At 40.2% G+C, this 43,250-nt stretch carries 35 protein-coding genes; 33 read left to right on the plus strand and 2 right to left on the minus strand.

Translation table 11 applies throughout. The features are described 5' to 3' along the window. From ADH81_RS07005 to ADH81_RS07050, 10 genes are all read left to right on the plus strand, one after another. Positions 1-1,108 (plus strand): LCP family protein (locus ADH81_RS07005; protein ID WP_049527616.1); only part of this gene is annotated, 1,108 nt, incomplete at its 5' end. 140 nt (positions 1,109-1,248) lie between these two features. Next, the gene (locus tag ADH81_RS07010; protein ID WP_049527618.1) at positions 1,249-2,085 is read left to right on the plus strand and encodes a LicD family protein; all 837 of its coding nucleotides are present in this window, start codon (positions 1,249-1,251) and stop codon (positions 2,083-2,085) included. Beyond that, positions 2,082-3,050 carry a glycosyltransferase family 2 protein gene (locus ADH81_RS07015; protein ID WP_049527621.1) on the plus strand — a complete coding sequence of 323 codons (969 nt, stop codon included), beginning with the start codon at positions 2,082-2,084 and terminating at the stop codon, positions 3,048-3,050. The genes ADH81_RS07010 and ADH81_RS07015 overlap by 4 nt, the downstream gene beginning before the upstream one ends. A 24-nt stretch (positions 3,051-3,074) precedes the next feature. Next, the gene (locus tag ADH81_RS07020) at positions 3,075-5,231 is read left to right on the plus strand and encodes a LicD family protein (protein ID WP_049527623.1); all 2,157 of its coding nucleotides are present in this window, start codon (positions 3,075-3,077) and stop codon (positions 5,229-5,231) included. Positions 5,232-5,275: 44 nt separating this feature from the next. Further along, positions 5,276-6,088, plus strand: a complete 813-nt coding sequence (locus ADH81_RS07025; RefSeq protein WP_049527626.1) for a LicD family protein — start codon at positions 5,276-5,278, stop codon at positions 6,086-6,088. A gap of 37 nt (positions 6,089-6,125) precedes the next feature. Beyond that, positions 6,126-8,660: an MBL fold metallo-hydrolase gene (locus ADH81_RS07030; protein ID WP_049527629.1), complete on the plus strand. Its 2,535-nt coding sequence runs from the start codon at positions 6,126-6,128 to the stop codon at positions 8,658-8,660. A gap of 282 nt (positions 8,661-8,942) precedes the next feature. After that, positions 8,943-10,038 (plus strand): peptide chain release factor 2 gene (prfB, locus tag ADH81_RS07035; protein WP_152904395.1). Its coding sequence is split into 2 segments (ribosomal slippage): positions 8,943-9,014 and positions 9,016-10,038, totalling 1,095 coding nucleotides; the frame shifts between segments, so codons are not numbered across the junction. A 15-nt stretch (positions 10,039-10,053) separates the two neighbouring features. After that, a complete protein-coding gene (gene ftsE, locus ADH81_RS07040) occupies positions 10,054-10,746 on the plus strand; it encodes a cell division ATP-binding protein FtsE (RefSeq protein WP_000022259.1) in 693 nt (230 codons plus the stop codon). After that, positions 10,739-11,665, plus strand: coding sequence for a permease-like cell division protein FtsX (gene ftsX / locus ADH81_RS07045; RefSeq protein ID WP_049504537.1), 927 nt, complete (start codon positions 10,739-10,741; stop codon positions 11,663-11,665). Before ftsE ends, ftsX begins: the two co-directional genes overlap by 8 nt. Positions 11,666-11,904: 239 nt before the next feature. After that, on the plus strand, positions 11,905-13,059 hold the full coding sequence (locus ADH81_RS07050) for an MFS transporter (protein WP_049527633.1): 1,155 nt from the start codon (positions 11,905-11,907) through the stop codon (positions 13,057-13,059). A gap of 288 nt (positions 13,060-13,347) precedes the next feature. Here ADH81_RS07050 and ADH81_RS07055 read toward each other — a convergent pair whose 3' ends face one another. Next, complete coding sequence (locus ADH81_RS07055) at positions 13,348-13,968, minus strand: TVP38/TMEM64 family protein (protein WP_049527636.1); 621 nt, start codon at positions 13,966-13,968, stop codon at positions 13,348-13,350. A 136-nt stretch (positions 13,969-14,104) separates the two neighbouring features. Between ADH81_RS07055 and ADH81_RS07060 the strand changes: the two genes are divergently transcribed. From ADH81_RS07060 to dtd, 23 genes are all read left to right on the plus strand, one after another. Beyond that, positions 14,105-16,750: a DEAD/DEAH box helicase family protein gene (locus ADH81_RS07060; protein ID WP_049527638.1), complete on the plus strand. Its 2,646-nt coding sequence runs from the start codon at positions 14,105-14,107 to the stop codon at positions 16,748-16,750. Between the two features lie 77 nt (positions 16,751-16,827). Continuing rightward, positions 16,828-19,818: a type I restriction endonuclease subunit R gene (locus tag ADH81_RS07065; protein WP_049527640.1), complete on the plus strand. Its 2,991-nt coding sequence runs from the start codon at positions 16,828-16,830 to the stop codon at positions 19,816-19,818. 6 nt (positions 19,819-19,824) lie between these two features. Next, positions 19,825-21,186 (plus strand): HEPN domain-containing protein, encoded by a 1,362-nt coding sequence (locus ADH81_RS07070; protein ID WP_049527643.1) that lies wholly within the window; start codon positions 19,825-19,827, stop codon positions 21,184-21,186. 38 nt (positions 21,187-21,224) lie between these two features. Next, the gene (locus ADH81_RS07075; protein WP_053092341.1) at positions 21,225-22,439 is read left to right on the plus strand and encodes a restriction endonuclease subunit S; all 1,215 of its coding nucleotides are present in this window, start codon (positions 21,225-21,227) and stop codon (positions 22,437-22,439) included. A 9-nt stretch (positions 22,440-22,448) separates the two neighbouring features. Then, positions 22,449-23,021, plus strand: a complete 573-nt coding sequence (locus ADH81_RS07080) for a hypothetical protein (RefSeq protein WP_049527647.1) — start codon at positions 22,449-22,451, stop codon at positions 23,019-23,021. Continuing rightward, positions 22,990-23,826 (plus strand): hypothetical protein, encoded by an 837-nt coding sequence (locus ADH81_RS07085; protein ID WP_049527650.1) that lies wholly within the window; start codon positions 22,990-22,992, stop codon positions 23,824-23,826. Before ADH81_RS07080 ends, ADH81_RS07085 begins: the two co-directional genes overlap by 32 nt. Before the next feature lie 41 nt (positions 23,827-23,867). Further along, entirely contained in the window at positions 23,868-24,623 is a 756-nt protein-coding gene (locus ADH81_RS07090; RefSeq protein ID WP_049527651.1) for a hypothetical protein, read from the plus strand. A 46-nt stretch (positions 24,624-24,669) separates the two neighbouring features. Next, positions 24,670-26,271: a type I restriction-modification system subunit M gene (locus ADH81_RS07095; protein WP_049527654.1), complete on the plus strand. Its 1,602-nt coding sequence runs from the start codon at positions 24,670-24,672 to the stop codon at positions 26,269-26,271. An 81-nt stretch (positions 26,272-26,352) separates the two neighbouring features. After that, positions 26,353-26,757 (plus strand): YbgA family protein, encoded by a 405-nt coding sequence (locus ADH81_RS07100; RefSeq protein ID WP_049527657.1) that lies wholly within the window; start codon positions 26,353-26,355, stop codon positions 26,755-26,757. Continuing rightward, positions 26,741-27,106 (plus strand): TIGR02328 family protein, encoded by a 366-nt coding sequence (locus ADH81_RS07105; RefSeq protein WP_049527659.1) that lies wholly within the window; start codon positions 26,741-26,743, stop codon positions 27,104-27,106. Before ADH81_RS07100 ends, ADH81_RS07105 begins: the two co-directional genes overlap by 17 nt. A 183-nt stretch (positions 27,107-27,289) precedes the next feature. Then, positions 27,290-27,589: a helix-turn-helix domain-containing protein gene (locus ADH81_RS07110; protein ID WP_049527662.1), complete on the plus strand. Its 300-nt coding sequence runs from the start codon at positions 27,290-27,292 to the stop codon at positions 27,587-27,589. A gap of 260 nt (positions 27,590-27,849) precedes the next feature. Then, positions 27,850-30,099, plus strand: a complete 2,250-nt coding sequence (metE, locus tag ADH81_RS07115) for a 5-methyltetrahydropteroyltriglutamate--homocysteine S-methyltransferase (RefSeq protein ID WP_049527664.1) — start codon at positions 27,850-27,852, stop codon at positions 30,097-30,099. 62 nt (positions 30,100-30,161) lie between these two features. Continuing rightward, the gene (metF, locus tag ADH81_RS07120) at positions 30,162-31,031 is read left to right on the plus strand and encodes a methylenetetrahydrofolate reductase [NAD(P)H] (RefSeq protein ID WP_049527667.1); all 870 of its coding nucleotides are present in this window, start codon (positions 30,162-30,164) and stop codon (positions 31,029-31,031) included. Between the two features lie 353 nt (positions 31,032-31,384). After that, positions 31,385-33,607, plus strand: a complete 2,223-nt coding sequence (gene pnp, locus ADH81_RS07125; RefSeq protein WP_049527670.1) for a polyribonucleotide nucleotidyltransferase — start codon at positions 31,385-31,387, stop codon at positions 33,605-33,607. A 15-nt stretch (positions 33,608-33,622) separates the two neighbouring features. Beyond that, a complete protein-coding gene (cysE, locus tag ADH81_RS07130; RefSeq protein ID WP_049527673.1) occupies positions 33,623-34,240 on the plus strand; it encodes a serine O-acetyltransferase in 618 nt (205 codons plus the stop codon). Between the two features lie 11 nt (positions 34,241-34,251). Next, entirely contained in the window at positions 34,252-35,118 is an 867-nt protein-coding gene (locus tag ADH81_RS07135) for a GNAT family N-acetyltransferase (protein ID WP_049527676.1), read from the plus strand. Positions 35,119-35,121: 3 nt separating this feature from the next. Continuing rightward, the gene (locus ADH81_RS07140) at positions 35,122-35,883 is read left to right on the plus strand and encodes a nucleoside phosphorylase (RefSeq protein WP_049527679.1); all 762 of its coding nucleotides are present in this window, start codon (positions 35,122-35,124) and stop codon (positions 35,881-35,883) included. Between the two features lie 227 nt (positions 35,884-36,110). Continuing rightward, positions 36,111-37,454, plus strand: a complete 1,344-nt coding sequence (gene cysS, locus ADH81_RS07145; protein ID WP_049527680.1) for a cysteine--tRNA ligase — start codon at positions 36,111-36,113, stop codon at positions 37,452-37,454. Further along, entirely contained in the window at positions 37,447-37,833 is a 387-nt protein-coding gene (locus tag ADH81_RS07150) for a Mini-ribonuclease 3 (RefSeq protein ID WP_049527683.1), read from the plus strand. Before cysS ends, ADH81_RS07150 begins: the two co-directional genes overlap by 8 nt. Before the next feature lie 2 nt (positions 37,834-37,835). Further along, complete coding sequence (locus ADH81_RS07155; protein WP_049527685.1) at positions 37,836-38,705, plus strand: helix-turn-helix domain-containing protein; 870 nt, start codon at positions 37,836-37,838, stop codon at positions 38,703-38,705. Between the two features lie 113 nt (positions 38,706-38,818). After that, complete coding sequence (locus tag ADH81_RS07160; RefSeq protein ID WP_049504000.1) at positions 38,819-39,949, plus strand: ABC transporter ATP-binding protein; 1,131 nt, start codon at positions 38,819-38,821, stop codon at positions 39,947-39,949. A gap of 144 nt (positions 39,950-40,093) precedes the next feature. After that, complete coding sequence (locus ADH81_RS07165) at positions 40,094-42,310, plus strand: RelA/SpoT family protein (RefSeq protein ID WP_001123766.1); 2,217 nt, start codon at positions 40,094-40,096, stop codon at positions 42,308-42,310. Positions 42,311-42,340: 30 nt separating this feature from the next. Next, complete coding sequence (gene dtd / locus ADH81_RS07170; protein ID WP_049527688.1) at positions 42,341-42,784, plus strand: D-aminoacyl-tRNA deacylase; 444 nt, start codon at positions 42,341-42,343, stop codon at positions 42,782-42,784. A 36-nt stretch (positions 42,785-42,820) separates the two neighbouring features. Here dtd and ADH81_RS11590 read toward each other — a convergent pair whose 3' ends face one another. Then, positions 42,821-43,150 carry a hypothetical protein gene (locus tag ADH81_RS11590; RefSeq protein WP_342625733.1) on the minus strand — a complete coding sequence of 110 codons (330 nt, stop codon included), beginning with the start codon at positions 43,148-43,150 and terminating at the stop codon, positions 42,821-42,823. Positions 43,151-43,250: the final 100 nt, after the last annotated feature.

Consider the following 43,250-nt stretch of genomic DNA (forward strand, 5'->3'; position numbering starts at 1 on the left):
TCGTAGCCGTTCTAGTCGCCGTAGTGGCGGGGCTCAACTGGAAACGAAGGTTCCAAAAGCTAAGAAGCAAAAGAAAAAAAGAGGTTTTCGTTTTAAACGCTTATTTGCTTGGTTAGGGATGTTATTGCTTTGTGTAGCAGTTGGAATGATCGTCATGTTCTTAAAGGGATTCCAATCGGCGAATCCTAATAGCTCAAATGGGCCCAAAGATGCCAAAGCTGCTCAGGTTGAAGTCTTCAATGGACAAGATACGCGTGATGGAGTTAATATTCTTATTTTAGGGACAGACGGTCGTATCGGACAGAATAGTGCAGAAACACGGACAGATTCCATTATGGTTCTGAATGTAAGTGGCAAAGATAAAAAATTGAAGCTTGTTAGCTTTATGCGTGATAACTTGGTCTATATTGATGGATATAGCCAAATCATCAATGGTCAAAAACAGACCGACCATAAATTAAACTTGGCCTACGAATTAGGGGAACAAGAAGGTAAACAAGGAGCTGAAATGGTCCGCAAGGTCCTCAAGGATAATTTTGATCTAGACATCAAATATTATGCCCTTGTCGATTTCCAAGCCTTTGCGACTGCCATTGATACGCTCTTCCCTGATGGTGTGACCATTGATGCTCAGTTTTCAACTCTAAACGGGGTCCCAGTTACAGAAGCGACTGTAGGAGATGACTTGCACGCAACGGAAACTGAGTCACCGACTCAAACCATTCGAGCTGGAAAACAACAGATGAATGGGTCAACTCTTCTCAACTATGCACGTTTCCGTGATGATGATGAAGGGGACTATGGGCGTACTCGTAGACAGCAACAAGTCATGACTGCTGTTTTACAACAAATTAAAGATCCGACAAAACTTTTCACTGGTTCGGAAGCTCTTGGTAAAGTATTCGCCATGACCTCTACAAACCTTCCATATACTTTCTTATTGACCAATGGCTTATCAGTCCTTGAAGGTGCGCAGAATGGTATTGAAAGATTGACAGTTCCAGAACTTGGAGACTGGGTAGATGACTTTGACGTATACGGCGGTCAATCCCTTCGAGTGGACCAAAAAGCTTATCAAAATAAATTGGCCCAGATGGGGTTTAGATAAAATGTAAAATGAATCAGAGCTTAAGATACCTATGAAAATAGGTATCTTGGGCTTTGATTTTTCACATGGTCAGATGGATTTATAAACTATTTTTATGGTATAATAGAATGATGTATTCTATAGAAGAGGAAGAGAATAAGATGAGTGATTTAAAGGCAATTCAAGCTCGTAGCCTAGAAATGGCTGAATATTTTGTCGCCTTTTGTAAAGAACACGATTTACTCTGTTATTTGTGTGGTGGAGGAGCTATTGGAGCTCTACGAAATAAAGGTTTTATTCCTTGGGATGATGATTTAGACTTCTTTATGCCCCGCAAGGATTATGAAAAATTAGCAGAGCTATGGCCTCGTTATGCGGATGAGCGTTACTTCCTATCAAAAAGTGATAGAGACTTTGTTGATCGCAACCTCTTTATCACTATTCGAGACAAGGAAACAACTTGCATCAAGCCTTACCAACAAGATTTGGACCTCCCACATGGCTTGGCTCTGGATGTTCTTCCCTTGGACTACTACCCTAAAAATCCAGCTGAACGTAAGAAACAGGTACGTTGGGCTTTGATTTATTCTCTCTTTTGTGCCCAAACAATTCCAGAAAATCATGGAGCTATCATGAAATGGGGGAGCACGATTTTATTAGGATTAACTCCTAAAGCCCTTCGTTATCGTATCTGGAAAAAGGCTGAGAAAGAAATGACCAAGTATGGTCCAGCTGAAAGTGATGGCATCACAGAGTTATGTTCAGGTCCGGGCTACATGAAGAAGAAGTATCCAATTCATGCCTTTGAAGACAACATTTTCCTGCCATTCGAAGGAACAGAAATGCCTATTCCAGTTGGTTATGATGCCTATCTCAGTACAGCTTTTGGTGACTATATGACACCACCACCAGCTGACAAGCAAGTGCCTCACCACGATGCCCTTATAGCAGATATGGATAAGAGTTACACTGAATATAAGGGAGAATATGGGGTATGATGAAAGAAAAAATTAGCATTATTGTTCCAGTTTATAATGTAGAAGCTTATTTGGAACGATGTGTTGAGTCGATTTTAAAGCAGACTTATACCAATTTTGAATTGCTTCTTATTAATGATGGTTCGACAGACCAGAGTGGTGACTTGTGTGATCAGTTGGCATCTAAAAATGAAAATATCAAAGTTTTTCATATTAAGAATGCTGGAGTTTCAAATGCTAGAAATGTAGGTATTCAACATTCAAGAGGAGAATGGATTACTTTTATTGATAGTGATGATTTTATTACACCAGATTATTTGGAAACTTTAATAAGTGTAGTTGATAGTGACGATTCTATCGGCTTTAGTATAGCGCGTCTCCACCATATAAAAAATGGTCAAATTACAGAATTACCAGTTTTTTCAGGAAAGAAAGAAAAGTGGTCGACAGAGGAGACAATGAGAGAATTATTGATAACAACCCGGACTTCTTTTTTCCCTGTTGCAAAATTGTTTAAAAGGGAGATTATTTCAGGTTTTATATTCAATACAGACTATCATTTGGCTGAGGATGCATTGTTTTTAACAGAAGTTTTACTAAAAACCAAATGTACAAGCGTATTTATTGATAAACCAATCTACTATTATGATCATCGCCAGGGAAGTGCGACAACTTCTGTCAACAATCATGTATTTGATACCATAGAGGTCTATAAGATTATTATTTCTGAAGTTTTTCAAATATTTCCAAAACTCAGAACTGAATTAGTGAATAGAGAATGTTGGTCCTATATCACAGTGTATGATAAAATAATTTTTACAGATTCAAGCCAATATCGAACAGAAAAAGTTAAGTTGAGAAAGTGGATTATTAATCATTTATCTGAGATATTAAAAGACCCTTATTTTACTCATTTTCGAAAAATAGCCGTTTTGTCGCTCCTTGTTTCTCCATGGATCTATAGACAAATTGTCGGCTTGAATTAATAATGTCATTTAAAGGAGTTGAAGATGAATTTTTCAAAAACGAATGAATGCTTTGAAAAATCAAAATTTTGGATTTCATATCTGTTTGTTTTTATTTCGATTTTAAGCATGAGTTCACTAGTCTATAAAGTAACAAATCCTGTTTACAAGGGATTATCAGCAGTTGTTGTTCTTTGTATTTGTTTAACCTTATTGTTAAATTGGAAACGAATAGAAATCGATAAGAAATTCCTAGGTTTATTTGGGCTTTTGACGGGGAGTCATCTAGTAGCAACACTTGTTAACCGTTCAGGCCACTTACTTGGAAATATGGTTGAAATCTTCTTTATGATAACTTATATTTTACTATTTACCATGGTGAATTTAGAGTATCTTAAGAAGTTGATTCGCTTGATTGCAGGAACGGTTCAAATTGTTTCTTTTTTCTCAGCCATATTTGCTTTTGTTCTTTTAATATTTAGAGTCTTAATATTATTTAAAATTGGAGAACAATCCTATTATTATGGTGTTATGAATGGACGCTTGTGGGGAATTGTTAACCCAAATGCAAGTGCTATTTTTTCTTATATCAGCATTGTTTTTGCTTTGTACCTTATTCATAAAGGAAGTAAATACTCAGTTTATCTAAAGATAAACAATCTGATTCAGTTAATCTATTTTGCAACCATGCAGAGTAGAGGAGCACTCTTATCAGTCATTTTGATGCTTGGAATTTATTGTCTTTTTATTTCTAGAGGAAAATTACTCAAAAAATGGCTTACTTTTCTAGTAGCTAGTATCTTACTCACAGGTAGTAATATTGGTATTAGTTATGTAACTTCTATATACATTTCAGCAGCCAAGGCAACTGTAATTGACTTAAATAAAGGCAAATCATATTCAGAGACAGATTCGGACGTAGCCAAGAAAAACGGGGAACTTCACCTAATCGAGACGACACCAAGTGGACGTACTTATATCTGGAAAAATGCTATTAAAATGGGAAGTGCAAAACCGTTATTTGGCTATGGTGTTCGAAATGTTACCGATTACTATACAGAGTACTTTAGTAAATTTGAAATTCAGAATTCGCTGATTGGTGGGAACTTCCACAATATATTTGTAACAATTTTTGTAAGTTCAGGATTATTAGGTTTACTTTCTTTCATCATTTTAATAAGTTATATCGCTGGAAGATTTGTTACTTATTTAATTGTGTCTAAGAAGAATAGCGAAAAATTTATTATGATTCTATTTTTTGGTATTTTATTTGGACAATTGTTTGAAAGTCAGATCATGTATTCTACAAACTTTATCAATATTATTTTCTGGTTAGTGATTGGTTATGGTTTAACAGTCTGTTCGAAAGAAAAAAATATCCGTTATGAGGAAGTGACAGATATTTCTGAAATCCAACAGATGGAATTAGGAATCATGGAGTATATTCATGAAGTTTGTCAGAAAATTGGTGTTAAGTATTTCTTAGCTTATGGTAGCTTAATTGGCGCAGTTCGTCATCAAGGTTTTATTCCATGGGATGATGATATGGATATTTGTATGCTTCGAGATGATTATGAAAAATTACAAGATTATTTGATTGCCCATCCAGATGAACGATACGAAGTCATGTCTTATAAAAATAATATCAATTATGTTTATCCTTTCATGAAGGTTCAAGATAATCGAACCTACCTACTTGAGGAAGACGTGCGAATTGATTCAAATATGGGTATCTATGTAGATATTTTCCCTGTAGATGGTTATGAAGATGATCAGGCGTTTAAGGATAAAATGACTAAAATCATCAAGAAACGCCAGTTAAGTTGTTATACTTTCAAAGGAATTACGAATACTAAAAGTGTAGTAAATTCAATTATCCGCTATATTTCTGTTATTATCTTTTATTTCACAAACACAAATAAGTACGTTTCTCAAATCGATGAATTGGCAAAATCTAGAAAAGTAGAAGATTATGAACAAGTAGACTACCTTATCTATAAAGATATGAATAAACCTGTTTGGAAACGAGAATGGTTAGAAGATGTTGAAATTGGTAATTTTGAAGGGAAAGAATTTTTGATACCAAAACACTACCATGAAATTCTTACTTCCGATTATGGAAACTATATGCAGTTGCCACCAGTGGAGCAACAGGTTTCCCATCATGACTTCAAACTGTGGAAAATTGTAGAGAATGGATAATATTTTTTCATCTTAGGAAAGAGTAAAAAATAGGAGTGACAAAGATGTCTGAGAGAATTTTAAGTCTAGAAGAGATCAAGCAAGTAGAACTTGATATTCTAGAGTATTTACATAAAATCTGTGAAAAACATGATATTAAATATTTTATCGATTTTGGAACCTTGCTTGGGGCTGTACGTCACAAAGGCTTTATTCCTTGGGATGATGATACAGACATTTCTTTAGCTAGAGATGAATTTGAAAAGTTATACGCAGTTCTAAAAAACGATAACCACCCATACTATAAGCTGATTTCTTTTAGAGAAACGAAGGGTTATCCATATAGTTATATGCGTGTTTACGATATTCGAACACGGAGAGATTCGAATCTTTTAGATCCAAGTGTTGTGCTTGGAACTTGCGTAGATGTCTTCCCGTACGATGGTCTTGTTACAGACGAACAAGATCGTAAGAAAATGAAACTATATAAACAACTAATTCGTCTATCGTCTTTGAACTTTAAAGGAATTAAATACGAAAACGGAGGGATTAAAAACCTTCCTCGTTATATCGCGTCAGCAATATTCAGATTTACATCTCCTCAATTCTGGAATCAAAAGCTAGAACAACTTGCCTTAAAATACAGTGTTGAAAATTCTACAGACTTGGTTTGTTCAACTTATGACTCTTACTATCCAGCTGGTATTAAAACAGAATGGCTGTATGATACAATTGATATGCCTTATGAAAATCTAATCCTAAAAGTACCAAGAAGATATCATGAGATTCTTGTCTATGAATTTGGGGAAGATTATATGACTCCACCTCCTGCTGACAAACAGATACCAGGAAATGAGAAGAATTATTGGATTGATTAGCGAAAGAGTATATAAAAAATAGAAAGTTGAATGCCTTATGAAAACTATTAAAAAATCAATATTACTTAGTGCCTTGATCTTATCGGCATCAATAATTCAAGCACAAACAGTAAATGCAGATACAATCTCAGCAGGTTCAGGGAATCGTATCCACTTTATCAATACAAAAGCTAACTCTGGAAGTGATGCTATTTTACTAGAAAGTAATGGTCACTATGCTTTGATTGATATGGGAGAGGATTATGACTTTCCGGATGGAACGGATACACGTTATCCAAATCGATGGGGAATTTCTATTAACAATTATCAAGTTTTGGAAGATCGGTTGATTCGACATCTTGATCAATTAGGTGTCAAGAAATTAGATTTTATACTAGGGACTCATGTTCATAGTGATCACATAGGTGGAGCAGATGAAATTCTTAATCGCTATCAAGTCGATAAATTCTATTTGAAAAAATATTCGGATCAACGAATTACAAGCACTTGGGGATTGTGGGATAACCTTTTTAATTATGATAATGCTCTTCGTGCTGCACACAATAAGGGAGTTACACTTATTCAAGACATAAAAGATGAAGATAGCAAGTTCAAATTTGGGGATATGGATATTCAACTTTATAATTATAAAAATGAATATGATGCTGATGGAAACCTAAAAAGAGTTCTTGATGATAATTCCAATTCAATTGTTGCAGTAGTGACTGTAGCAGGAAAAAGAATTTATCTTGGTGGCGATTTGGATAATGCTGAGGGAGCTGAAGATAAATTAGGGCCTGTTATTGGAAAAGTGGATATGATGAAATGGAATCACCATTACGATGCCAAGGTTTCTAATACAATTGGTTTCATTGAACACCTTTCTCCTAGTATGATTATCCAAACAACTGGAGGAGATATTAACCTCGCTTCAACGAGAGACTATCTAAAAAATAAAAATATTCAAGTGATTCATGCATCAAGTAAAACTCAGGATGCAACAGTATTTGATATTAGTGATAAAGGCTTTACAAATGTTTCAGGAGATTTTCCGAATATTCCTACTGTTGAAGAGAAATGGTATAAAGAAGATGGTTACTGGAAGTATCGTTTAAAAGATGGTCAGATGGCTATCGGTTGGCATGATATTGCTGGTGCTACATATTTCTTTAACGGAAAAGGTCAAATGCAGAGTGGTCGTTGGCTCCGTATCACTGACGAATGGAATGGAGAACCAAAATTTAATGATTACTACCTAAACAATGATGGTAAAATGCAGACGGGTGGTTGGTTCTATCATGATAATACTTGGTACTATATCCAGTCAAACGGTGCAAGACGTTACAATGAACTAGCTGAAATTGGTGGTCAAAAATACCTCTTTGATAAGGATGGTAAAATGCTAACTGGCTTACAAGTCTTCAATGGTAAGAAGATGCTCTTTGCAAGTAGTGGTGCTCTTCAAACAGAAGGAACTGCATCTAGTTGGCAAAAAATAGATGGAAACTGGTACTACTTTGATGAAGAGGGAACTCGAATCGTTGGAAAAAAAGAAATCAATGGAGCTACCTATTATTTCAATCAAGAAGGGATGATGCAAACCGGTTGGATCTTTACTGAAGGTCATTGGAACTATTTTGCAAGTTCTGGAGCTATGAAAACAGGTTGGGTTAAGGATAAGGGTACATGGTATTATCTGGAGAAAGACGGTGTCATGCTAACGGGTCTTCAAGAGATTGATGGCACTCGTTATTACCTCAATGCAAGTGGAGCTATGCAGACCGGTTGGAAATGGTTAGACAATCATTATTACTACTTCACAACTAGTGGATCTATGAAGACAGGTTGGCTTAAAGATAAAGAACTCTGGTACTATCTAGATAAAGACGGCATCATGTTAACAGGTCTTCAAGAGATTGATGGAACCCGATATTACCTTAATACAAGTGGAGCCATGCAAATTGGTTGGAAATGGTTAGACAATCATTATTACTACTTCGCAACTAGCGGAGCTATGAAGACAGGTTGGTTCAAAGATAAAGGGCTTTGGTACTATCTCAAACCTGAGGACGGTGTCATGGCAACAGGTCTTCTAAATGTTGATGGCACTCGTTATTATCTCAATGCAAGTGGAGCTATGGAGACAGGATGGCAATTGCTAGATAACCAGTATTACTACTTTACAGAAAGTGGAGCCATGAAGACAGGTTGGTTCAAAGACAAAGGACTTTGGTACTATCTCAAACCTGAGGATGGTGTCATGGCAACAGGTCTTCTAGATGTCGATGGCACTCGTTATTATCTCAATGCAAGCGGAGCTATGCAGACTGGCTGGAAACAACTGAATGGCAACTGGTACTATTTCCAAGCAGATGGTTCCTTATTGAGAAATGGAACAACACCTGATGGTTACAAGGTCAATCAAGATGGCATTTGGAGCTTGAATCCTGATAAAGTAGAAGTTCAGGGAAGTCAAGAAAAGCCTAAGAAGGATTCTGATAAGCTAGTAGAGAAGGAAGAAAAATCGGCAGAAGTCAATGAAAAAGATGAAGCTGCTGAAACAAAACCGACTTTGAAGGCAGATAAAGAATGATCTTAGTTGCTTTGCTAGAAAGCTAATTAGGTGCTACGTTCAGCTCTGTCAGATACTTTTTTTTAAAATAGTATTTATATACATCTCAGAGAATCGATCAATGTTTTTTGAACAAGAAACTTGATCTGCTCTGAGATGTTTTCTATTTCTCACACACTAAATGATTGAGAATAGCCCTCTCGTCTTCAAATAGAAATATTTTGATAAGAAATTTTAAAAAACACCGATTAGATAAATAAGAAAAATTATGGTATAATAAAACGATACAAAAAAGGAGTATATATGGACATTTCAGAAATTCGTCAAAAAATTGACGCCAATCGTGAAAAATTAGCTTCTTTTAGGGGGTCTCTTTGACCTCGAAGGGTTAGAAGAAGAAATTGCCATTTTGGAAAACAAAATGACAGAACCTGATTTTTGGAACGATAATATTGCGGCCCAAAAAACGTCGCAAGAATTAAATGAACTAAAAAATACCTACAATACTTTCCACAAGATGGAGGAGTTGCAGGATGAAGCTGAAATCTTACTAGACTTTTTAGCAGAGGATGAGTCTGTTAAAGATGAGTTGGTGGAGAAGTTAGCTGAGCTAGATCAGATGATGACTAGCTACGAGATGACTCTGCTCTTGTCAGAGCCCTATGATCATAATAATGCTATTTTAGAGATTCACCCAGGTTCTGGTGGAACAGAAGCCCAAGACTGGGGCGATATGCTTCTTCGTATGTACACTCGTTATGGTAACGCTAAAGGCTTTAAGGTTGAAATCTTGGATTATCAAGCAGGTGATGAAGCAGGTATTAAGTCAGTGACCTTGTCTTTTGAAGGGCCAAATGCTTATGGACTTCTCAAGTCAGAGATGGGAGTTCACCGTCTGGTACGTATCTCGCCATTTGACTCAGCTAAGCGTCGTCACACCTCCTTTACTTCTGTAGAAGTTATGCCAGAGTTGGATGATACTATTGAAGTTGATATTCGAGAAGATGATATCAAGATGGATACTTTCCGCTCAGGTGGAGCAGGTGGACAAAACGTCAACAAGGTTTCAACAGGTGTCCGTTTGACCCACATTCCGACTGGGATTGTCGTTGCATCAACTGTTGACCGTACTCAGTACGGAAACCGTGATCGTGCGATGAAGATGCTTCAGGCAAAACTCTATCAAATGGAGCAGGAAAAGAAAGCTGCTGAGGTAGATGCCCTTAAGGGGGATAAGAAAGAAATCACATGGGGAAGCCAGATTCGCTCCTATGTATTCACCCCTTATACCATGGTGAAAGACCACCGTACCAGTTTTGAAGTTGCGCAGGTAGATAAGGTTATGGATGGAGACCTAGATGGTTTCATCGATGCCTATCTAAAATGGCGTATTAGTTAAAAGAAAGGAAGTCACATGTCGATCATTGAAATGAGAGATGTTGTCAAAAAGTATGACAACGGGACAACAGCCCTACGTGGCGTCTCTGTGAACATTGAACCAGGAGAGTTTGCCTATATCGTAGGTCCTTCAGGTGCAGGTAAGTCAACTTTTATCCGTGCCTTGTACCGTGAAGTTAAAGTTGAAAAAGGAAGTTTGCAGGTTGCAGGTTTTAATCTTGTTAAGATTAAAAAGAGAGATATTCCGCTTTTGCGTAGAAACGTAGGCGTTGTCTTTCAGGATTACAAACTCTTGCCAAAGAAAACTGTTTATGAGAACATTGCTTACGCAATGGAGGTTGTCGGTGAAAGCCGTCGCAATATCAAAAAACGTGTTATGGAAGTTTTGGATCTTGTTGGTTTGAAACACAAAGTTCGTTCATTTCCTAATGAATTATCAGGTGGTGAGCAACAACGTATCGCCATTGCTCGCGCTATCGTAAACAATCCTAAGGTATTGATTGCCGACGAACCAACAGGTAACTTGGACCCGGATAACTCATGGGAAATCATGAACCTCTTGGAGCGTATCAATCTCCAAGGGACGACTGTTTTGATGGCGACCCACAACAGCCAAATCGTAAATACCTTGCGCCACCGTGTCATTGCCATCGAGAATGGTCGTGTGGTTCGTGACGAAGCGAAAGGAGAGTACGGATACGATGATTAGTAGATTTTTCCGCCACCTATTTGAAGCTTTAAAGAGTTTAAAGCGTAATGGGTGGATGACCATTGCTGCTGTCAGTTCAGTAATGATTACCTTGACCTTGGTTGCAATTTTTGCCTCAGTTATCTTTAATACTGCAAAATTGGCAACGGATATCGAAAACAACGTCCGCGTCATGGTTTATGTCCGTAAAGACGTTGAAGACAATAGTGAAACCATCGTCAAAGAGGGGCAAACAGTTACAAACAATGATTACCACAAGGTTTATGATGCCCTCAAGGCTATGCCAGCTGTTAAAAGTGTAACCTTCTCAAGTAAAGAAGAGCAGTACCAAAAGCTGACTGAAACCATGGGTGACGAGTGGAAGGTTTTTGAAGGAGATGCCAATCCTCTTCATGATGCCTACATCGTCGATACCAATTCACCAAGTGATGTGAAACCAGTCGCTGAAGAAGCTAAGAAAATCGAAGGAGTTTCTGAGGTTCAAGATGGTGGTGCCAATACGGAACGTCTCTTCAAGTTGGCTTCCTTCATCCGTGTTTGGGGATTGTTCATTGCAGGACTCTTGATTTTCATCGCAGTCTTCTTGATCTCAAATACCATTCGTATCACTATCATTTCACGTAGTCGTGAAATCCAAATCATGCGTTTGGTTGGTGCTAAAAACAGCTACATCCGTGGCCCATTCTTGTTAGAAGGTGCCTTTATTGGTTTGTTGGGAGCAGCTCTTCCATCAGTTCTGGTTTACTTTATCTATAACCGAGTATTCCAATCTGTCAACCCATCCTTGGTTGGACAAAACCTATCCTTGATTACCCCAGATACCTTTATTCCACTGATGATCGGTCTTTTGTTCCTCATCGGAATCTGTATCGGTTCACTTGGTTCAGGAATCTCAATGCGCCGATTCTTGAAAATCTAAGTAAGATAGTTTACTAAAATCTATAAAAGTAGGATACCATCGAGGCTTCTCCAAGTCTGATGGTCCTACTTTTTATGTTGAACTTATAAAGCAGTTGCTTGCCAATTTTTGGGAAACAGTGTATGATAGGAAAGGACCTTTTTGCTAAAAGAGTGATGGGGACTAGATGAAAGAAATCTTTTATCTCTAGAGTAATATCTAGCTCTTTTGACTTAACATAAATAATGAATGAGGATAAAATGAAACAATTTTTGGAAAAAGTGAGTATACTTTCTCTATCGTTAGTATTGATCACATCATTTTCAATATCAAGTGCCCTACCAGCCATGTTTGACTATTATCAGGGCTATTCGACAGGTCAGGTCGAGCTCTTGGTCAGCCTTCCATCCTTTGGGATTATGGCCATGCTTTTATTGAATGGTGTTCTTGAGCGCATTTTCCCTGAACGCCTCCAGTTGACCCTGGGACTTTTGATCTTGTCAATCAGTGGAACAGCTCCCTTCTGGTATCAGGGGTACTACTTTGTCTTTGCTACTCGTCTCCTTTTTGGAATTGGTGTGGGGATGCTAAACGCTAAGGCTATCTCTATCATCAGTGAACGGTACCATGGCAAGACTCGTATCCAGATGCTTGGTTTTCGTGGTTCAGCTGAGGTAGTGGGAGCCTCTATCTTGACCTTGACAGTCGGTCAGCTTTTGGCCTTTGGATGGACTGCAACCTTCCTAGCCTATGCAGCAGGTCTAGTGGTTCTTGTACTCTTCCTTCTCTTTGTCCCTTATAACAAAGAAGAAGTTCATGAGTCCAAGCAAAAGACAGAAGAAGCAGCGAAACTAACTCGCTCCATGCTACAGCTGATTTTCTTCCTAGCTGTCGGAGCTGCAGTCATTGTATGTACCAATACAGCCATTACCTTCCGTATTCCTAGTCTCATGATTGAGGCAGGCTTTGGAGATGCTCAGTTGTCTAGTCTGGTACTCAGTGCCATGCAGTTGATTGGAATTCTGGCGGGAATTAGCTTTTCTTTCCTCATCTCTGCCTTTAAGGAAAAATTGTTATTGGTTGCGGGTGTAACCTTTGGTATTGGGCAAATCATCATCGCTCTTTCACCTTCTCTTTGGGTTGTCGTTGCTGGTTCTGTTTTAGGAGGATTCGCCTACAGCATTGCTCTTACGACAGTCTTTCAGTTAATTTCTGAAAGAATTCCAGCAAAGCTCCTTAACAAAGCAACTTCCTATGCTGTCTTGGGATGTAGTTTTGGTGCCTCCTTAACACCTTTTGTTCTTTCAGGAATTGGCTTAGTAACAACGAATGGTCGAATGACCTTTATCATTCTAGGAGCATGGATGATTGCGACATCAGTCCTTGTTTCTCTCCTATTGAAAAAAGAAGGTTAACAAAAAGAGGGTAGGCAAAAAGTTATTACAATCAGAAAAACGCATACTATCAGGTGTTGAAAAGCCTTGATACTATGCGTTTTATTTTTTTCATTTTCTGATAATACTCTTCGAAAATCAAATTCAAACCACGTCAGCTTCACCTTGGATTACATATGTGACTGACTTCGTCAGTCTTATCTACAACCTCAAAGCAGTGCTTTGAGCAACCTGCGGCTAGCTTTCTAGTTTGCTCTTTGATTTTCATTGAGTATAAAATTGAGTTTTTGCTCAACCTTTTTTTAGTGGTCAGGCGAACATTTGCCAAAAGTAATCAATGATGTAGGTCAATCCATAAGTGTAAACAACCAGGGTAAAGGGCTTGGTCAAGATGATGATGGTCATGTAGCGCTTGAAGCTCATCTTGGTCAGAGCAGCCAGCATACAGAGAAAGTCCGCTGGACTAACCGGCCAAATCATCATAAAGATAAAGAATCGATCAAAGCGATTGCCCTTGTCTAGCCAACCGATGTACTTATCATAGGTACGCTTGCTGACGACAGACTGGACAAAGGGAGCACCGTAAAGTCGCACTAGGTAAAAAATAATGGCGCAACCAATAACAATACCAATATAGTTGTAGATAGTTCCAATAATGTGCCCGTAGATAAAGACACCTGCAACAGAGGTCAGAGCACCTGGGATGATAGGAACAACCGTCTGCAAAATCTGTAAAAAGATAAAGAGTGGTGGCCCCCAGATACCGGCCTGTTGGATAAAGGCAGATAGGGTTTCCTTGGAATGCAAGACTCCAGCCTGATAGGCCCAGATACAGAAAATCAAAGTACCAACTCCACCGATGATGGAAGAAATATTAATTGCTTGCTGTAGAAGGGGAGAAACAGCTTTCATTTGTTTATCGTGTGACATGTAAACTCCTCTTGAGTAGTATGATTCTACTATACCATATTTTGAGGAGAAAGACTATATGGGGTACTTCATGTGACTTTGCCTCAAGTATGGTAAAATGGGAATAAGAAAATGACCGCTTAGAATGAGGAAAATCATGTTAGGATTGAAGTTTAACGGTACTTGGCGCAACTACCAAAAACAAGTTTTGGATAACTTTCAGGAATATCAATCAGATGGCCATGTCCACTTGGTGGCAGCACCAGGTTCTGGGAAAACAACCATTGGTATCGAGTTGATTGCCCGCTTTGATAAGCCAGCCCTGATTTTGGTACCGACGGTTACCATCCGAGAACAATGGGTAGATAGGATTCGCCAGGCCTTTTTAGCGGATGAGAACCAAGTCACAAGTCTCGTGTCTCAAAATCTCAAGGACATGAAGCAAATCACCATCGCCACCTACCAAGCTTTTCACAGCGCTATGCAACAGCTACAATCTCAAGAAGATAACGGCGAGGTTGAGGACTTTGTAGGCTTTGACCTGCTTGCCAGACTCAAGGAAAGGGGTGTCGAAACCCTCTGTCTGGACGAATGCCATCACTTGAGAAATGAATGGTGGAAAAGCCTAGAAGACTTCCGTAAAAATTACCAGCAACTGCAAGTTATCTCTCTCACTGCGACACCGCCTTATGACAGTGAACCAGAACTCTGGGATCGCTATCTCCAGATGTGTGGCGAGATTGACCAAGAAATCACGGTGCCAGAACTGGTCAAGGAAGATACCCTCTGCCCACACCAGGACTTTGTCTATATCTATTTTCCGGCCAAGGAAGAAGACAAGCGCCTGGAAGAATTTGAGGACACCAAGTGGCAGTATGTCAGCCAACTAGTGGTTGATCCTGATTTTCAGACGCTCATTAGGTCTTCCAAGGTTCTCAAAGGGGAAATTTCTGCGGATATGCTCCTCGAAGATCCCAAGTATCTCTCAGCACTCCTCATTTATCTACAGGCTCAAAAGCTGGAAATCCCCAAGCATCTACAAGATTTACTGGGAGCTGAAGGCTTGCCTGCTCTCAATTATTATTGGCTCGAAGTTCTCTTGCAAGGTCTTCTCTATCAGACTCCTGACTGGTATGAGAATCCGCAGGAGACAAAGAAAAAGATAGAAGCAGAACTGAAATCAAGAGGACTGATTGAAAAACGTCAGGTCTTCTTGGTAAAATCCAAGGCCAATGACCAAATCCTCAACCAATCATTGGGGAAATTATCTGGAATTGCTGATATCTTTGCGACCGAGTATGCTAGCCTCGGAAAAGACTTGAGACAACTAGTCCTAGCAGACTATATTCGTAAGGACTTTGCTAACTATCTAGGGGATGATCAGGCACCTATCACTCAATTAGGTGTCCTACCTTACTTTGAAATAATTCGCAGAAGTGCACAAAAGCAAGGTCTTTCTGTCCCTATAGCAGTTCTTTCTGGTAGTGTCGTTATCATACCTGCCAGTGTCAAGGCTGAACTCGAAGCACTCATCCCAAACACTAGCTTGACCTTCTCTGCCATCGGAAAACTTGACCAAGGGACCTATTTCCAAGTAGGTTTTCCATCCAGCTTTAAGGGGATGGTCGCAGCAGTGACCGAGCTCTTCCAACGTGGTTCTATCCAGGTCTTGGTCGGAACCAAGTCTCTCTTGGGAGAAGGATGGGATGCACCTTGCGTCAACTCTCTCATCCTCGGAAGTTTTGTCGGAAGCTTTATGCTCAGCAATCAGATGCGGGGCCGTGCCATCCGTATCTGGCCAGGACATCCAGATAAGACTAGTAATATCTGGCACCTAGTAGTCATCAAACCGTACAAAAAACCAGCCTTTTCTAAGGAGGATCAAGAAGAACAAGATCTCAATCCTTATCAAGACCTCCAAACCCTTGCCCGTCGTATGGACCATTTCCTTGGTTTATCTTATAAGGAGGATACCATCGAGACAGGGCTGGATCGCTTGGACTTTCCTAAAGCTCCTTTTAAGAAAAGTAAGATTAAAGCCTATAATCAGAAAATCAAGGAATTGTCCAAGGACCGTAGCTCCCTTCGCAAAAAATGGCAGGAGGCGTTAGTAGTTGTGGATAAACTGGAGATTGTCAATGAGGTAGCGACGGATCGTAAGCAAATCCCTCTCTTGACACTAGTTGATGCTGAAAAGTGGCTTCGCTATTCCTTTATGCTAACGGCCCTCAATCTCCTTTTTTATATCTTTAGGGTCCGTGGAACTAGTATTCGCTGGTTGTTTGGACTGAGCATCCTCTTTCTAGCCTACACCGTGATTCGCTATTTCTATTACAGGAGTCCTTATGTACGCCTACGGCAGGCGGGTGAAGGTATTCGTAATGCCATGCTAAAGATGGGGCATTTGTCCGATGACCAGTCGCGCGTGCAGGTCGATGAGGACAAGGAAAGCTTTAACGTCTTTGCCTATCTAAAAGGTGGAAGCATGCGAGACAAGGAACTCTTTTCAAAGGTTTTAGGAGAATTCTTTGCGCCAGTGGACAATCAACGCTACCTCTTAGTAGCTCAAAAAGCACCAGCCGGCCAATCCAAGTATTTCGTAGTTCCTAGCCTCTTTGAAAAACGCAAGGAAGATGCCCAGCTCTTCCAAAATGCCGTCGCACCACACATAGGCAACTACCAACTCGTTTACACCCGCAACGAAGCAGGCCGAAAAATCCTACTCGAAGCCAGACTCAAATCCCTAGCCAACAAAAACGACCGTCTCCTCACCAAGAAGAAGGTCAAAAGTGCGTTGAAGTAGGGAGGGAGCGGAAGTTTTTCTGATAGGACTATGATATAATAATAACTAGAATGTCAACCTCTGAAGGAGAAATATAGATGCAGGTAAAACCAGAACTGGAAATAGAAAAACAACTGATTAACCAGCTGGTAACTGGTGAAAGTCAATGGACTTATAGAGAAGACCTAAAAACAGAAGAACAACTATGGGACAATTTCTTTGAGAAACTAGCTCAAAACAACGTTGCTCTGCTGGCAGACCATCCCTTGACTGAACAGGAAAAACGCCAGATTCAGAACCAACTCAACTTTGTCAGTTACTATGATGCGGCCAAGTGGTTGGTCGGAGAAAATGGCATTGCCAAAGTTGAGGTTCAAAGAGAAGATGCAAGTCTAGGCACCATCCGTTTGTCAGTCATTTGGCGTGACAATATCGCAGCAGGAAAGTCTAGCTACGAAGTTGTCAATCAAGTCCAACGAGAAAAAGTAAATCCTCTGGAACAAGACCGTAGACTGGATGTTACTCTTCTCATCAATGGCTTGCCTATGATTCAAATCGAGCTCAAGAGTTCCCAAGCAGCCTTCATCGATGCCTTTCATCAGATAAAAAAATATGACCGTGAAGGGAAATTCCGTGGTATCTACTCTAGCTTGCAGATGTTTGTCGTGACCAACAAGGTCGATACTCGCTATATAGCTGCAGCTCGTGAAAATAAACTCAACAAGCAATTTCTAACCAAGTGGGTGGATAAGGACAATCATCCTGTCACAAACTTGACTAGCTTTGCCCACGAAGTCCTTTCTATCCCTCGTGCGCACCAGATGGTCATGCAGTATTCTGTCATTGATGATAGCAAGAAATCTCTCATCCTCTTGCGTCCCTACCAGATCCATGCTATCGAAGCGGTGCAGGAAGCCTCTCGCCAACAAGCGTCAGGCTATGTTTGGCATACGACAGGTTCAGGGAAGACCTTGACTTCTTATAAGGTGGCGAGGAACCTCCTTCAAATTCCTTCTATCCAAAAGACGATTTTTGTCGTTGACCGTAGGGACTTGGACCAACAAACCACATCATCTTTCCTCTCTTATGCGACCAATGATGTCATCGATATCGATGAGACGGATAATACCCATGATTTGGTCAAGCGACTAGGTAGTAATGATAAACGTGTCGTGGTGACAACTATCCAGAAAATCACCACCATGATGCGCAAGTTTGACCAAGGTCTTTACCAACGAGATGCAGACAAAATCAAGGGACTCCGAGTGGCCTTTGTCGTGGATGAATGCCACCGTGCCGTGACACCACAAACACAAAAGGACATTAAAGCCTTTTTCCCTCAGTCCCTCTGGTATGGATTTACAGGCACGCCCATCTTTAAGGAAAATAAACGCCAGCAGGTCGGCGACCTAGCCCAAACCACCCAGCAACAGTATGGAGACCGTCTCCATGAGTATACAGTCAAGGAAGCCATCCATGACGGAGCTGTCCTAGGCTTTAAGGTAGATTATCGCAATACCCTCATCACAGACCAATCTGAAAATGACATACCTGATACCGTCTATGAAAATGAGGAGCACATGCTGGAAGTCTTGGATGCTATTATCAATAAATCCCGCCAACAACTAGGCTTCCAAAAAGGAGTGGGCAATACCTACAATGCCATCCTGACTGTCAAGTCCATCCCTCAAGCCCAAGCCTACTATGACCTTCTAAAAAGAGTCAAGGCTGGTCAGACACGGGTCAAGGTATCTGAGAGAGTCAAGATGGTCCTTCCTGACTTTCCAAAGGCGACCATCACCTACTCCGTTACGGAGAATGAAGAAGACTCAAGAGCCAACCAAGACCACATGAAGCAAGTTTTAGAGGACTATAACCAAGAGTTTGATACTCACTTTACCATGGCGGATCTTCGTGGCTTCAATACCGATGTCAATAACCGCCTAGCACGAAAACAAGATAAGTATCTCTATCGCAATGAACAGTTGGACTTGGTTATCGTAGTCAATCGTCTCCTAACTGGATTTGATGCGCCTTGTCTATCGACTCTCTTTATCGACAGAAAGCCCATGCAACCGCAAGACTTGATTCAGGCCTTTAGCCGAACCAATCGTATCTTTGATTCTAGTAAGAACTATGGCCATATCATCACATTCCAAAAGCCTCTAGCCTTTAAGGAAGCAGTCGATAATGCCCTCAAGCTTTACTCAAATGGTGGTGAAAATGATGTCCTAGCGCCTAGCTGGGAAGAGGAAAAGAGAAACTTTTTGAGAAGTTGTAGCGACTTCCAAAATCTCATCACAGATGACCCTGTAGAAGGACTCCAACTCGAACAAATCTCTACTCCACAGTTGAGAAAAATCGCCAAAGCCTATCAAGGATTTGATAAGTACCTAGCCTCTATCCGCGTGTATAAAGAGTATGATGAGGACGAAATTTACGCTCAAACGGGACTCAGTTCAGAAGATTTGGAAGTTTATCTTGGTTTTTATCAGAATATTCTAGCAGAGTTGAAAAGTCGTTCTGAAGATGATAACGACGATGGTGAACCACTTGATATTCACTATGAGCTGGAATCTATCCAAGTAGATGAGATTAACTACGCCTATATCCTGACCTTGATCCAAAGCCTGATCGAGCAAGAGCAAAGTCAGGAAAAGAGTCTCAGTGCACAGGACAGAGAAGCAGTGGATATCTATATCCAAAGTCTGGAGAAGACCAATCCAAATCTGGCACAGATCATCTCAGAGCTTTGGCAAGAAGTACAGGCAAATCCCGACCGCTACAGAGGTCAATCCATCACCAATATCCTTGATCAGATGATTGAAGCAGTCATCCAGCAGCATATCCAAGACTTTAGTAAAACCTGGTATGTGGGCGCAGATGAACTCCGCTACTATGTCAATCACTACCGCAAGGGAGCTAAAAAACAACTAGGAGAAAGTCAACTGACCAAGAGTCAGCGCTACAAGGACTATAAAGTTGAGGTGACAGATGCCCTCAACCCACTCCTTTATAAAAAACAAATCAAAGAAGCCTATACCCAACTGATAGAAGAGGTGATTGAGCCACTCAGAGTGGGGAGGTAAAAATTTATGGAAAAGTTAAATTTTAAAACATATACTATAGATAAATCGTTTGAAATCAAAGGTTATTTTTCAGATATTTGTGAGGAGTTAGAAAGTGATAAATCGATTAGTGGGATTTTATCTTATAAACATGACCAAATCGTTTTAGAATTATTTGGGAGTTTAGGTTCGCTTGAAGATGGATTGTTGGGTTTGGTAAATGCCCCTGAAATTATTTATGGATATTCGAGTGATGGAAAATTACTGATTTTAAATTGTTATGGTTACGTATTTGGAACGGATCATTATCCTGGATTTTCACTATCAAAATTTCATATAAAAAATTTTAAAATTTATGATGTATATTATGATCAGTTACAACAAAAAATACCAGATATAATTAATTTTTTATCTGATGATCCAGTTATCTATTATGACTTTTCTTTTGAAAATATAGAGCAATGGGTAGATAAAGCAATTTTTAGAGCAGGAGAAATAAATGGTGAATTGACTATTGCAACAAATGTTACTAATTATCAGCCTACAAAAGTTTATATTACAAATAGAGAATTATATTTAGAAGATCATGCGATTGCAAGTGCAAATGATGACTATTTAAATTTATCAAGTAAGTACTATCTTCGTTTATCAAATCAAAATAATGAATTAGAATTTTCTCCGTGTCATGAAACAGCATGTCAAATATTAAAATATATTGAGGTAGTTTCGGAAAGTCCTATTTCATTTACTGAAATTTCTTTTTTAAGCAAATATAAAAACGTGGATGATGGCAAAAGACTTCCACTAATAAGAGGTAAATATTTTTTCCAACATTCTAGAGAAGGAAAAAATTGGAGTAAATTTGAACACAAAGAAATTACATTAAATGCCCTACATGAAAGGTTCGAGAGAATTTTAGGACACTGGTTTTCAAAAAGTGAGAAATTAGATTTCATTATCAATCAATATACTAAGAGTTTACACTCTGTTCCTTATATCGAGGATAATTTATTATCTACAATTAGAAATTTAGAGGTTTATGCTAGAAGTTTTCATGAAAAAAAAATAAGAAAATATGAGCGCGAAAATAAAATTTTCAAAAAGAGTAATAAAGAATCTTTTTTGAAGAGTAAGTTAAAATTTTTATTTGAAAATTCAGATTCAGGGTTTGAAAGTTTAATTTTAGAAAGTTTTAATAATTCTTCCCATTTTATTGATAGTATAGTACAAACACGCAATTATTATACACATGGTGATAAAAAAACTAAATATCCTAGACTGATGACAGACTATAATGATCTATACAAGGCGAATATGATTTTACAAAAGTTATTACATTATTATTTGTTTAAAGAGCTAGAAATGGAATATAGTTTTAACAAATATTAGAAAAAATCTTAGATATAATAAATAGGAAAAGTATTTTTATGAAACAAATACCGATAATTAGGTTTTCCCAATTTGATAATAAATGGAGTTCAATTGCAATTGGGAATTTAGCGCAGATAAAAAGAGGAGCATCTCCAAGACCTATTCAAGATCCTAAATGGTTTGATAAAAATTCAGATATTGGATGGTTACGAATTTCTGATGTTACTGAACAAAATGGAAGAATCAAATATCTAGAACAAAAAATCTCAAAACTTGGCCAAGAAAAGACAAGAGTTTTAAATACGCCTCATTTATTGTTAAGTATTGCAGCCACTGTTGGAAAACCTGTTGTAAATTATGTAAAGACTGGTGTGCATGATGGTTTCTTAATTTTTGAAAATCCTAAATTTGATAGAGAATTTATGTTTCAGTGGTTTGATATGTTTAGGCCAAAATGGAATAAGTATGGACAACCGGGGAGTCAAGTAAACTTAAATAGTGATATCATTAGAAATCATAAAATGATGATTCCCTCTCTAGCTGAACAATCCGCCATCGGCTATCTCTTCCGTATCCTCGACGACCTTCTGACTAGCTACAAGGACAATCTTACCAATTACCAATCTCTCAAGGCGACCATGCTCTCCAAGATGTTTCCCAAAGCTGGACATACTGTTCCTGAGATTCGTTTGGATGGATTTGAAGGTGAGTGGGTTGAAAAGTGTATAGGGGAATTAGCTGATATTGTACGTGGTGCTTCTCCTAGACCAATACAAGATCCAAAATGGTTTGATTCAAATTCAGAAATTGGCTGGTTACGTATATCTGATGTGACAAGTCAGAATGGTAGAATTCATAGTTTGGAACAAAAAATATCAAACTTAGGTCAAGAAAAAACACGAGTTCTAACGGCACCTCATTTATTACTTAGTATTGCTGCCACTGTGGGAAAACCCGTTATTAACTATGTTAAAACTGGCGTACATGATGGATTTTTAATTTTTATGAACCCAAAATTTGATAGAGAATTTATGTTTCAATGGCTAGAAATGTTTAGAGAAAAATGGAATCGCTATGGTCAACCAGGAAGTCAAGTAAATCTCAATAGTGATATTGTAAAAAATCAAAAGATATTTATTCCTTCAATCGAGGAACAATGTGCCATCGGCTCCTATTTCTCTAAACTCGATAATCTCATCAACTCACACCAAGAAAAAATTACTCTGCTTGAGACTCTGAAAAAGAAACTCTTGCAGGATATGTTTATATAGAATTTTGTTATGAAAAAATTTAAAAGATTATGTTTGTCGTTTTGTTTATCAATTTGTTCTTTTTCGCCAGGTTTAGTCTTGTATCTATTTACTATAGACATTTTTCCCTCACATGATACTTGTGCATGTAGTTTTCTAAAAATAGGAGTGTTGATTATACTGATGCTTTTATTTTCTTTTGGAGTCTTACAGTATTTGATAAGATTCAAGGAAGCGAATGATACTGCTCAAGTTGAAAGTATACAACCAGTAGAAAATGAAATAATTCCAACTTACCTAGGCCTTTTTGTAATTATGCTGGGTTTAGGTGAATTAACGTTCTTATATCAGATTGTAGTAATAGTTCTCATTTTTCTAATATGGTGGATTCTTATGGAGAGATCGTATTATTTTAATTTGATATGGTTACTCTCATATCGTTATTACAGAGTCACTGATAAAAATGGCAATGTCTTTATTATTTATAGCAAGAAAAAAGATGTTAAAGAAACTGGAACTATAAAAGGACTAGTTAGAATAAATAATTTTACTTTTTTGGAGAAGGGAAAGTATGTTTTTAGTAAAAGTAGATCAAATATATAGAAAATTGGAGAACTCGGATGATATTTCAGAATTAGTTGCTCCGGAGATTGATCCTGAAAATAGTAGAGAATTTGATCCAGAAATAAAATTAGAACATGATGAATGGTTCTATGTTGAAATTGATGATTCGCATATGTCTATGGTCAAAGAATATGAAGATAAATTTTTAAATACCGCGGGTCTAAATGATGTGAATGAAGCAGAGTTCTCAAAAATTGACTTGATTTTTCGTAAAGTTGAAAATGATGGTTTAGTTTTTCAAAAAATTACACAATCAAAGAGACTGGTTGATAAGTCAATCTTGAAATGGAGATTTAGATCTGGAAGAGCTGAAAGAACAATTATTGAAAAGGGTATAGAATTAAAATCTGAGAACGATGCTTACTTTGATGGGAATGATAAATTGTATTTCAAAAATTTTAGAACGATTCGTAGCTTATTTAAGGGGATTGATGATTACTACCGTATAGCTAGTCTTGCAGAAGTTGATGAGTTTAAAGAATTTAATCTGGTGAGTTTTGTTTCAGATTTTAAAATTAAGACTAATAACTTAAAGATGTTGGCAATTCTAAAAGATGATGAAATTGATTTATCTGATACCTCAATAATTAGCACCTTATTAACATCATATGAACAATACCCAGAGCAGGATTTTAAGGTCTCAGAAGGAAGATTTATCATTGATACTAACAAACGATTAACAAGTTTTTTAAAATTGGCGTTAGGGAGATTATATACTAATCCAATTACAAGTCATCAGATGGAAGCCAGCTCTGCTAGGCGATTACGGAAGAAGGAAAACTGAAGTAACATTCCTTAACAAAATATCTATAAAAAGGAGAACTTATGGTATCTGTAACACAACGTATCAAAGAAATTAACCAACCTCGAGGTGGTTATCTACCTATCAAGTTATTTTCAGTAGAGCAGTTCGAAGACCATAGAGTTCTGCATCCTGTAGAGTCTGTATCTCCTAGTTTAGTGGGGATTTGTGTGGACTACTTGACCCGTCTTATGAAAGGGGCAGAAGCCCGTGATGCTTTCAGAATTTCTCTCAAGGGAGCTCAGATGGTTGGTATGGAAGACCTAGGAGAAGCACTTCTTGATTTGGTTACAGGATTGGATGACTTATCGATAGAAAGTGCTTGTCGTCTAGCATCCTTTGATGTCGTTTTTCGTGCAGGGAAACAGTATTATAAGCCTTTTGAGGAAATTATAGTAGATGCAGAAACGATAGAAAATATTTGTATCATGGTGGAGCGAAGCCTTTGCTTCTTCGATCTTTATGGACCGTTGGTAAAAGATGGCTTTAACTTTCTTGGAGGTTATACAAAAACGATTGACAAGGGTGATGGAGATTTTCTTACCAAGGATACACTGTGGGATTTTAAGGTGACTAAAACAACTCCAAATAAAGACCATACGCTACAAGTCCTTGTATACTATATCATGGGTTTACATTCCTATGATCCTGACTTCCTGTCTATCGAAAATCTTGGATTTTATAACCCTCGAAAAAATATCGTTTATCAACTTCCTGTTTCTGATATTCCTTTGGACTTGATTCAAACGGTAGAAAGAGAAGTGATTGGTTATTCCTAAACAATCACTTTTTGAAAAATATTTGTAAAACTTAGAAAGAAACATTATGGAAACAACACAAACGTCCCAGTCGCTCTACCAAGCCCTGTGGAACTCAGCGGATGTTCTCCGCTCCAAGATGGATGCCAATGACTACAAGTCATATCTTTTGGGTATGGTCTTTTATAAGTATCTGTCAGACAAGATGCTCTTTTTCGTGGCTGAGACCATGGAAGAGGGGACGGATAGTCTTGAGGATGCCCTTGAGGTCTATCGCAACTACTACGAGGATGCGGATACCCACGAGGATCTGGTCTCTGTCATGAACGATGAGCTCAACTATATTATCAAGCCAGACTTGACCTTTACGGCTCTAGTAGCTCGTGTCAATGAGGGGACTTTTCAGCTGGAAGATCTAGCTCAAGGTTTTCGTGATATCGAGCAGAGTGACGACCTCTATGAAAATCTCTTTGAAGACATCGACCTCTACTCTAAAAAGTTAGGGGCAACTCCGCAAAAGCAAAACCAAACGGTAGCAGCGGTCATGAAAGAGTTGGCTGTGCTAGATGTGGCTGATCATGCGGGTGATATGCTGGGGGATGCCTATGAGTATCTGATTGGTCAGTTTGCGACTGACTCGGGCAAGAAAGCTGGTGAGTTTTATACACCTCAGCCTGTTGCCAAGCTAATGACTCAGATTGCCTTTTTGGGTCGTGAGGACCAGGAAGGTTTTACCATCTATGATGCGACTATGGGGTCTGGCTCTCTCTTGCTCAATGCCAAGAAATATTCTCATAAACCGCAGACAGTTGTCTACTTTGGTCAGGAGCTCAATACCTCGACTTATAACCTAGCTCGGATGAATATGATCCTACACGGTGTTCCAGTTGAGAATCAATTTCTACACAATGCCGATACCTTGGATGAAGACTGGCCGACTCAAGAGCCGACCAACTTTGACGGTGTTCTCATGAACCCTCCATACTCTGCTAAGTGGTCAGCAAGCTCTGGATTTCTGAACGACCCTCGTTTCTCTCCTTTTGGGAAACTGGCGCCCCAGTCCAAGGCTGACTTTGCCTTTCTCTTGCATGGGTATTACCACCTCAAGCAGGATAATGGGGTCATGGCTATCGTCCTTCCTCACGGTGTTCTCTTCCGTGGAAATGCGGAAGGAACCATTCGTAAGGCCTTGTTAGAAGAAGGAGCTATTGATACGGTTATCGGTCTACCTGCCAATATCTTCTTTAATACCAGCATTCCGACGACGGTTATCATTCTTAAAAAGAACCGTACCAACCGTGATGTTTACTTTATCGATGCTTCTAAGGAGTTTGATAAGGGGAAAAATCAAAATATCATGACGGATGCCCATATCGAGAAGATTCTGGAAGCCTACAAGTTACGTGAGGAGATTGATAAGTTTGCCCACCTAGCAAGCTATGAAGAAATCGTCGAAAATGACTATAACCTCAATATCCCTCGCTATGTAGATACCTTTGAGGAAGAAGAAGTAGAGCCACTGACAGACATCGTCAGCAAGATTAACGAGACAAATAAAGCTATAGAAAGCCAAACAGCTTCCCTGCTTGAAATGCTCGGTCAACTCCACGGAACCACACCAGAAGCTGATGCTGAGCTCAAAGAGTTTTTGAAAAACTTTAAAGGGTGATGGGATTATTAAATTCGCTCGTTTTATAAAAATAACTTTGTTTCCGTATTTCCTGGGAACTAGTAGAAAGTTAGGAGAAATATGGAAAATAACAACCAACGTGCCCTTTGTCAGCAACTTTGGGCGGAAAATAAATACCTTGTTTTGAGCCATTCCAGCAATATTTACAAGGACATTCGCCAGTATCTCAAGCAAGAAGTGGTGGAAGTGAGTCAGGTTCAAGAGATGATTGACCGTGCCTGTCAGCTTCCAGAACACAGGGGTCAGGTTTGCAATGCCTTTCAGCATATTTGGGGCTATTTTAAAAAGGAAGCCAGCCTTGATGAACGAAAAGACTATATGCTCTTGCTGGATCGCTATCGCTTTGGTCAAGCTTCTAAGGAAGATTTGATTGCTAGGACTCGAGACTTGCTTGAGCGTTACCCAAATGCTTATCTGCAAGATTCTACCCTGCTGAAAGGAGACTCCCATGAGACTTTGGCATGAGGCTTTGATTCCACAACTTCCCCGTCCTCAGCTCTTGGGGCAACATCGAGAGTGCTGTGCCCTTCGTGGCAATGGCTGGGGCAGAAAGCATGCGACGGTTGACTATGTCTTTACCCACTCACCTTATCGTCTCTATGCCTATCATCGTTTGATCATGGAGGAGATGGCTGACCGTGGCTACAATGTCAGTCCAGAATGGCTGGACAAGAACTACCGTGGCAAGACCTGCCCTCCTTATGAAAATATAGTAGAGGGGAAGCTGAAAAGTCCTATCTATAGCGAGCATGACACAGCCTACTATGAGGAGTGTCTGGCTAATCTCCGAGAGAAGGGGATAGAGCTGGAGTAAGAGTCAAGATTAACACTAATTCAGAACTCTTTTCGTATTTTTTCGAATAATAAAAATGAGATCTTTAGAACGATTCTAAGGTCTTCTTTTATAAGTATTTGGATTTACTTTTAATAACTTTTAAGTTATAATTTTAAAAAACCAAGCGTGAACTGAAGGACTTACAAGAAAGAGGGTTAAGTGATGAAAAATAGTGCTATTGGGAGTAACTGGAAGGATGTTCGTTCAGAGCTCTTTACCAAGGAGGAAATCCTTGAAAGTGATATGCGAGTAGCTATCATGAGTGAGTTGATTGAAGCTAGGCATGAGCAAGGTATCAGTCAGAAAAAACTAGAAGAACTCAGTGGAGTGAGCCAGCCTGTCATAGCTAGGATGGAAACAGGAAAGACGAGTCCTCAGTTGGATACGGTCTTGAAAGTTTTAGCCAGTTTAGGTAAGACACTCGCAGTTGTCCCACTTGAACAGGAAATATCTAAAAACTAATTATTACTAAGCTATAGTCTTTTATAATAACAAGCCATAGTCAGGCTCCTAGTTATGAATCTGTGACGGTAATCTTGTTTTACTTGAAAATCTGTTAACCGTTGTATACCAAAGGATTTGGGGAATTTTCTCCAAATCTTTTTTTGTGCTTTAAAAAGCGATATAGTTTCAAACTATATCAAAGCCTAATTTTTTACAATTATACAGATGATTTCTTTTCTGTTAAGATAGTTTCAACAACAATTTTTGGAGGACAAAACATGTCAACTACAATTATCGGTTTCCCTCGTTTGGGTGAATTCCGCGAATTAAAATTTACAACTGAAAAATACTTTAGAAAAGAAATCTCAGAAGAAGAACTCTTGGCTGCTGCGAAAGAATTGCGTGCAAAACACTGGAACATCGTCAAAGAAAAAGGCATCACTGAAATCCCATCAAATGACTTTTCTCACTATGATAACTTCCTAGATGCAGCTTTCCTTTTCAACGTAGTGCCTGCATCTGTTCAAAACTTGGAATTGTCAGATCTTGAACGCTACTTTGCTTTGGGACGTGGTTACCAAGGAGAAAAAGGGGATGTTCGTGCCCTTCCAATGAAGAAATGGTTCAACACTAACTACCACTACATCGTTCCAAAATTTGAAAAAGAAACTCAAGTAAAATTGGCTGGTCACAAGATCTTTGATGAGTTCCAAGAATCAAAAGAACTTGGTCTTAACACTCGTCCTGTCCTTGTAGGACCATTCACTTTCCTTCAATTGTCAGACTTTGAAGAAGGTGTGAAAGCAGAAGACTTCGTAGATAGCTTAGTAGCTGCTTACCAAGATGTTTTTGCGAAATTGGCTGAACTTGGTGCAACTCGTATCCAACTCGATGAAGCTGCTCTTGTCAAAGACTTGACAGAAGAAGAAAAAGCCCTCTTCTTGAACATCTACAACAAACTTTTGGCTGACAAAAAAGGTCTTGAAGTCTTGCTTCAAACTTACTTCGGTGACGTTCGTGACGTTTACGCTGACCTTGTGAAATTGCCAGTAGATGCGATTGGTCTTGACTTCGTTGAAGGTAAGAAAACTCTTGAACTTGTTAAAGGTGGCTTCCCAGCTGACAAGACTCTTTATGCAGGTATTGTCAATGGTAAGAACATCTGGCGCAACAACTACGAAAAGAGCTTGGCTATTCTTGAGCAAATTCCAGCTGAAAACATCGTTTTGACTAGCTCATGCTCACTTCTTCATGTGCCATTTACAACTGCTAATGAAGAATTTGAACCAGCTATCTTGAACCACTTTGCTTTTGCAGTAGAAAAATTGGATGAAATCCGTGACTTGGATGCTATCCGCAACGGTCAAGGTGCAGAAGCTCTTGCAGCTAACAAAGAACTCTTTGCGACTGAACGTGTTGGTGAAAATGCAGAACTTCGTGCGCGTATCGCTGGATTGACTGACGCAGACTACACTCGTTTGCCAGCCTTTGCTGAACGTGAAGCGATCCAAGAAGAAGCTTTCAAACTTCCAGCTCTTCCAACAACTACCATCGGTTCATTCCCTCAAACTAAGGAAGTTCGTGCTAAACGTTTGGCCTTCCGTAAGGGTGAATTGTCACAAGAAGAATACGATGCCTTCCTTGCTGAAACTATCGACGAATGGATCAAATGGCAAGAAGAAGTTGGATTTGACGTGCTTGTTCACGGTGAATTCGAGCGTAATGACATGGTTGAGTACTTCGGTCAAAACTTGTCAGGCTACCTCTTCTCTAAAAACGGTTGGGTACAATCATACGGTATGCGTGGGGTTAAACCACCAATCATCTGGGGTGATGTGACTCGTCTCAACCCTATCACTGTGAAATGGTCTAGCTATGCACAAAGCCGTACGGACAAACCTGTTAAAGGTATGTTGACTGGACCTGTTACTATTCTTAACTGGTCATTCCCACGTGAAGACATCTCTATCAAGGATTCTACTCTTCAAATCGCTCTTGCTATCAAGGATGAAGTTCTTGACCTTGAAGCTGCAGGCGTGAAAATCATCCAAATCGACGAGGCTGCTCTTCGTGAGAAATTGCCACTCCGTCGTAGCGACTGGTACGAAGACTACCTTGACTGGGCTATTCCAGCCTTCCGTTTGGTACACTCAACAGTAGCACCAGACACACAAATCCACACTCACATGTGTTATTCAGAATTTACAGATATCATCCCAGCTATCGACAACTTGGATGCTGACGTTATCTCATTTGAAGCTAGCCGTTCAAACCTTGAAATCTTGGACGAACTCAAAGCGAAAAACTTCCAAACAGAAGTTGGACCTGGGGTTTACGATATCCACTCACCTCGTGTGCCTAACGAAGGCGAAATCGACCACACAATCGAAGCAATCCTTGCTAAAGTTCCAAGCAGAAAAGTTTGGATCAACCCTGACTGTGGTTTGAAAACACGTGGTATTCCAGAAACTAAAGAAAGCTTGATCCGCCTTGTAGAAGCTGCCAAAGCTGCGCGTGAGAAATTGTAAGAAAAGACATTTCTCCATACATGGTTGATCAGTAAGAAATCAACTAGAAAAGGTTCATAAATATGTCACGTCAAACACCGTCCCTCTCATTTGAAGTTTTCCCTCCAAACCCAGCAGTAGGCAATGACAAAATTATTGCAGCCCTGAAAGATATGCAGGACTTGGCCCCACACTTTATCAGTGTGACTGCCAGCAATAATAAATTTAATATCAAAGAGACGACGGTTCGTTTGGCAGACTATATCCAAAATGACTTGGAGATTCCAACCATTGCTCACTTGCCAGCTATCTATCTAACGAAGGATAAGGTGGCTGAGACCATTGCAGATTTGGATAAGGTTGGGGTTCAGAAAATCTTGGCTCTTCGTGGAGATATTATTCCGGATGTGGAGCCACAAAAAGATTTCCGTTACGCGACTGACTTGATCGAGTTTATCAAGGAACAGGCGCCACATTTTGAAATTATTGGAGCTTGTTACCCAGAAGGGCACCCTGATTCACCAAACCAAATCTCAGATATTCAAAATCTGAAAAGAAAAGTGGATGCAGGCTGCTCAAGCCTTGTAACTCAGCTTTTCTTTGACAATGAGCGTTTCTACGATTTCCAGGATAAGTGCACTTTGGCTGGTATTGATGTACCGATTCATGCGGGTATCATGCCAATCCTGAATCGTAACCAAGCTCTTCGTCTCTTGAAGACTTGTGAGAATATCCATCTCCCACGTAAGTTCAAAGCTATCTTAGACAAGTATGAGAATGACCCTGAGTCACTCAGAGCAGCAGGACTTGCCTATGCAGTGGACCAAATCGTGGACTTGGTAACGCAAGACGTAGCAGGTGTGCATCTCTACACCATGAACAATGCAGATACTGCTCAGTACATTCACCAAGCAACCCATGCCTTGTTTAATCACCAACCTCAAGGATCATAATCAATAAACCATTCCTCTTTTCATAGAGGAATGGTTCCTTTTTAATAGAAAAGCCAGCACTTTTTAAGAAAAATATGATAAAATAGACTCTGTACGTACTTGATACAAAGATGAGGGTATAAACGATATTTAAGCAGTCTTAATCTTATGTCAAAGAGACGTAAGTTAAAGAATCAGAACTAAAGTAATTTTGGAGTTGAACACGGGCTAGATCCCTAATGAAAAAGATAGATTTCCTGGTGTGCATCGCACACTGCGTCAATCTCCTATTTTCATACGGGATTCTTAACGCCCTTTGTATCCTGATTTTTGTAGGCAAGGCGTATAATTTTATCAATCCAAAGGGGATTAAAATGACAAAACAAGTGTTTCAAACGACTTTTGCGGGTCGTGAGTTGATCGTAGAGACTGGTCAGGTTGCTAAGCAAGCAAATGGCTCTGTTGTGGTGCGTTACGGTGAATCAACTGTCTTGACTGCTGCCGTTATGTCTAAGAAGATGGTAACTGGGGATTTCTTCCCACTTCAAGTCAACTACGAAGAAAAAATGTATGCGGCTGGGAAGTTTCCTGGTGGCTTTATGAAACGTGAAGGACGTCCTTCAACAGATGCGACCTTGACAGCGCGTTTGATTGACCGTCCGATTCGTCCTATGTTTGCGGAAGGTTTCCGTAACGAAGTACAAGTTATCAATACGGTGCTTTCTTATGATGAAAATGCATCTGCACCAATGGCAGCCATGTTTGGTTCATCATTAGCTCTTTCTATCTCAGATATTCCATTTGACGGACCAATCGCTGGGGTACAAGTAGGTTATGTTGATGGCCAAATCATCATCAACCCAACGCAAGAACAAGCTGAGCAATCGCTTCTTGAATTGACAGTAGCTGGTACTAAGCATGCTATCAACATGGTAGAGTCTGGTGCCAAAGAATTGTCAGAGGAAATCATGTTGGAAGCTCTTCTTAAAGGACACGAAGCCGTTAAAGAATTGATTGCCTTCCAAGAAGAAATCGTTGCTGCTGTCGGTAAGGAAAAAGCAGAAGTAGAATTGCTTCATGTAGATGCTGAATTGCAAGCTGAAATCATCGCAGCCTACAACAGCGACCTTCAAAAAGCTGTTCAAGTTGAAGAAAAATTGGCGCGTGAAGCTGCAACTCAAGCAGTTAAAGATCAAGTCACAGCAGTTTACGAAGAAAAATATGCAGATCACGAAGAATTTGACCGTATCATGCGTGATGTGGCTGAAATCTTGGAACAAATGGAACATGCAGAAGTGCGCCGTTTGATCACAGAAGACAAGGTTCGTCCTGACGGCCGTAAGGTCGATGAAATCCGTCCTTTGGATGCTCAGGTTGACTTCCTTCCTCGCGTACACGGTTCAGGACTCTTTACTCGTGGACAAACGCAAGCTCTTTCTATCTTGACCTTGGCACCAATGGGTGAAACGCAAATCATCGATGGTTTGGATCCAGAGTATAAGAAACGCTTCATGCACCACTACAACTTCCCACAATACTCTGTTGGGGAAACTGGACGTTACGGTGCGCCAGGTCGTCGTGAAATTGGTCACGGTGCTCTTGGTGAACGTGCTCTTGCTCAAGTATTGCCAAGCTTGGAAGAATTCCCATATGCCATCCGTTTGGTAGCAGAAGTATTGGAATCAAATGGTTCTTCATCTCAAGCATCTATCTGTGCGGGAACACTTGCCCTTATGGCTGGTGGTGTGCCAATCAAGGCTCCAGTAGCAGGTATTGCTATGGGACTTATCTCTGATGGAAACAACTATACAGTATTGACAGATATTCAAGGTTTGGAAGACCACTTTGGGGATATGGACTTTAAGGTTGCAGGTACTCGTGATGGGATTACAGCCCTTCAAATGGATATCAAGATCCAAGGGATTACAGCTGAAATCTTGACTGAGGCTCTTGCTCAAGCCAAGAAAGCTCGTTTTGAAATCCTTGATGTCATTGAAGCAACCATTCCAGAAGTTCGTCCAGAATTGGCTCCAACTGCTCCGAAAATTGATACCATCAAGATTGATGTGGACAAGATTAAGATTGTTATCGGTAAGGGTGGGGAAACCATCGATAAGATCATCGCTGAAACAGGCGTTAAGATTGATATCGACGAAGAAGGTAACGTGTCTATCTACTCTAGTGACCAAGCTGCCATTAACCGTGCTAAAGAGATTATTGCTGGTTTGGTTCGTGAGGCCAAAGTGGACGAAGTCTACCATGCCAAAGTGGTTCGTATCGAGAAATTCGGTGCCTTTGTCAACCTCTTTGACAAGACTGACGCTCTCGTTCACATCTCTGAAATGGCTTGGACTCGCACTAACCGTGTCGAAGACTTGGTAGCCATTGGTGATGAAGTGGATGTTAAGATTATCAAGATTGACGAAAAAGGTCGTGTAGATGCTTCGATGAAAGCACTATTGCCACGTCCACCGAAACCTGAACATTCAGAAGAAAAAGGTGAAAAGGGTCATCGTCATGGCGATCGTCCTCGTCACCATCACAAGGACAACAAACCTAAGAAAGAAACTACAGAAACACCAAAAGACTCAGAATAAGAAAAGGAGAATTGTATGGGATGGTGGCGTGAAACCATTGATATCGTAAAAGAAAATGATCCAGCGGCTCGCACCACTTTGGAGGTTCTTTTGACCTATCCTGGTGTGAAAGCCTTGGCTGCCCACCGTCTCTCTCATTTTCTCTGGAAGAATGGCTTTAAGCTTCTAGCTCGTATGCACAGCCAGTTTTGGCGTTTTTGGACGCAGATTGAGATTCACCCAGGAGCTCAGATCGAATCAGGTGTCTTTATCGACCACGGTTCTGGCCTTGTGATTGGGGAGACGGCTATCGTTGAAAAAGGCGTTCTTCTCTACCATGGGGTAACCCTTGGTGGGACAGGGAAGGATATTGGCAAACGCCATCCGACCGTGCGTAAGGGAGCTCTCATATCTGCACATGCCCAAGTTATCGGGCCTGTAGAAATCGGTGAAAATGCCAAGGTCGGTGCTGCAGCGGTCGTTGTAGCAGATGTACCTAGCGATGTAACGGTTGTCGGTATTCCTGCTAAGATTGTCCGAGTGCATGGGCAAAAGGATGAACCAACCATTCATGAAGTTGAAGGAAAACGGGAATACTACGTCAATAAACTCGAGCAAGCGAGAGATGCTAGTCATAGATCGTCCGAGCTGTAGAGGATATCTATATGATTCAAGCAAGAAATAAGTTAAGCCAAGAGGAGTTATCTGAGGCGAAAAAACTAATTAACTGTTGCCAAGTCTATGATGGAACTTATCGTGATCCTTATCTTTCTAACATGCTTAATTTTGACCTAAGCATGCCTGCATTTTTCCTTTTTTACGAAAAAGGCGAACTGGTTGGTTTGTTAACTGTCTATGCTGATGACCAAGATGTGGAAGTGACGATACTGGTTCATCCCAATCATCGCCGTCAGGGAATTGCACGTGCTTTGTTTACTAGCTTTGAGAAAGAAATGACTTCTTTCCTTATTCGTTCAGTGACTTTTCAGACAGAACGTATTTTTCTAGACCGTCATCCTGATTTTGTCAGCAACTGGGGACTAATTGAGGATGAAGAGACAGAAACTTGGTTAGGAAAGGATAGAAAACCTTACCCGTTAGCAAACGTTTCTAATCTTGAAGTTTTGTTAGCAGATAGCTCGTATCAGGAGCAAATTAGTCAGTTAAAATTTCAGGCATTTTCAGAGGAACATGAATCTAGAGAAGTTGTGGATAGATATGTTGCTAAAGCTCTGAAGGATCCAGAAAGTCGCCTATATATTTTATTAAAGAATAATCAGGTTATTGGGACTTGCACGGTTGATCTATCGAGTAATACGAATTATTTCTATGGTTTAGCAATAGCTGAGCTTGAACGTGGAAAAGGCTATGGAAGCTATTTGGCTAAATCCCTCGTCAACCAACTGATTGAGCAAAATGATAAGGAATTTCAGATTGCAGTAGAGGACAGCAACGTAGGTGCCAAACGCTTATATGAAAAGATTGGCTTTGTCAAACAAACCCAAGTGGTTTATCTGAATGCGAAAGAGTAATAAATGCTATTAGAAGAATTTGAAAATGTACCTGCTGTTATCGAGCCAACTGATCGAAGCCTTCTTAGTGGTGGAGAAATCTGTGATACCATTATCTTGTCTTTTAATGGAGAAATCCTCGAACGAGTAAAGCAGATAGATGGTGTCTACGAAGGTGGCTATCTTACCAATCTAAATGGCAAACTACCATGGTATATCTATGAAAAAGATGGGAGTAAGGTAGCAGTTGCTATGGCTACGATTGGTGCTCCAATGATTGTTGGACTCTTAGAAGAACTCAAAGCGAGAGGTTTTAAAAACTTTATCGTTTTAGGGTCTTGTGGAGTTCTGGACCAGTCTATTCAAGCAGATAAGATTATCCTACCAAGCTCGGCTTTACGTGATGAAGGTACTAGTTATCACTATGCTCCAGCAAGTGATGAAATAGCCTATGAGCGATCTCTACTCTTAACTATGGAAAAAGCCTTGGATAAAGCTGGTATTGAGCATATTCGAACAAAGTCTTGGACGACAGATGCCTTCTATCGTGAGACAGCTGCTAAAGTCAAACGAAGACTAGAAGCAGGAGCTAGAGTTGTAGATATGGAAGCTTCAGCTATCATGGCCTGGGCCCAATATCGACAAGCCAATGTCTATCAATTTTTCTACACAGCTGACTATGTCGACCATCACAATCACGAATGGGATGCTAGACGCGAGGATAGAAAAGCGGATGCTATGACTTTCTTTGAGATTGCCCTAGTCATTGCTCGAGAGTTAGTTTAGACTAGTCTTCACGATAAATTTGAAACAAGAAAGGAAGGGAGCCTAACGGAAAAGATAGCAATAAAACTTCCGTAGTGACTCCCTTCATCTTTTTACTGTATTCTTCTTTTATGTTTAGAAAGGAGCAAGGGATTCCGAAGTCTAGAGAGATTCGGACTGAAATTCAATTGAACTCTTAGTGATGAAACTAACTGTTCTTGGATTTTAGCTTTCCTGACTATTATTTTATGATTAAAATTTACGACACCATGTCTCGTGATTTGCGAGAATTTGTCCCAATCGAGGACGGCAAGGTTAAGATGTATGTTTGTGGGCCAACCGTGTATAACTATATCCACGTGGGGAATGCCCGTTCAACGGTGGCTTTTGATACCATTCGTCGCTATTTTGAGTATCGTGGTTATGAGGTTGCCTATATTTCCAATTTTACGGATGTGGATGATAAGATTATCAACCGTGCCAAGGAAGAAGGTATCACGCCACAGGAGGTTGCGGACAAGTACATTGCTGCCTTTCGTGAGGATGTGACGGCTTTGGGGGTGAAGCCTGCAAGTCGTCATCCACGTGTAGTAGAGTTTATGGCTGACATCATCCGCTTTGTCTCTGACCTGATTGAAAAAGGCTATGCTTATGAGAGTCAAGGAGATGTCTATTTCCGTGTAGAAAAATCTCATAACTATGCTAAATTGGCCAATAAAACCCTAGAAGACTTGGAACTAGGTGCTTCAGGTCGTACAGATGAGGAAACAGCTCGTAAGGAAAATCCTGTGGACTTTGCCCTCTGGAAAGCTGCCAAACCAGGTGAGATTTCTTGGGATAGTCCATGGGGACCAGGTCGCCCAGGCTGGCACATCGAGTGTTCAGTCATGTCAACTGAGATTTTAGGAGATACCATCGATATTCACGGTGGTGGAGCAGACCTTGAGTTCCCTCACCATACAAATGAAATTGCCCAGTCAGAAGCTAAAACAGGCAAGACCTTCGCCAACTACTGGATGCACAATGGCTTTGTCAATATCGACAATGTCAAGATGTCCAAGTCTTTGGGAAACTTCATTACGGTACACGATGCTCTCAAAACTATCGACGGTCAAGTATTGCGTTTCTTCTTTGCGACTCAGCACTACCGTAAGCCTATCAATTTTACGGAAAAAGCAGTTCGTGATGCAGAGACAAATCTTAAGTATCTCAAAAATACTTACGAGCAACCATTTACTGGAACTGTAGATGCTCAAGAGTTACAGGCATTTAAAGATAAGTTTGTAGCGGCCATGGATGAGGATTTCAATACAGCTAACGGAATTACAGTTGTCTTTGAAATGGCCAAATGGATCAACTCAGGCAACTATGATGCAACCGTTAAGGAAGCTCTTGCAGCCATGTTAGAAGTTTTTGGAGTGGTCTTTGTTGAGGAAGTTTTGGATGAAGAGATTGAAGCCTTGATTCAAAAACGCCAAGAAGCGCGTGCCAATCGTGACTTTGTGACAGCTGACCAAATCCGTGACCAACTAGCTGCACAAGGGATTAAGCTACTTGACACCAAGGATGGAGTGAGGTGGACACGTGATTGATGTCAATCTCATTAACGGGATTGCTCTAGCTTTTGAAGGAGATGCAGTATATTCTATGTATATTCGTCGCCATCTCATTCTCAAAGGCATGACCAAGCCCAATAAACTCCACCAAGAGGCAACCAAGTATGTGTCGGCCAAGGCTCAGGCACACTTGCTTTCCCTCATGTTGGAAGAAGAAGTCCTAACGGAAAAAGAGGAAGAAATCTATAAACGGGGTCGCAACACCAACAGCCATACCAAGGCTAAGAATGCGGATGTGGTGACCTATCGTATGTCTACTGGTTTTGAAGCGGTCATGGGCTATCTTCATATGACTGAAAATGTGGAACGCCTCGAAACCTTGATTTCTTGGTGCATCCAAAAAGTGGAGGGCTAGAAATGATTGCAAAAGAACTACTGGATTGGTTTCCTGATGGTAAAATCTTAGATCAGCCAGTTGATAAAGAGGGTTATCTAAGTCTACCTCTGTCAAATTATCAGTGGCTTTTGCTTGAGGAAGCTAGTCTTAGTGAGCGTGAAAAACAACTGGTGGCTCTCTTAACCAAACAGGAGCAAACCATTTCCCTCAATCCCTGGTATAGTTATCTCATTGAAGGTAAAGGACAGGCACCGCAAAACTTTAAAAAATTGCAGCTTGTCTATTGTCACCTATCCTATTTCCAACAGGAAAATTTAACGTCTTGGTTAGAGATGATGGGAACCCTCTTTCCAAATTGTCAAACAGTTCTTCAGGTTGGAGCGCAGGATTACATTTTTGTTCTCCAACAGGATAAGTACACATCCGTTCGCTCAATCCTGACAGATACCTTGGAAGCTGTAGAATATGACTTTGGAGTACGTTTATCCATCATGTTAGGTCAGGTCTGGTCTCAAACAGGAAATCAGGCTCTGTCAGATCTCATCAAAGCAGAACGGGATTTGTTCAAAAACTGGTGGCGACAAGGACATCAAGGATTCCATACTTTTTCTCAACTCTATCTGTGGAGTATGGGTGAAAGAATTGTGGATCTTCGAGTGATCAAGGAATATCTGCATCAGATGATTGTGGACCAGGATCAGATTCAGGAAATCATCCTTTCACTGTGGGAAAACAGTGCAGTCCTGACAAAAACAGCTCAGCAACTCTATTTGCACCGCAATTCTCTCCAATACAAGATTGATAAATGGGAAGAATTGACAGGGCTTCAGTTGAAAGAATTGACTGACTTGACCTTGTGCTATCAGTTGATTTTACCAGATATTATTTAAAGTTTTGTGCAAGTTGCACAGAACTTTTTTATTTTTTTGGTCACCTTGCCATAGAAATGTAAAGCGTTTTCATCTATAATAAAACTATCAAATGACAAAAGGAGTTCACCGAAATGGTAGAATTAAATCTTAAAAATATTTACAAAAAATATCCAAATAGCGAACACTACTCAGTTGAAGATTTCAACTTGAACATTAAAGACAAAGAGTTCATCGTTTTCGTAGGACCTTCAGGATGTGGTAAATCAACTACTCTTCGTATGATTGCTGGTCTTGAAGACATCACAGAAGGTACTGCATCTATCGATGGCGTGGTTGTCAATGACGTAGCTCCAAAAGACCGTGACATCGCCATGGTATTCCAAAACTACGCTCTTTACCCACACATGACTGTATACGATAACATGGCCTTCGGTTTGAAATTGCGTAAATACAGCAAAGAAGATATTGACAAACGTGTACAAGAAGCAGCAGAAATTCTTGGTTTGAAAGAATTCTTGGATCGTAAACCAGCTGACCTTTCAGGGGGTCAACGTCAACGTGTTGCCATGGGTCGTGCAATCGTCCGTGATGCCAAAGTATTCTTGATGGACGAACCTTTGTCAAACTTGGATGCTAAACTTCGTGTATCAATGCGTGCTGAAATCGCTAAAATCCACCGTCGTATCGGAGCTACAACTATCTACGTAACTCACGACCAAACAGAAGCGATGACACTTGCAGACCGTATCGTTATCATGTCAGCAACTAAGAACCCTGCTGGTACAGGTACTATCGGACGTGTTGAACAAATCGGTACTCCTCAAGAAGTTTACAAAAACCCAGTTAACAAATTTGTAGCAGGATTTATCGGAAGCCCAGCTATGAACTTCATCAATGTTAAATTGAACGGTGACCGCATTGTTGCTGACGGATTTACTTTGAAAGTTCCAGAAGGTGCTTTGAAAGTTCTTCGTGAAAAAGGCTACGAAGGAAAAGAATTGATCTTCGGTATCCGTCCAGAAGACGTAAATGCAGAACCTGCTTTCCTTGAAACATTCCCAGAATCAGTTGTGAAAGCAACTATCTCTGTATCAGAATTGCTTGGTTCAGAATCTCACCTATACTGCCAAGTTGGTAAAGATGAGTTCGTTGCAAAAGTTGACGCTCGTGACTACTTGCAAGCAGGTGCAACAGTTGAACTTGGATTTGACTTGAACAAAGCACACTTCTTCGACGTAGAAACTGAAAGAACAGTTTACTAAGATAGATTTTAATCAATGAGCACTACTAGAGTTTTTCTAGTAGTGTTTTTTTATCAAGTTTAGCAAACTCTTACATAATGGGCTTTACTAGTTTTCATATCCTCAAAAAAGTGTTAAAATGGTAGGAAGAATTGGAGAGTATGCATGCCGAAAGAAGTAATTTATTCAGGCGATGAAGTCGTCGCTTTAACGCAAAAATATTTATCGAAAGAAGATGTGGCTTTTGTACACAAGGCCTTGGTTTACGCTGTAGAATGCCATAGTGGCCAATATCGTAAATCAGGTGAGCCTTACATTATCCACCCTATTCAGGTAGCAGGTATCTTGGCTAAACTCAAGCTAGATGCTGTCACTGTTGCCTGTGGTTTTTTGCATGACGTGGTAGAAGACACAGATGCTACTTTAGATGACTTAGAACGCGAATTTGGTCACGATGTTCGAGTGATTGTAGATGGTGTTACCAAGCTTGGTAAGGTTGAGTATAAGTCTATCGAGGAGCAGCTGGCTGAAAACCATCGCAAGATGCTCATGGCTATGTCAGAAGATATCCGTGTTATCTTGGTCAAACTATCTGACCGTCTGCACAATATGCGAACTCTTAAGCACCTTCGTAAGGACAAGCAGGAGCGTATTTCCAGAGAAACCATGGAAATCTATGCACCGCTTGCTCATCGTTTGGGGATTTCAAGTGTGAAGTGGGAACTGGAAGATCTCTCTTTCCGCTATCTCAATCCAACTGAATTTTACAAGATTAGTCACATGATGAAGGAAAAACGTCAAGAGCGTGAAGCCTTGGTCGATGAAGTTGTGACAAAACTTGAGGAATATTCGTCTGAGCGCCACCTTACAGGGAAAATCTATGGCCGTCCAAAGCATATCTACTCTATCTATCGCAAGATGCAGGATAAGAAAAAACGCTTTGAAGAGATCTACGACCTGATTGCCATTCGTTGTATCCTAGACACTCAGAGTGATGTCTATGCGATGTTGGGCTACGTTCATGAGCTTTGGAAACCAATGCCGGGACGTTTTAAAGATTATATTGCCAATCGTAAGGCCAATGGTTACCAGTCTATCCATACGACTGTTTATGGACCAAAGGGACCGATTGAGTTCCAGATTCGTACTAAGGAGATGCACGAGGTTGCTGAGTACGGGGTTGCGGCTCACTGGGCTTACAAAAAAGGAATCAAGGGTCAGGTTAATAGTAAGGAATCTGCTATTGGAATGAACTGGATCAAAGAGATGATGGAACTCCAAGATCAAGCAGATGATGCCAAGGAGTTTGTAGATACTGTCAAAGAAAACTATCTGGCTGAGGAGATTTATGTCTTTACTCCAGATGGAGCGGTTCGTTCACTTCCAAAGGATTCTGGACCGATTGACTTTGCCTATGAAATTCATACAAAGATTGGGGAAAAAGCGACTGGAGCCAAGGTTAATGGCCGTATGGTTCCATTGACGACCAAGTTAAAAACGGGTGACCAGGTTGAAATCATCACTAATCCAAATTCATTTGGACCAAGCCGTGACTGGCTCAATATGGTCAAGACCAGCAAGGCTCGTAACAAAATTCGTCAGTTCTTTAAAAACCAAGACAAAGAATTGTCCATCAATAAAGGCCGTGAATTGCTGATTAGTCAGCTCCAAGAAAACGGCTATGTGGCCAATAAATTTATGGACAAACGCCATATGGATGAAGTCCTTCAAAAAACCAGCTACAAGACAGAAGAAGCGCTATTTGCGGCGATTGGTTTTGGAGAAATCGGAGCCATCACTGTCTTTAACCGTTTGACTGAGAAGGAACGTCGTGAAGAAGAGCGTGCCAAAGCTAAGGCAGAAGCTGAAGAATTGGTCAAGGGTGGCGAAGTCAAGGTGGAGAACAAGGACACGCTTAAGGTTAAGCATGAGGGTGGAGTAGTCATCCAAGGTGCTTCTGGGCTCTTGATCCGGATTGCCAAATGTTGTAACCCTGTTCCAGGTGATGATATCGTCGGCTATATTACCAAAGGACGCGGAGTTGCCATCCACCGTGTAGACTGTATGAACCTTCGTTCACAGGAAAATTACGAACAACGTCTACTCGATGTTGAATGGGAAGACCAATTCTCAAGTAAGGAGTATATGGCTCACATCGATATCTACGGGCTCAACCGTTCTGGTCTTTTGAATGATATCTTGCAAGTCTTATCAAATACGACTAAGAATATCTCAACAGTTAATGCCCAACCAACCAAGGATATGAAATTTGCCAATATTCATGTTTCCTTTGGAATTTCAAACCTTTCAATGCTGACCACCGTGGTTGATAAGATTAAGAGTGTACCAGAAGTCTACTCGGTTAAACGTACCAATGGTTAAGTTGGCTTGATATCATCAGAAAGGATTGCTATGAAAATTGTCGTTCAGCGTGTCAAGAAAGCTCAAGTTTCTATTGAGGGTCAAGTATATGGGAAAATTCAGCAGGGACTCTTACTCTTAGTAGGTGTTGGACCTGAGGATCAAAAAGAAGATTTGGATTATGCAGTCAGAAAGCTTGTCAATATGCGAATTTTCTCAGATGCTGAAGACAAGATGAACTTATCGGTTAAGGATATCCAAGGCCAAGTCCTTTCCATCTCTCAGTTTACTCTGTTTGCAGATACCAAAAAAGGTAATCGTCCAGCCTTTACAGGGGCAGCTAAACCGGATATGGCGGAAGCTTTCTATCAAGAATTTAACCAAGAACTAGCTAAGGAAGTTCCTGTTGAGACAGGAGTCTTTGGAGCAGATATGCAGGTGGAACTGGTCAATGATGGCCCAGTAACCATCATTCTTGACACCAAAAATAGATAAAAAAACCAAGCTCGCGGGCTTGGTTTTTCTTATCTATCACAAAATATTCCAAAATGAAATGGGTTCTTGATAGGCTTGGGGGAAGTCTCTTTTCAGGCTTTGGCAGGTGCGATAGGAAGGGATGAGATATCTTAGGATGAGGAGACTTCCCTGAAGGAAAGGTGGGATGCCACTTAAAAACAGCAAGGAGAGAATTATCAGGTTATCCCATAGGAGGATTTGTAAGGCAAAACGCCAGAATCTCGGTCTAATCTGGGAATAGAGTTGACTAAAGTGGTCACAAAGCTGGTTGGAAAGATAGGTAAACAGCACAGGGTGAAAAAAGATGAGCCAACCGCCATAAATCAAAATCCAATCCCAGGTAATACTCTTCGAAAATCAAATTCAAACCACGTCAGCTTCACCTTGCCGTACTCAAGTACAGCCTGCGGCTAGCTTCCTAGTTTGCTCTTTGATTTTCATTGAG

The sequence above is a fragment of the Streptococcus pseudopneumoniae genome, assembly GCF_001072925.1.
Lineage (GTDB): Bacteria > Bacillota > Bacilli > Lactobacillales > Streptococcaceae > Streptococcus > Streptococcus pseudopneumoniae_Q.

Excerpts from the sequence above, each read along its gene's own strand:
- metE (WP_049527664.1), top strand. The coding sequence starts at position 27,850 with ATGTCAACTACAATTATCGGTTTCCCTCGTTTGGGTGAATTCCGCGAA.
- ADH81_RS07070 (WP_049527643.1), top strand. The coding sequence starts at position 19,825 with ATGGAAAAGTTAAATTTTAAAACATATACTATAGATAAATCGTTTGAA.
- dtd (WP_049527688.1), top strand. The coding sequence starts at position 42,341 with ATGAAAATTGTCGTTCAGCGTGTCAAGAAAGCTCAAGTTTCTATTGAG.
- ADH81_RS07025 (WP_049527626.1), top strand. The coding sequence starts at position 5,276 with ATGTCTGAGAGAATTTTAAGTCTAGAAGAGATCAAGCAAGTAGAACTT.
- ADH81_RS07030 (WP_049527629.1), top strand. The coding sequence starts at position 6,126 with ATGAAAACTATTAAAAAATCAATATTACTTAGTGCCTTGATCTTATCG.
- ADH81_RS07105 (WP_049527659.1), top strand. The coding sequence starts at position 26,741 with ATGAGACTTTGGCATGAGGCTTTGATTCCACAACTTCCCCGTCCTCAG.
- ADH81_RS07095 (WP_049527654.1), top strand. The coding sequence starts at position 24,670 with ATGGAAACAACACAAACGTCCCAGTCGCTCTACCAAGCCCTGTGGAAC.
- ADH81_RS07080 (WP_049527647.1), top strand. The coding sequence starts at position 22,449 with ATGAAAAAATTTAAAAGATTATGTTTGTCGTTTTGTTTATCAATTTGT.
- ftsE (WP_000022259.1), top strand. The coding sequence starts at position 10,054 with ATGTCGATCATTGAAATGAGAGATGTTGTCAAAAAGTATGACAACGGG.
- ADH81_RS07055 (WP_049527636.1), bottom strand. The coding sequence starts at position 13,968 with ATGTCACACGATAAACAAATGAAAGCTGTTTCTCCCCTTCTACAGCAA.
- ADH81_RS07015 (WP_049527621.1), top strand. The coding sequence starts at position 2,082 with ATGATGAAAGAAAAAATTAGCATTATTGTTCCAGTTTATAATGTAGAA.
- ADH81_RS07010 (WP_049527618.1), top strand. The coding sequence starts at position 1,249 with ATGAGTGATTTAAAGGCAATTCAAGCTCGTAGCCTAGAAATGGCTGAA.
- ADH81_RS07165 (WP_001123766.1), top strand. The coding sequence starts at position 40,094 with ATGCCGAAAGAAGTAATTTATTCAGGCGATGAAGTCGTCGCTTTAACG.
- cysE (WP_049527673.1), top strand. The coding sequence starts at position 33,623 with ATGGGATGGTGGCGTGAAACCATTGATATCGTAAAAGAAAATGATCCA.
- metF (WP_049527667.1), top strand. The coding sequence starts at position 30,162 with ATGTCACGTCAAACACCGTCCCTCTCATTTGAAGTTTTCCCTCCAAAC.
- ADH81_RS07160 (WP_049504000.1), top strand. The coding sequence starts at position 38,819 with ATGGTAGAATTAAATCTTAAAAATATTTACAAAAAATATCCAAATAGC.
- ADH81_RS07090 (WP_049527651.1), top strand. The coding sequence starts at position 23,868 with ATGGTATCTGTAACACAACGTATCAAAGAAATTAACCAACCTCGAGGT.
- ADH81_RS07060 (WP_049527638.1), top strand. The coding sequence starts at position 14,105 with ATGTTAGGATTGAAGTTTAACGGTACTTGGCGCAACTACCAAAAACAA.
- ADH81_RS07100 (WP_049527657.1), top strand. The coding sequence starts at position 26,353 with ATGGAAAATAACAACCAACGTGCCCTTTGTCAGCAACTTTGGGCGGAA.
- ADH81_RS07065 (WP_049527640.1), top strand. The coding sequence starts at position 16,828 with ATGCAGGTAAAACCAGAACTGGAAATAGAAAAACAACTGATTAACCAG.
- ADH81_RS07050 (WP_049527633.1), top strand. The coding sequence starts at position 11,905 with ATGAAACAATTTTTGGAAAAAGTGAGTATACTTTCTCTATCGTTAGTA.
- ADH81_RS07085 (WP_049527650.1), top strand. The coding sequence starts at position 22,990 with ATGTTTTTAGTAAAAGTAGATCAAATATATAGAAAATTGGAGAACTCG.
- ftsX (WP_049504537.1), top strand. The coding sequence starts at position 10,739 with ATGATTAGTAGATTTTTCCGCCACCTATTTGAAGCTTTAAAGAGTTTA.
- ADH81_RS07110 (WP_049527662.1), top strand. The coding sequence starts at position 27,290 with ATGAAAAATAGTGCTATTGGGAGTAACTGGAAGGATGTTCGTTCAGAG.
- ADH81_RS07075 (WP_053092341.1), top strand. The coding sequence starts at position 21,225 with ATGAAACAAATACCGATAATTAGGTTTTCCCAATTTGATAATAAATGG.
- cysS (WP_049527680.1), top strand. The coding sequence starts at position 36,111 with ATGATTAAAATTTACGACACCATGTCTCGTGATTTGCGAGAATTTGTC.
- pnp (WP_049527670.1), top strand. The coding sequence starts at position 31,385 with ATGACAAAACAAGTGTTTCAAACGACTTTTGCGGGTCGTGAGTTGATC.
- ADH81_RS07155 (WP_049527685.1), top strand. The coding sequence starts at position 37,836 with ATGATTGCAAAAGAACTACTGGATTGGTTTCCTGATGGTAAAATCTTA.
- ADH81_RS07020 (WP_049527623.1), top strand. The coding sequence starts at position 3,075 with ATGAATTTTTCAAAAACGAATGAATGCTTTGAAAAATCAAAATTTTGG.
- ADH81_RS07140 (WP_049527679.1), top strand. The coding sequence starts at position 35,122 with ATGCTATTAGAAGAATTTGAAAATGTACCTGCTGTTATCGAGCCAACT.
- ADH81_RS07135 (WP_049527676.1), top strand. The coding sequence starts at position 34,252 with ATGATTCAAGCAAGAAATAAGTTAAGCCAAGAGGAGTTATCTGAGGCG.